Raw genomic sequence first — 57,671 nt, 5'->3', positions numbered from 1 at the left:
CCTGGCTGGTGCCGCTCTTGCCCGCCATTTTGTATTCGTCGGCGATGATACGTGACCCATAGGCAGTGCCACGTCGATTGTTGCAGACATCAACCATAGACGCGCGAATGCGGCGCAGGGTGTTTTCATTCAGCCCAAGGCTCTCTCCGCGACCGCTGGGTTGTTCGACCCCGTCAACCAATCGGACCAATCGAGGCGTGATCTCGTGCCCTGTTGCGATCCGTGCAGTCATCACCGCCAGCTGAAGCGGGGAGGCCAGCACATATCCCTGCCCAATCGAGGCGTTCACCGTATCGCCGATCCGCCAATCTTCCCCGCGTACGGTGGATTTCCATTCTTTATCAGGGGCAAGCCCCGAGGCCACCGCCGAAAGCGGCAGGTCATGACGAATGCCAAGACCCAACTTGCGGGCCATTGCGGCCATTTTATCAATGCCAACGCGTTGTGCGATTTCGTAGTAATAGCAGTCACAGCTTTGCTTGAGGCTGTCATGCAGATTGATGTTGCCGTGCCCGCCGCTTTTCCAGCAGTGAAAACGAATACCATAAACATCGGTATAGCCAGGGCAATAGACCGTTTCGTCGGCGGCGACGACGCCATCTTCCATGGCGGCAAGGGCCGTAATCATCTTAAAGGTGGAGCCGGGCGGGTAGGTCCCTTGTACCGCTTTGGCGGCAAGGGGGCGGTATTTGTCTTCGTTCAGGCCCGTCCAGTCTTTGACAGAAATGCCACGCACAAAGAGATTGGGGTCAAATGACGGCGCAGAGGCAATTGCGCGCAAATCGCCGTGTTCAAGATCAATCACAACGACGCCTGCGGATTCACCATCAAGCCGCGCCTGCACATAGGTTTGCAGCCTGTTATCGATGGTCAGTTGAACATCTTTGCCTGCTTCGCCTTCTTGGCGGTCCAGTTCGCGCATCACGCGGCCAACTGCGTTGACTTCGATCCGGCGGTGTCCTGCGCTGCCTCGCAAGGTGTGCTCTAGCTTGTTTTCCGCGCCTGTCTTGCCGATTTGGAACTTTGGGATCTGCAGAAGCGGGTCCTGATCGTCGATGCGGCTGAGGTCATAATCGCTGACAGGGCCGACATAGCCGACAACATGGGCCAGGTCCGCGCCCCAAGGATAGACGCGGCTTTGGCCAACCTCGGCCTGAATGCCCGGTAGCGCAGGGGTGTTCAGGTTGATCTTGGCGACATCTTCCCAGCTTAGACGCTCTGCGATTGTGACGGGTACGAAGGGCGATCTGCGCTGCATTTCTTCCATTGCGCGCGACAATTGCTCAGGCGTGATATCGACGATCTGTGTTAGCTTCGCGAGGACTTCACCCACGTCGCCTGCATCTTCGCGGACCATTACGACCCGGTAGTTCTGTTCGTTGTCTGCGATTGCCTCGCCGTTGCGATCAAAAATCAGGCCGCGCGAAGGCGGCAGCAGGCGAATATTAATCCGGTTTTCTTCGGCAAGGAGGCGAAATTCATCGGCGTGTTCGACTTGCATCGAGCGCATGCGCCAACCCAATACCGCCATAATCGCCACCTGCGACGCCCCCAAAACCAGCGCACGGCGACTGATCGTGCGGGCGCTTTCGATGACGTCTTTTGGTGGTCGCTTCATATGCTTTGCCCTCTGCCGCCCGTTTCACCGGGTGTGACACGGGTGATACCAAACAGGTAATGCATCACCAGTACAACTAAAGGGTAGGCCGCAATTGTCAAAATCATTTGAAGAAGGATCATTCCAAAAGGCGCCACTGGAACAGCCAGCACAAATAGAATGATCCGATTTGCCAGACTGATCGCAACAATACTTAGCGCAATGCTGCCCCATTCGGCGAGAAAGGGAAGCGTCCGAAATTCGCGACTGCGTTTGCGAAGTTGTTCCGTCAGAACAACGACTAGCCCAGCCCATAGACCTGGCGGACGTTGAAACACCAGATCGCCCAATAGGAATAGGGGCGCGATAATCCAAACGGGTGCAAATTTGGGTCGGCGCACGACCCAGGCCAGCGTGACGGCAAGACAAACATCCGGCGGCACCAGCCGAAGCTGCCAAGGCCCGATCAGCGCAACGCGCGGTTCCATGCTTTGTGGAACAAGTTGGATGACCATGATGGTAAATGCGATCAGTACAAAGACAGCACGTTTCGTCCAGATATGTGATCCAGTCGGGTTAGCCATCGCTCGGTGATGCCGCTGACAAAGGTGCGGCAGGCAGGGCCGCAGGTCCGTAGAATTCGGCTTCGGGTGCAAGAAGCCCACCGGGATCATTGATCGTTTCGTGGGGATGCGCGCGTAGCACCCGTAGGAATTCAAGCCGCTGGTAATCGGCAGCCAAACGGACCCGCAGGCGTTGATCCGTCCCCAGCGCGACTTGCCCGATCAGCAGATCTGCGGGAAAGACGCCGCCATCCCCGGATGAGATCACCCGATCGCCCGGACGGACAAGTGCGGTATCTTCTAAAAATTCGAGCGGCGGATTTAGCGTGTTATCGCCAGCAAGGATTGCCTTTTGGCCAGAGGGCTGGATCGTCACGGGAATGCGGCTGGATGTGTCGGTTAATAGCATCACGCGGCTTGTTTCTTGACCAACGCCCGCGATCCGACCCACCAAACCGATCCCATCCATCGTGGGCCAGCCGTCGATGATACCATCGCGTTTGCCGACATTGACCAGCACCGATTGACGAAACGGTGATCCGCTATCGGCAATGACAACACCGGTTACAAAGGTCAGTTGCGGATCAAGGCTAACGTTGTTCAGGTCCAGTAGTTTCGCGTTCTCTTGCTCGAGCTGAAGCGCTGCTTCTTTCCATGCCTTCATCTGCTGCAACTCGCGACGCAGGTCGCGGTTTTGGGCAGATAGCTGTTGGTAGCTTTGGAAATCAGTGACCAAATTCGCAATGCCGTTAATCGGCGCCATCGCCCAGTCAAATGACGGCACGACTTTGTCGATGGCAACAGCGCGAAAACGCTCAACGCGGGGGCTGTCGATCCGCCAAATTAGAAAGAGCCCGAAAAGGAACAGCAGCATCACCCCGACCAACAATCTGCGGATCGGGGTTACAAAATCTTCGCTGTTGCGGTCACTTGCCAAGGGTCAAATCCCCGGTCTGTTTTAGCTGTCGTAGTCGATGACGTGGCGCAGCTGTTTTTCGTATTCCAGCGCGCGCCCGGTTCCCAATGCCACACAGTTCAATGATTCATCTGCAACCGAGATCGCCAAACCGGTTTGTTCGCGCAGGGCGAGGTCAAGCTGCCCCAAGAGCGCACCACCACCAGTCAGCATCACGCCGCGATCAACAATATCAGCGGCCAAGTCCGGCGGCGTTGCCTCAAGCGCGGTCATTACGGCTTCGCAGATTTGTTGCACGGGTTCGGCCAGCGCCTCGGCGACTTGGGCTTGGCTGATTTCGGTTTCTTTTGGGACACCGTTCAACAGGTCGCGTCCACGGATATGCATGGACTGACCACGGCCATCATCGGGCATACGTGCCGTACCGATAGAGGTTTTAATGCGTTCGGCGGTCGCCTCACCAATCAGCAGGTTATGCTGGCGACGCAGATAGTTGATGATTGCTTCGTCCATACGGTCACCACCAACACGCACAGAGCGGGCGTAAACGATGTCACCCAGCGACAACACGGCGACCTCGGTTGTACCACCGCCGATATCGACAACCATGTTACCCGTTGGATCGGTAATCGGCATGCCCGCACCAATTGCAGCGGCAATCGGTTCGGCGATTAGGCCAGCGCGACGTGCACCAGCAGAGAGCACCGACTGGCGGATCGCACGCTTTTCGACAGGTGTTGCGCCATGCGGGACGCAGACGATGATCTTGGGTTTTGAAAATGTCGAACGGCGGTGAACCTTGCGGATGAAGTGTTTGATCATCTCTTCGGCGGTATCAAAGTCGGCAATCACACCGTCACGCATTGGGCGGATCGCCTCGATGCTACCGGGGGTCCGGCCCAGCATCAATTTTGCATCTTCGCCTACAGCAAGGACCTTCTTTACGCCGTCTTTTACGTGATAGGCGACAACCGAAGGTTCTGACAGAACGATGCCCTTGCCTTTGACGTAGACCAGCGTGTTCGCGGTCCCCAAGTCGATCGCGATGTCTGAAGAAAATAATCCGCCGAAGCCTGCCATTTCGTGGTTTTCCGTTCTGATTGTGTTTTTGCCGCGCCGTCCCGTGACGCATGTCCCCAACAGTTATAAGGTGACGCGTGGAGGGATAGAAGCCCTTGATTTCAAGAACAGGGCGGTAATCTGCCGCTTACACTTTTTCAACAATTCGGTTTTCAAAGAGTAATATTTTTGCTCAATATTATAAGTATTTCGACTTTTTTGTACTGACTTACAAAAGAGCACCCATTGTAGTCATAATCTTGTGACCTCTCATTTCGCGCTTAGCGGTTCGGTTGAGGTGCAGCATCTAGGTACGCAAAGTTAGAAAACCAATAGGTTTCGACTGGGGTGCCATCGTTGGCGAGGCGACTGCGCCCAAGAATGAGACCAAGGCTAGGTGCGTAGTACACGTCTTCAAAAAGAAATGTTTGCGTCCCTATTCGCAGGTTAATGCGGTAGGTCGCGATATCATATTCGCACTGCCCAAGCTTATGAGGTGACGTTGGGGACGGGCCACGGAATGTGACATCAAGCACTCCGTCTGATTTGTTCCAAATCGCAAGCCCCATCATTCGCCAAGTGCCTTGATCAACACTGACCTCGAATGTTTCGTTATCTCCTATGTTCAGCCGAGAAAATAAATTATCGAACAAAGCAGGCATATCAAAATCAGGGTCAAAGCTGCCCGCGTCATCGGCATAAAAACGATCAAGATAATAAGTGACGGTTGCCTTACCCTTTGGCCCATCAATAGCGCCGGGAAGGATTGCATGTGGTGAACTAACCCCGAGCCATGACGGAAGATCAGAGAAATGTGTCATTTGTCCGCGTGCGTCGACTGGGCTCTCAGACAAACCTAAGAGTTTATCCGCGTTGAAAATCCGGGTGTGCTCAGGATCTTCTGCGATCAGGCGTAATCCATGCTGCAGATCGGTGCGAGTTGGGCAGCGGTCTTGCGCGGCGCTTGGGTTCGTCATCATTATCACTCCTAGTGCCGCGCAAATTAGTTTCATCCGTTAGCTATCCTTGTAGCTGACACCTTTTACATCGTAGCCCGGCTCGGATTGTTCGCGGCGCACGAGCAGGCGGTTCAGCGCATTGATGTAGGCCTTGGCGCTGGCGACGACTGTGTCGGTGTCTGCGGACTGTCCGGTCGCGATGCGGCCTTCCTCTTCCATACGGACAGATACCGTTGCCTGGGCGTCGGTGCCCTCGGTCACGGCTTGTACTTGGTATAGTTGCAGGCGGGCGCCATGCTTGAACAGGGACTTAACCGCGTTAAAGGTCGCATCAACCGGGCCGTCGCCCGTGGCTGATGTTTTAACGTCAGCCCCGTCGATCTCCATCACCATCTCGGCGGTTTGTGGACCTTCGGTGCCGCAAACAACACGCAGAGATTTCAGTTTCAGGCGGTCTTCGTCGCCGCTGTTCTGGTGCATCAGCGCCAACAGATCGTCGTCAAAGACTTCTTTCTTGCGGTCTGCCAAATCTTTGAAACGAACAAAGACATCTTTCAACTGATTGTCGGCCAGATCATCAAAACCCAGCTCGTTCAGCTTGGCGCGCAGCGCCGCACGGCCAGAGTGTTTGCCCAGCGGCAGCGACGTGCCAGACAGACCGACATCAGCGGGACGCATGATTTCAAAGGTCTCAGCATTCTTGAGCATGCCGTCTTGGTGGATGCCGCTTTCGTGGGCGAATGCGTTTTTACCAACGATGGCCTTGTTGAACTGCACCGCGAAACCTGAAACGGCGGCAACACGACGCGAGATGTTCATGATTTTGGTTGTGTCGATACCGGTCTCAAATGGCATGATGTCACCACGGACCTTGAGGGCCATGACGACCTCTTCCAGTGCGGTGTTACCAGCGCGTTCGCCGAGCCCATTGATGGTACATTCGATCTGACGCGCGCCGCCCTCGACAGCGGCCAGAGAGTTTGCGGTCGCCATGCCCAGATCGTTGTGGCAGTGGGTTGCAAAGATGATCTCATCCGCGCCGGGAACGGTGGCGATCAGGTTGCGGATCAGATCGGCGCTTTCAACGGGCGCTGTGTAGCCGACCGTATCTGGGATATTGATCGTCGTAGCCCCTGCCTTGATCGCGATTTCGACGACGCGGCACAGATAGTCCCATTCGGTACGGGTCGCGTCCATCGGGGACCATTGTACGTTTTCACACAGATTGCGCGCATGTGTGACCGTATCGTGGATGCGCTCGGCCATTTCGTCCATATTCAGGTTTGGAATGGCGCGGTGCAGTGGCGATGTGCCGATAAATGTGTGGATGCGCGGGGATTTCGCGTGTTTGACTGCTTCCCAGCAGCGATCAATGTCTTTGTAGTTCGCGCGCGCCAGACCACAGATGGTCGACGTTTTAGCAAGGCGGGCGATTTCGCTGACGGCCTTAAAGTCACCTTCTGAAGCAATCGGAAAACCGGCTTCGATGATATCGACGCCCATGTCGTCCAGCAGTTCAGCGATTTCCAGCTTTTCCGCATGGGTCATTGTCGCGCCCGGTGACTGTTCGCCGTCGCGCAGGGTTGTATCGAAAATCAGAACTTTATCTTTGGTCATCTGATTGTTCCTTCAAATTTTATCCATGGGGGCAGCGCTGCCAGAAACGGTTTGACCTTGCGGCGTGTTTTGATCCGCGTGCAGGCGATGTACGACACCTTGAGGTGCGATGAAAGGCGAAGAAGCGCGGAAATTATCCGACTTTTGCCCAATTTTATTGGATTGCATGTTGTGTCCTAACTCTGATGCGGTGAATTCAGCGCGGTTTCTCAACTCCTCTGAGCACGCGCGCCGAAGGAGGCCGCGCTCAGAGGCGAGTTAGGAGTAGGTCAAGGCCACGCGCAAACGGCGCCGGAAGGCGCTGCGGTTGAGATATGTGGCGGGCGTTGATCATAGGGCGAATATAGCTGTGATTTCGACTTTGAAAAGCAATAAAATCACCCCAGATGCAAAACGCATCTATGCGGGGTGGTCGGATGCTGCATGGGCGCTAGTTCACGATCATGAAGAAAGCACTGATCATCGGGGCGAGTGGCGGCATCGGTAACGCTGTGCAATCGCAATTACAGGAACAAGGTTGGCACGTGACTGGCCTATCGCGGTCTACCAACGGATTTGACCTGCGCCAACCAGAGCAAGCCGCAAAGCATCTGAAACAGTTGCGCGGGCCGTTTGATTTGGTTTTTGTTGCGACCGGAATACTCGCGGCTGAAAACGGGCACCCCGAGAAAAGCCTTGCCGCGATTTCCCCTGATGAAATGGCGCGAGTCTTTGCAGTAAATGCGATCGGCCCAGCCATTGTATTGCAGGCGCTTCCGCATTTGTTGGACCGTCAGCGCAAGGCAGTCGTCGGTGTATTGTCTGCGCGTGTCGGGTCGATTGGTGATAATCAGATCGGCGGCTGGCATTCCTACCGGGCGTCAAAGGCGGCATTGAACCAACTTATCCGTGGCGCGGCGATTGAGTTGCAGCGCACCCATCCGCGGGTCGCCTGCGTCGCATTGCATCCCGGCACCGTGCGAACAAGTTTCACGCAAGCCTACGTCAGTCGGCACCCAACTGTGTCTGCGCAAGACGCCGCAATGAATGTACTTAAGGTGATGAACGATTTGTCGCCTGACCAGTCGGGGCAGTTTTTCGATGCGCATGGCCAAGAGGTGCCGTGGTGAGATTGGTTCTTGTTCTTGGTGATCAACTCTCGCCTCAGCTGTCTGCATTGCAAAAGGCAGATATGAAATCCGACGTCGTTGTCATGGCCGAGGTCATGGACGAGACCAGCTATGTCCCGCATCACCCGAAAAAGATCGCCTTTATCTTGGCTGCGATGCGAAAATTTGCTGCTGAATTGCGTCAAATGGGGTGGCGGGTTGCCTACACCACGCTTGATGATCCGCTGAATACTGGCTCAATCACGGGCGAATTGATCCGACAGGCTGACGCGTTTTCCGCTGCTGGTGTTGTTTACACTGAGCCGGGCGAATGGCGTCTGATCGAAGCACTGGATGCGCTGCCGTTGCGCACGCATTGTCTGGCGGATGACAGATATATCGCCCGGCATTCAGAGTTTTCGCAATGGGCCAAGGGGCGCAAAGCGCTGCGTATGGAGTATTTCTATCGTGAAATGCGCCGAAAAACAGGCCTGCTGATGGATGACGGCAAACCTGTCGGGGGTAAATGGAACTACGATCACGACAACCGTAAACCAGCACCCGGCGCGCTTTACTACGGTGGACCACAGCGGTTTGAGCCTGATGCGGTGGTGTCCGAGGTTCTGACAATTGTACAAGAGCGGTTTGGGCAAAATTTCGGAGACTTGCATCCATTCTGGTTCGCAACTGATCGGTCTCAGGCCGAAGCGCATTTTCAACAGTGGTTGTCTCAGGGGCTTTGTTATTTTGGGGATTTCCAAGATGCGATGCTCGAGGATGAGTCGTTTTTATATCATGCGGTCATTGGGCTTTATATCAATGTTGGGCTTCTTGACCCTTTGGCCGTTTGCCAACAAGTCGAGGATGCATATCGCAAGGGTGATGCCCCGTTGAACGCCGCCGAAGGATTTATCCGGCAGATCATTGGTTGGCGTGAATATATGCGCGGGATCTATTTCTACGAGGGCCCCAAATACACTGCGCGCAACGATCTAGGGCACACACGCGACCTGCCATCCCTTTACTGGGGCGGTGCGACCAAGATGAACTGCTTGCAGCAATCGGTCGCACAGACCAGCCAAGAGGCCTATGCGCATCATATTCAGCGGTTGATGGTCTTGGGGAACTTTGCGCTATTGGCGGGCGTCGCCCCCACGCAAATCCATGAATGGTTTCTTGCGGTTTATGCTGATGCATTTGAATGGGTTGAGGCACCGAATGTCATCGGGATGAGCCAATTCGCCGATGGGGGCATCATTGCGTCCAAGCCCTATGTCTCGTCTGGGAACTACATCCACAAAATGTCGAACTACTGCAAATCTTGCGAATATCGCGTGCAGGATAAGACGGGGGCAGATGCTTGCCCATTTAATCTGCTCTATTGGGACTTTTTAAACCGCCATTCGGTACGGTTTGCGGGAAACCCCAGAATGGGCAACATCTATCGGGTTTGGGAACGGTTTAGCGCCGACAAGCAAGCAATGATATTGTCAGAAGCTGCCGATTTTCTGGCCCGTCTCGATGCGGGTGAGCCAGTCTAAAACAATCGGGCCGCAAATCAGATGCGGCCCGGTATCAAGATCATCTTATTCAGTCGTTTCCGAGACAAGCGCCCCGTCAGACCAGATGCCAGTGCTTTCTTGGCCCGTTGCGTAGCGCATTGTGCCTTCGCCCTCGCGGCGGCCGCGGACAAATGCGCCCTCGTAGACGTCACCATTGGCATAGGTTGCGACGCCTTCACCGTTGATGAGACCCTCGCTCCATTCGCCGACATAGTTAAAGCCGTCAGGAAGCGTGATTTCGCCCTTGCCGTCACGTTGGTTGTTCGAGAACTCGCCAACATAGATCGTGCCATCCGCGTATGACGCGCGGCCAAGCCCGTTGCGTTGGCCTTGCGACCATTGACCTTCGTAAACGTAACCGTCGGTGTAGGTCATTTTTCCTTGGCCGTGGTTCTTGGCGTTCAGGAACTCACCTTCATAGAGCAAACCGTTCGCGAATGTTGCAACGCCTGAACCGCTGATCACGCCGTTTGCCCAGTCACCTTCGTAGGTTGAGCCGTCAGGATAGGTCATTTTGCCTGTCCCGTCGGCCAGATCATCGACAAAGCTGCCAACATAGACTGCGCCGTCTGGATAGGTTGCTGTGCCGTTACCTTCGATTTGGCCCTCGACCCAGTCGCCTTCGTAGACATAGCCATCTGCACCGCGCAAAGTCCCAGTGCCGTGGCGTTGATCGTTTGCAAACATACCTGTGTAAACGTCGCCATTTGCATAGGTAACGGTGCCTTCACCTTCGCGTTTGCTTTCGACAAAGTTAGCGTCATAGACGTCGCCGTTGGTTTGCGTCAGCGTGCCGCGCCCTTGGATCTGTCCGTCGACCCATTCACCACTATAGACCACACCGTCAGCCATGGTCATGGTGCCGGTCCCATCGCGTTCGCCTGCGGTCAGGTTGCCTTCGTAAACGGCGCCATCAGGATATGTAATCCGGCCCTGACCTTCTTTGATGCCATTGACCCACTCACCTTCGTAGACATAGCCTGTCTCGCTCGTCATTTTGCCGGTGCCGTGATACATCGCGTTGCGGAACTCGCCTTCGTAGGTCAGACCGTTCGCATAGTGTGAAATGCCAGAGCCGGTGATGTTTCCGTCGACCCAGTCACCTTCAAAAGTGCCACCGTCTGCAAATGTGATTCGGCCTTTGCCTTCGGGTTTTCCTGCGACGAATTCACCTTCGTAGACGGAACCGTTGGCAAAACGGGCAATACCTTGGCCGCGAATTTCGCCGTTGACCCACTCTCCGGTGTATTCGTAGCCAGTGGGCAAACGATAGGTGCCCGTACCGTGCTGCTTTCCGTCAAGGAATTCACCTTCGTAGACACCGCCGTCTTCGTATTCCTTTGTTTGGACTGTCTGCGCATTCGCACCTGTCGCCAACCCCACCGAAAGCAGGGCTACCGCCATCGTTTTTGGTAATCCAAACGTTTTCATTCGTGCACTCCGATCACTTCCTCAAATAGCAGCTTATGAAAGGTGCTGCGGTCTGACAACGGTTAAGGACAGGCAAACCATGCATTGTTTTGCTTGCTCCTTTCTAATACCCGTCTATTTGCTACATGAATTGCCGCGAATTAGGACAAAACTATGACGAAAATGTTCCGCCTTACGATGGCTCAGCTGAATCCCGCCGTCGGTGACTTGAAGGGCAACGCGGAGCGCGCCCGCGATGCATGGCAGCAAGGGGCGGAGGCTGGGGCAGATATGGTCGCGTTGCCTGAGATGTTCATCACCGGCTACCAAACGCAGGATCTTGTTCAAAAGCCAGCTTTCGTCGCAGATGCGATGGATCAAATCATGGCGCTGGCTGATGATTGTGCTGATGGTCCCGCCTTGGCGATCGGTGGTCCGCAATTTGACGAAGACCGTCTGTACAATTGTTACTTTATCTTACGCGGTGGCAAAATCGTTGCCCGCATGAAGAAACATTTTCTGCCGAATTTTAATGTTTTTGACGAGGTGCGCCTGTTCAAAAGCGACGATATTTCTGGGCCTTATACAATCGGTAATGACGGGCCGCGGCTTGGTAGCCCGATTTGCGAGGACGCATGGTATCCGGACGTTGCCGAAACCATGGTCGAGGCAGGTGCTGAAATTCTGGTCGTTCCGAATGGTTCACCCTATTTCCGCAACAAATTCCCGATCCGCCTGAACAACATGGTGGCGCGGGTTGTCGAAAATGATGTGCCGCTTGTTTACCTGAACATGGTGGGCGGTCAGGACGACCAAATTTTTGACGGCGGTTCCTTTGTCTTGAACCGGGGCGGTAAGTTGGCCTTGCAGATGCCCGTGCACCAAGATGCGATTGCGCATGTAGACTTTCAGCTGACCGACGCAGGCTGGGAGGCAATCCCCGGCGAGATGGCCGTTTTGCCTGATGATCTAGAGCAAGACTATAATGCGATGGTCGTTGGTCTGCGCGATTATATGGGCAAGACGGGCTTTAAGAAGGTATTGCTGGGGCTGTCAGGTGGGATCGACAGTGCGATTGTCGCAGCAATCGCCACTGACGCCTTGGGGCCAGAAAACGTGCGTTGTGTGATGTTGCCCTCTGAATATACTTCGCAAGCGTCACTGGACGATGCGGCCGCCGCTGCCAATGCGCTGGGCGTGAAATATGATACTGTTAGCATCGCAGGACCCCGTGCCGCTGTAACCGAGGCGCTCGCGCCTTTGTTTGGCGATCTGCCCGCCGATCTGACCGAAGAAAACATTCAGTCGCGCATTCGGGGGCTGCTCTTGATGGCGCAGTCGAATAAATTTGGCGAGATGCTTTTGACCACTGGCAACAAATCCGAAGTCGCCGTTGGCTATGCGACGATTTATGGTGATATGGCGGGTGGTTATAACCCGATCAAAGACATGTACAAAACGCGCGTCTTTGAAACTTGCCGCTGGCGCAACGCCAACCACCGCGACTGGATGAAAGGACCCAGCGGCGAAGTGATCCCCGTTGCGATCATCGATAAACCGCCATCGGCTGAGCTGCGCCCCGACCAAAAGGACGAAGACAGCCTGCCGCCCTATGACATCCTTGATGGGATATTGACGATGCTCGTGGACCAAGAAGCCTCGGTCGCGGATTGTGTCGCTGCGGGTTATGATCGTGACACGGTGAAGCGTGTCGAACATTTGATCTATATCAGCGAATATAAACGCTTTCAGTCTGCCCCCGGCCCACGATTGTCAAACCGGGCGTTCTGGCTGGATCGGCGCTATCCAATCGTGAACCGTTGGCGCGATCCTTCCTGACAGGTCACGCCCGAAATGCTAAGCTGCCGCAATGGCGGATAACAAAACACAACCCACATATCAGGACGTCGCGGCCTTTCTTGCAGCGGTGACGCCGCAGCGGCGTCGTGAAGATGCGGTTGTGTTGGATGCCCTGTTTCGCGAGGTGACAGGATGGACACCCTGCATGTGGGGGAGTTCGATCATAGGCTACGGCCAATATCACTACGTCTACGATAGTGGTCGCGAAGGTGATTTTCTCGCCACGGGGTTTAGCCCGCGCAAAGCAAATTTGGTGATCTATATCATGCCCGGCTACGCTGATTTTGGTGACCTTCTGGGGCGGTTGGGAAAACACAAACTGGGACGGTCGTGTTTATACATCAATAAGCTGGCTGATGTTGATCTGGATGTGCTCGCGACCTTGATCAGGGCAGGATTGAATGATTTGCAAACGCGGTGGACCGTTGTTGGCTCTTAGGCGATTGGCCTCTAAGGTAGACAATTCCCAATGATTATGAGAATGGCGTGCCAATAGGAGAACGCGTTATGACAATCACTAGATTCGCCCCATCGCCAACTGGCTGGCTGCACATCGGCAACCTGCGTGCCGCGCTATTCAATTATGCGATTGCACGACAGAACGGCGGAGAGTTCGTGCTGCGGATTGACGATACTGATGCAGAGCGTTCCAAAGAAGAATATGTCGAAGGCGTCAAAGAAGACCTGACATGGCTCGGGTTCACATGGGACCGCATTGAGCGCCAATCCGAGCGCATGGAGCGTTATGAAATCGCCAAGCAACGGCTGATTGAAATGGGGCGGCTCTATGAATGCTTTGAAACGCCAACTGAACTGGACCTCAAGCGCAAGAAACAACTGAACATGGGCAAGCCCCCGGTCTATGACCGTGCGGCGCTTTCCCTGACCGAAGCTGAAAAAGACGCGCTGCGTGCAGAGCGTGGTTCGCACTGGCGGTTTAAGCTAGACCACGAACGGATCGAATGGACCGATGGTATCATCGGCGATATTTCGATTGACGCCTCATCAGTCAGTGACCCGGTATTGTTCAAGAATGGTGGGCAAATTCTGTACACGTTGGCTTCGGTCGTCGATGACATCGAGATGAACATCACTGATGTTGTGCGTGGATCAGATCACGTGACAAACACAGCAACGCAGATCCAAATCATGCATGCGCTGGGTGGGACGCCTCCACGTTTTGCGCACCATTCTCTGCTAACAGGCCCGCAAGGCGAAGCCCTGTCCAAGCGGTTGGGCACCCTTGCGCTGCGCGATTTGCGCAAGTCCGGGATTGCGCCACAAGCCATTCTGTCGCTGATGGCACGCCTTGGGTCTTCGGACCCGGTCGAACTGCGCGCGACTATCGAAGAAGTCATCGCTGGTTTTGATATTTCGAAGTTCGGCTCTGCCCCGACGAAATTTGACGCCGAGGATCTTGGCCCGCTGACGGCACGCCACCTTGCGACACTGGATCACGCGGACGTGGCAGACACGATTGCTGCGGCAGGTGTGCCAGCTGAACTGGCAGAGCCGTTCTGGAAGGTCGTGCGCGATAATATTAGCACCTTGGCAGATGTCGCAGGTTGGTGGGAACTGTTCCGCGATGGCGCGACACCACTGGTTGCTGATGAAGACCGCGAATTCATTGTCCAAGCGTTTGGCATGCTGGGCAATCCGCCCTACACCCAAGACACGTGGGGCGAATGGACCGCGCAAGCCAAGGCAGAGACCGGGCGCAAAGGGCGCGGATTGTTCATGCCGCTGCGCAAGGCTGTTACAGGCCGCGAGCGCGGGCCAGAAATGGCGGATGTGATGCCACTGCTTCAGGTGAAACCTAGCCTCGACTAAATTGTCGCCAAGTTTCGAAGATGATCATCAACAAGGGCGGTTTCGTCCTTGTTGAGTTTCTGGGCGCGCGGATATTGGGGGGCTGCACGATCATCCAAAATCGGCCCCCACCCATCGGTGGTTTCAAAAAAGGCGGCGACGCCTTCGGCCCCGAACATCTGTAAATAACCCTGTACCACGACATCCAAGTAGCTGAGCAAGATAGGGTGACGTGTCTGTGCGTCGAGATGCAGGTTTGGATCAACTTGATAGACCGCAGTCGATGCAGCGGCCCCATTATCTTGGATTTGGCTGGTGATATCATGACGATTATATGCAGCCTCGCGCAGATCAAGCGCCGCCCAATCCGCATTCGGTACTTGGGCGATGACACCAGCAATCACGCAGTTCGGGTCAGGGACGACTGATAGGAACGCGATATCCCGCACCGATGTGCTTTGCCACATGCGCCGCCACCCATGCAGTCGGGCAGGGCGTGGTTGCGCGTAGGAATGCGTGGCAAGGTTCACCAAACTCCCATAGCCGAAAAATGCTGGATCGGTCATTCGCGTGCGCGCAAAACTTGGGCGGGCTTTGCTGATAGCGACCGCCACGCAAACCCAAGCCCCGCAAGCGTGGACGCAAGGATGCCGCCAATTACGATGAGCAGTGCATTTGCCCAGATCACGCTATAGCTGCTTTCCATGATGTAGGTCATCACGGCCCAACCGCCTAAGATGCCTGCGGCCAATGCGACGACGCCCGCCGCAAAGCCAAGCAGCGCAGAGCGCAATGCAAAGCTGGTCATGATTTCGCGTCGCGACGCCCCCAATGTCTTGAGCACGGCAGCCTCATACGTCCGCGCCCTTTCGCCTGCTGCGGCCGCGCCAATCAAAACAAGGAATCCAGTGATTAGCGTGATGATCGCGCCATAGCGCGTTGCGGCTGCGATGCCGCCGACCAATTCGATCACTTGATCAATCGCATCCCGAATGCGGATTGCGGTGATATTCGGATATGCCGTGGCGAGGTCACGTAAAATCGCGGCCTCGGCCGGTTCTTGGGCGTAGACGGTTGCGATCCAACTGTGCGGCGCCCCGGCAAGCGCCGCCTGATTGAGCGCAAGAACAAACCCGATTCCAGCATCTTCCCAGGTAACATTGCGAAAACTGGTGATCGTTCCTGTGATGTCGCGCCCCAGCACGTTCACCGTCATTGTGTCGCCCAAGGAAAGTCCCATCTCAGTTGCTTCCTCTTGGGAAAAACTGATTTGCGGCGGGCCGTTGTAACCTTCGGGCCACCATTCGCCCGCTGTGATTTCGGTGCCGTCGGGCTGGGTGTCGGCATAGGTGATCCCGCGATCTCCTTGAACGACCCAATGCCCCCCAGCGGCACGTTGCGCGGGTTCGCCATTAATTTGTGTGATGACCCCCCGCAGCATCGGAGCGGTCTCAACCTTGCTGACCGCTGCATCCGTATCTAGGCGCGCATTAAACCCGGCGATTTGGTCGGGTTGGATATCAACAAAGAAATAGCTGGGTGCGACTTCGGGTAATTCATCCGCAAAAGATTGCTGCAAGTTTCCGTCGATTTGCCCCACAGCGGCAAGCACAGCGAGCCCTAGCCCAAGTGACAAGACGACAGATGTTGCCTCGCCCCCTTGGGCACCGATTGAACCTACGGCAAGCCGCAGCGCGGGGCGGCCCCGTGTCGGTTTACGCAGGCGCCGAGCGACCCAGCGAATAACAACGGCTGCGACAACCAAAAGGCAAAGTGATCCCGCAATACCGCCCGCCGTCCAGAGGGTGAGGAATGTCGTCCCAGAGAACCGTATTGCTGCAGCGAGCAGCACAATGACCAGAGCCGCGAGAATGGATAGATAGTGCCGCGGGGGCAGCGCCTTAGCGGTACCCAAAGCGTCACGAAACAAGGTCGCTGCACGAATGTCCTCGGTCTTGGCGATGGGCCAAAGCGTAAAGATCAACGCGGCGAGTATGCCATAGATTGCGGCCTCTATCAGGGGGTCCCGATAGACCGTAAAGATCGCGGGAATTGGCAAACGGGCCTCAATCAATGGGGCAAATAAGACAGGCAATCCCGCGCCGAGTATGAGGCCAATGATAATCCCGATCAGCGCCAAGATGCCAATTTGGATAAAGTAGGTTTGAAAGATGATCGCTCGCGTCGCGCCCAAGGTCTTTAACGTGGCGATCACACTGGTTTTACCTGCAAGATATGCGCGCACAGCGGCCGAAACGCCGACCCCGCCTACGGCCAAACCGGACAGTCCAACGAGGATCAGGAATGCGCCGATCCGATTGACGAACGTGGCAGTGCCCCCTGCACCCCGACGACTGTCACGCCATCGCATTCCGTCATTACGGAATTGGCGCATACCTTCGCGCCGTAGCGCGCTTAGGTCCGCGCCATCGGGCAGGTCTAGTCGATAATTTGTGGAGAATAACGTGCCCTCGTTCAAAAGGCCCGAGTCAGAGAGGGCGTCGGTCAAAACAATTGTGCGCGGACCCAGCCCAAAGCCGCCAGTCGAATTGTCGGGGTAACGATCCAGCACTGCACGAAGGGTGAATTCTTGCGTTCCTAGCCGGAATATGTCGCCAGTTTGCAGGCCGAGCCGATCAACCAAGACCCGCTCCATCACGCCACCATGATCGGCCAAGGCCTCGCTAAGCGGCATTGCCGGGTCAAGAGTGACCGAGCCGATCAGCGGATAAAGATCATCTACCGCCCGGATTTGTGTCAGCCCGCGTTCGTCTCCGACGACGGCCATTGACCGAAAATCGACGGTTTCAGAAATGAGAACTGCGATGCTGTCAAGCCATTCCAGCTCTGCCTCGCGGGCAAAGCGGTAGGTGAATTCGACCTCGGCATCGCCACCCAGTAGGGCCGCGCCGTCACGTTTCAGGCCAGCTTCGATCCCGGCGCGCACGGTGCCAACTGCCGCAATCGCCGCCACGCCAAGCGCGAGACAGGCCAGAAACACCCGAAACCCATGCAGCCCGCCGCGTAGTTCGCGCAGGGCAAAGCGTAAAGCAATTGCAAAGTTCATTCTGCTGCCTGCGCCGTTGCTTCGATACGGCCATCCCGTAGACGCACGACGCGGTCACAGCGCGCGGCCAATTCGGGGGCGTGAGTGACCATAATCAGCGTCGCGCCGTGTTTGTCGCGCAGGTCAAAAAGCAAATCCATGATCGCTTGGCCGTTGGTTTCATCAAGATTGCCAGTCGGCTCATCCGCGAGCAAAATCCGTGGTCGGGGCGCTGATGCCCGTGCCAGCGCCACCCGTTGCTGTTCGCCGCCCGACATTTGACGTGGGTAGTGATTGATGCGTTCGGCCAGACCTACGGCCACAAGCTCTGCCTCTGCCCGTTCAAAGGCGTCTGCGACACCAGCCAATTCTAACGGGGTTGCGACGTTTTCTAACGCGGTCATTGTTGGGATCAGGTGGAAAGATTGGAAAACCACCCCCATATTATCTCTGCGAAAGCGCGCGAGCTGATCTTCGTTCATGGTTGTCAGTTCGTGCCCAAGCGCAAAAATACTGCCCGAGGTCGCCTGTTCCAGCCCGCCCATCAGCATAAGGAGTGACGATTTGCCCGACCCGCTTGGCCCAACCAACCCCAAGGTTTCACCGGCGGTGACATTCAGTGAAATGTCATGCAAAATGTCGATCCGCCCGGCATTCCCATCAAGTGAAAGATTAGCGTCAGAAATGGATAATACAGGTTCGGTCATGCAAGAAGCCTTTGGTCAAGTCGTATCACATGGATATGGTGCGTTATATCGCTTACGCAACCTTGCTATCGCCGTTTTGCTAACAACTGGTTCTTCTCAGGCGCAAACCGTCACAATAGCTGCTTTGGGGGATAGTTTGACGGCTGGCTACGGCCTGCAACAATCCGATGGATTTGTTGCGCAGTTGCAGGGCTGGCTGACCGAGCAGGGGGCAGATGTGCGGGTGGTGAATGCAGGTGTCTCGGGCGATACTACAGCGGGCGGGCGTAGCCGTGTTGACTGGACCTTAACCCCCGATATTGATGCGATGATTGTCGCGCTCGGTGGCAATGATTATTTGCGCGGGATCGATCCGCAGGTCAGCCGCGACAATTTGGATGCAATTCTTGCGGCTGGCAAACAGGCAGGCGTTGAAATGCTGCTCGTGGGTTTGGACGTTGGGGCAAATTACGGTGCCGACTACGAAACCGCGTTTGAAGAAAACTATGTTACGCTTGCCGCAGAATATGACCTGCCGCTTTATCCTGATATGTTGCAAGCGATGCGTCAGCAATCGGCAGATCCGGCCCAACTGGGTGCGCTCTTGCAGGCAGATGGGTTGCATCCAAACCCGCGCGGGGTGGCGCTTATTGTCTCAGATATAGGCCCTTGGGTAATGGGGCTTGTCGCAGCGGTTGAGTAGTCTAGGCTGTGCACACTTAAGTAACCGACAATCTAAGAGGTAAATCATGTCTATTGCAAAGGTCACCGAAGTTATTTCTAGCTCTAAGAAGTCATTTGACGATGCTGTCGAAAATGGGATCGAGCGGGCTTCGAAAACGCTCATGGGCATTACTGGTGCGTGGGTTGCCGACCAGAAAGTGACAGTCGAAGACGGTAAAATCAAAGAATACCGCGTCGTGCTAAAGATTACATTCGTACTGGATGACTAAAAATACGGGGCGCCCGCACATGGGCGCCCTAGTTCGTTGCGCGTGTTATGGTCACAGTTTGGTTTGCTGTGACGGTTTCCCAAGGAGTGGTTTCACCATCGGGCCAAATAACGCGGATCTCGGCCTCTGTGTTTTTCCCGATCCCAAAGTGGAGCGGAATCAGGCTCCCGCTGACGTGTCCGCCACCAATTGTTCGCTCTATTGTTTGCCGACCGTCGGCGCTGCGCAGTTCGATAAATGCGCCAATAGCATAGATATTCACCCCAGATTGACGCGGATCGACCGCGATCCAGTTGCCAGCGTCTGGGGACGTGTTTTGCCAGACTTCCAGTGGCGCGCGTCTGTTGACCACAACGATATCTAACTTTCCATCGTCGTTCAGATCAGCGATGCCAGCCCCTCGGGCGCGGTCGGTTGTGGCAATTCCCGCGATTCCTGCGGCCTCAGCAAAGGTTCCGTCAGCATTTTGCATGAGCAAGTTATTTGGGTCTTGCATGGCAAGGCCCGGCATTTGATCGACGTTGCCCTTAGCGATGAACAGGTCCGCCAGTCCGTCATTATCAATATCGCCGAATTCAGCGTGCCAGCCTGTGGATGGCCGCCCATCATCGCCAGTGAACGGACGCTGCGCATAAGTGCCAGTCGCATAGGGCACAGCGGTGAATTGAGCACCATCGTTACGCATCAACACTTGATCCCCCATCGAGGTCAGCATGACGTCTGGCATTCCATTGCCGGAAATATCGCGACTGGCGATGCCCATGCCCCAAATTTGTTTGAGGGGCCAACCATCCGCAGCGTCCAGCGCGCGCAGTGGTACCAGAGTCCACATTTGTTCAGAACCGTCGCGCACGTAGTATTGTCTGTCGTTTGATATACGCAGCATCGGGTTGTGGGTCCGTTGCCAGTCAGAAATCAGCATCGAAAGCGGGCAAAAGCCAGGATCCAATGCGATGGGGGGATCATATGTTTGTCCCTCGCCACGGATCAGCCAATTGGTATCGCAAGTACCAAAGGGACCGTTCGGGTCTGTCAAGTCGACGTAGTTGCCGATGGCAAGCGTTGGTAGGTCGCGATCCGGTTCCCATGTCGCCGAGAACGCAGTGGACCAGCGGTTGTCGCTTGGCAGATTGAAATCTTGCGTAGCATCGCTGAAAGTGCATCCGCCGTGACCGCGGAGCAGCTGGTTTTCCCCATTCCGTAAAACCATCAGATCAACGATCCCATCGCTGTCGATGTCAATTGGATAGGCCCCGGTGACTGCGATCATCTGTGTTATTTCAGCCGGGGTAAACGATATGTCGCCGTCAGAAATGTTCACCAACAACGTGGCCGGGTTCGTGCCGCCTGCCACAAAGAGGTCTGGCAAAGAATCATCGTTGCAATCAAAGATCGCTACCCCTCCACCGACGAAATGTTCCCACCCACCAGTGTAGATGTGCGAGTGGTGCAGGGCCTCTGTGCGGCTGATGAACTGCGGCTCTGCAATCGCCGGTCGGCCCAGTGAGCAGATTACTAACGCTATGATTGGAATGTGAAATTTCATCTTTGTGCCCTGAATGCTGCGTCGCGCGACCTGCGGTTTGAATGCGGCTTTTGTCAAAAAAGTATCAGGTGGCTGCATTCATTTGGCAGCCAAAAATACGGATTTTTCGGGTCGAATTGGCAATTGTGATCGGTGCGAGCTTAGCTGAGTGGATGAGATTTATTCAATGATTACAGTGGTCTTTATAAATTTGACAAATTTGTTAGCGCAAGCAATAGTTTACCCATTACGGTCTGATTAGGCCGGGATCTGGGAGGAAATTAAATGAAGAAAAGTGTTATAATCGCTGCGGCGATGGCAACTGTCATGCCCGCTACATTGGCTTTCGCAGAAGGGCACGGCGTGACCGTCGGCGTTAGCTGGTCTAACTTCCAAGAGGAGCGCTGGAAGACAGATGAGGCGGCGATCAAGTCTGCTCTCGAAGCTGCGGGCGCAGAATATGTCTCTGCTGATGCGCAATCATCTGCCGCAAAGCAGCTGACGGATATTGAGAACCTGATTGCGCAGGGCGTCGATGCGCTGATTGTTCTCGGCCAAGATACACAGGCCGTAATCCCCGCTGTACAGGCCGCCGTTGACGAAGATATTCCCGTTGTCGCCTATGACCGTTTGATCGAGGATGACCGGGCCTTTTACCTGACCTTTGACAATGTCGAGGTTGGTCGTCTGCAAGCCGCTGCTGTGTTGGCTGCCCAGCCGACCGGCAATTATGTCATGATCAAAGGATCACCAACCGATCCTAACGCAGATTTCTTGCGCGGTGGTCAACAAGAGGTGCTTCAGGCGGCAATCGATAGTGGTGCGATTACCATCGTGGGCGAGGCTTATACCGACGGTTGGCAGCCAGCAAACGCGCAACGCAACATGGAGCAAATCCTGACCGAGCAGGACAACAATGTTGACGCTGTCGTTGCATCGAATGACGGGACCGCAGGTGGTGTTGTCGCAGCGCTTACTGCCCAAGGCATGCAGGGCATTCCGGTGTCTGGTCAGGATGGCGATCACGCCGCGCTCAACCGCGTTGCTGCGGGCACGCAAACCGTGTCGGTTTGGAAAGACGCGCGCGAATTGGGCAAGGCCGCTGGTGAAATCGCAGTTGCACTTGCTGGCGGTGCGGCCGCTGAAGACGTGGACGGTGCCGTTAAGTTCACGACACCGGGCGGCAACGAGATGAACGCTGTGTTCCTCGCGCCAATTCCTGTGACGGCGGATAACCTGTCTGTCGTTGTGGATGCTGGATGGATCACACAAGAGGCGCTTTGCCAAGGTGTCGAAAACGGTCCCGCACCGTGCAACTAAGCACCGGGCAACTGTAATCACGCGCGCCGTCCCGATGGTTTTCGGGGCGGCGTCGACTTTCTTCTACGTTCGAATTTTCAAATGCGGGACATCACATGACCGATAGCACCCACGACACCGGATCAGAGTCCGCCCAGCCCCATCGCAACCTGTTCCAAAGCCTCGAGCTTGATACCCGTTTGTTGGGGATGATCGGTGCATTCATTCTGATTGCCATTGGCTTTAGCATCGCGACTGGCGGTAACTTTTTGACGCCGCGCAATATCTTTAACCTGACCGTGCAGACCGTATCGGTCGCGATTATGGCGACCGGAATGGTCTTTGTGATCGTCACCCGCAATATCGACCTTTCCGTTGGGGCGCTCTTGGCGATTTGTTCGGCTGTGGTCGCGATCATGCAAACCCGGTGGCTTCCCGGTGTCATAGGGATCGAGCTGGGGTCACCATTCATTGCACCACTGGCGGTCTTGTCGGGGCTTGTCGTTGGTACGGCTATTGGGGCGCTCAATGGTGCGTTGGTCGGCTATCAAGCGATCCCAGCGTTTATTGTGACCCTTGGTGGGTTTCTGGTCTGGCGCTATGCGGGTTGGTTCCTAACCGATGGACAAACGATTGCGCCGCTTGATCGCAATTTTATCCTGCTTGGCGGTGCCGAAGGTACATTGGGCGAATTTTGGAGCTGGGTCGTTGGGATCGTTGCATCAATCGCCGCTGTTTGGGCCGTATATATCGCGCGCCGCAATCGAATAGCACATGATTTTCCGACAAAGCCGCTCTGGGCGGAATTCACCATCGGGGGCGTTTTTGTCGCCGCGATCCTTGGGTTTGTTGCGACACTGAACGCCTATAACATCCCCAAAGGTAAGCTGCGCCGCATGTTCGAAGCGCGTGGCGAGGTCATGCCCGAAGGGTTCACCCAAGGTCACGGGCTGCCGATTTCGGTACTGATCCTTATCGCTGTAGCTGTTGTAATGACCATCGTGGCCAAGAAAACCCGCCTAGGGCGCTATATCTTTGCGACGGGTGGCAACCCTGACGCGGCAGAACTCTCGGGTATCAATACGCGGCTGCTGACGGTCAAAGTATTTGCAATCATGGGTTTCCTATGCGGGCTATCCGCCATCGTGGCGCAGGCGCGCTTGCAAGCACATACAACGGATATCGGTACGCTTGACGAATTGCGCGTCATCGCAGCAGCCGTCATCGGCGGAACAGCATTGGCCGGTGGGGCGGGTACGATCTATGGCGCGATCTTGGGTGCCTTGATCATGCAATCGCTGACCTCTGGGATGGGGATGGTGGGCGTTGATAGCCCGCTGCAAAATATCGTTGTTGGCGCGGTTCTTGTCTTCGCTGTTTGGGTCGACATCGTGTACCGCCGCAAAACAGGAGACGTCTAATGACCACGCCTTTGCTTGAGATGAAGAATATTTCGATCCATTTCGGCGGGATCAAAGCCGTCGATGATGTTTCGATTAGCCTGATGCCCGGCGAGGTCGTCGGCCTCTTGGGGCATAATGGCGCTGGGAAATCCACGCTCATCAAAATTCTATCAGGTGCCTATCACGCCGATGAAGGTGAGATCTTTGTTGATGGAAAGAAGGTTCAGATCAACAATCCCCGTGATGCGCGGGCACAAAACATTGAGACAATTTACCAAACGCTTGCCTTGGCAGATAATCTTGATGCGGCATCGAACCTCTTTTTGGGGCGCGAGCTGACGACGCCACTCGGTCTTGTTGATGACGCTCGCATGGAGGCTGAGGCGCGTAAAATCATGGCTCGCCTCAATCCCAACTTTAAGCGTTTTTCTGAACCTGTACGCTCTCTGTCTGGGGGGCAGCGCCAGTCGGTCGCGATTGCCCGTGCCGTGTATTTTAATGCACGCATCCTGATCATGGATGAACCAACCGCTGCGCTGGGCGTTCATGAAACTGCGATGGTCGCCGATCTCATCAAAGAGCTAAAGGCGCAAGGATTGGGGATTTTCCTGATCAGTCATGACACGCGCGAGATGATGGAGCTTTGTGATCGCGTTTCCGTCATGAAAAACGGCAAGATGATCGGAAATGAACGGGTAGAGGACGTCACCGAAGATGACATTCTGTCGATGATCATCATGGGCAAAAATCCCAAGCGCGACGCGGCTTAGCCCGCTGTGAAAGCGCAATGAGAAAGGGCGGCGAGGTCTGAACCCGCCGCCCTTTTTGTTAGCTGGTGACCGACATCGTTGCTGTCACCGCCTTTTTCCACGCGTCATAGCGGCGCCCGCGCTCTGCGTCGGGCATTGCGGCATTAAATGTTTGCTCGCAGCGCCAGCGATCCGCAAACTCTGTCTTGGTCGGATAGAGCCCAACGTGCTGGCCAGCCAGCCAAGCCGCGCCAAGCGCTGTTGTTTCCAACACTTCAGGGCGGTCGACCGGGGCACCGATGATGTCCGCCAGAAACTGCATTGCCCAGTCGGATGCGCTCATTCCGCCGTCAACGCGCAGCGTTGGCTGCGTGCCTTCGCCTTGCCAATCGGCGTGCATGGCTTCGATCAGGTCGCGGGTTTGAAAGCCCACGCTTTCAAGCGCGGCGCGGGCCAGTTCGGCCGGGCCAGTGTTGCGTGTTAAGCCGTAAATGGCGCCGCGGCATTCCGGGTCCCAATAGGGAGCGCCAAGGCCTGTAAAGGCAGGCACAAGAATGACATCTTGGCTAGTGTCGGCGGTTTGGGCGAGCGGTTGGGTTTCAGCCGCATCCCGGATAATCTTTAGCCCATCGCGCAGCCATTGCACGACCGCACCTGCAACAAAGATTGATCCTTCTAGCGCGTAAGTCGGCTTGCCATCTAGCTGATAGGCGATCGTTGTAAGTAGCCGGTTTTGCGAAGTCACAGGCGTATCGCCCGTGTTCAATAGGGCAAAACAGCCGGTGCCATAGGTGGATTTCAACATCCCCGGTTCAAAGCAGGCCTGGCCCACGGTCGCAGCCTGTTGATCGCCAGCGACACCAGTAATTGGCACGGCACGACCAAACAGGTCAGGTCGTGTTGTGCCAAAATCGGCGGCGCAGTCTTTGACCTCTGGCAGCATGTTGAGCGGGATGTCTAGTAGGTCGCAGATTGTCGTGCTCCAACGGCCTTTGTGGATGTCGTAGAGCATCGTGCGGGCGGCGTTCGTCGCATCGGTCACATGCGAAGCACCATCGGTCATTTTCCAGATCAGATAGCTATCGACGGTGCCAAACAGCAGGTCACCGTTGCGTGCGCTTTCGCGTGCGCCGGGGGTGTTGTCTAAAATCCACTTCAATTTGGTTGCCGAAAAGTACGGGTCCAAAAGTAGGCCGGTACGGGCCGTAATCATATCAGCATGACCAGCCGCAGTCAGTTCGCGACAGAACGCAGCGGTGCGGCGATCTTGCCAGACAATGGCGCGGTGAATGGCTTGGCCTGTGTGTTTGTTCCAAACCACCGTGGTTTCACGCTGGTTGGTAATCCCAATCGCGGCGATGTCGTCTGGGCGCAGACCTGCACGTTCAATCGCGGATCGCGCGGTTCCGGCGACTGTCGACCAAAGGTCATCGGGTGCGTGTTCGACCCATCCAGAGTTTGGGAAATGCTGTTCGAACTCTTCTTGTGCAGTGGCGACGATGTTCATGTCGCTATCAAAAACGATAGTCCGAGACGATGTCGTGCCCTGATCAATGGCAAGGATATGTGTCATGCGACGATCCTATCCCTAATTGTTGGTGATGGAAAAGCGCGACGGCGGTAAAAAACCGTTGCCGCGCCAATGGTGCTATGGGCAGGGGACCCGCCCATAGAAATCTTTGCTTACTGCCAAGACTGGATCAGCTCGTCATAAGAAACCGTGATCGGCTCTTCGTCGGTGCTTTCCAAAGCAGCCTTTGGTGAACCCGGCTGGCTGAGCCAGTATTCTGGGTCCATTTCTTCGTTCATGACGGGGCCAAGTTCCCCTTGAACGCCTGCACGCTCAAGACGTTCCAGAACGCGTTCTTGTTCTGCGCAGAGGCTGTCCAGCGCTTCTTGGGCGGATTTCGCACCAGAGGACGCATCCCCGATGTTCTGCCACCACAGCTGCGCCAGCTTTGGATAGTCAGGGATGTTGGTGCCTGTTGGCGACCACTGAACCCGTGCTGGTGAACGATAGAATTCAATCAAACCACCCAAACGCGGTGCGCGCTCGGTAAAGCTTTCGTGGTCGATTGTGGATTCACGGATGAACGTCAGACCAGCGTGGGATTTTTCAACGTCAACCGTCATCGAGGTCACGAACTGTGCGTATAGCCAAGCCGCCTGTGCACGATCCAACGGTGTAGATTCCATCAGCGTCCAAGACCCTGCATCTTGATAGCCGACTTTCATGCCGTCTTCCCAATATGCGCCGTGTGGGCTTGGGGCCATACGCCACAATGGCATGCCGTCGTCGTCCAGAACGGCCGCAGCACCTTCGCCAACCATGTCAGCGGTGAATGCGGTGTACCAGAACATTTGCTGGGCAATGCTACCCTGTGCCGGAATTGGACCCGATTCAGAGAACGTCATGCCAGCCGCAGCAGGTGGGGCATAGTTCGTCAGCCAGTTCACATAGCTTTCGATCGCGTAAACCGCAGCCGGAGAGTTCGTCGCGCCGCCACGGGCCACGCATGAACCGACGGGCTGGCTTTGGTCATTGACGCGCACACCCCATTCATCGACAGGCAGACCGTTTGGTTCGCCTTTGTCGCCCATACCAGCCATGGACATCCACGCATCGGTAAAGCGCCAGCCGAGTGATGGGTCTTTCTTGCCGTAGTCCATGTGACCATAGACATCGGTATCGATGCCCATGTGGCTGAGGTCGCGGCCAGTAAAGAAGGCAGCGATGTCTTCGTATGCGGACCAGTTCACAGGCACGCCCAGATCATAACCGTATTCGGCTGCGAAATCGGCCATGTTCTTTTCGTCAGTGAACATGTCGTAGCGGAACCAATACAGGTTCGCGAACTGCTGTGTTGGCATCTGGTAGAGCTTGCCATCTGGGCCAGTCGTAAAGTCTAGACCGATGAAATCGTCCAAGTTCAGCGTTGGGCTTGTGACTGATGCGCCGTCGCCAGCCATCCAGTCTGTCAGGTTGCGGGCCTGCTGATAGCGCCAGTGTGTACCGATCAGGTCACTGTCGTTCACATAGGCATCATAGATGTTCTGGCCAGACTGCATTTGCGTTTGCAGCTTTTCAACCACGTCGCCTTCGCCGATCAGGTCGTGGGTGATGTTGATGCCGGTGATCGCTGTGAATGCAGGTGCCAAAACGTTGGCTTCGTATTCGTGGGTTGCGATGGTTTCGGATACGACACGAATATCCATGCCCGCATAAGGGGCAGCCGCATCAATATACCATTGCATTTCGGCTTCTTGGTCAGCGCGGCTTAGCGCGGAACGTTCAATGTTATTGTCGAGAAAGTCGATAGCCGCTGCCATATCGGCTTGGGCTGTGGTGCCCGAAACCGCAATGGCAAGCGCAATCGCCGTTGTCGATTTGAATGGAAAGTTCATTATCTTATCTCCTCCCGATAGTAGAACTCTTGTTTGAAATACCCACCCGACGGGAATGCCGCCGGATGAGGAAGCGCTGATCAGACCCAGCGAAAAACTGCGCCAGCGTAGATCAGACAGACCAGCAGTGCGTAGGGCTGCGGTCCGACCGCAAGGCCGAGCCAGATCAAATTGATAAAGGCCGAGCCCAACAGCGTGATGAACAACCGATCACCACGGGTCGTTTCGATCCGAAGAACGCCAACACGCGGCGTTTCCGGAAATTTGATTGCAAGGATCGTAAAGATCACAAGCAGGGTCGCGATAACTGCAAAGAAAATTGCCGTCGGCGTTGTCCATGCCATCCATGCCATGTGCTTTCTCCTTGGTTATACGCGGCCTAGGGCAAAGCCCTTGGCGATGTAGTTACGTACGAAATAGATCACGAGAGCGCCGGGAATGATGGTCAGCACACCGGCCGCGGCCAGAACGCCCCAATCCATCCCGGAGGCCGAAACCGTCCGGGTCATCGTGGCCGCGATGGGCTTTGCATCGACCGAAGTCAGCGTGCGGCTAAGCAGCAGTTCGACCCACGAAAACATAAAGCAAAAGAACGCCGCGACACCGATCCCGCTGGCAATCAGCGGCGTAAAGATACGGATGAAAAAGCGTCCAAAGCTGTAACCATCAATATAGGCGGTTTCGTCGATTTCCTTTGGCACGCCGCGCATGAACCCTTCGAGGATCCAAACCGCCAGCGGTACATTGAACAGACAATGCGCCAATGCCACAGCGATATGCGTGTCGAACAAACCGACAGAGCTATAAAGCTGAAAGAAGGGCAGGGCGAAAACCGCAGGTGGTGCCATCCGGTTGGTCAGCAGCCAAAAGAACAGATGTTTATCACCTAGGAACGTGTATCTTGAAAACGCGTAGGCCGCAGGTAAGGCCACGACGATGCTGATAACCGTGTTCATCACGACGTAGATCATCGAATTGACGTAGCCCATGTACCAACTGGGGTCGGTCAAAATCTTAGTGTAGTTCGCAAAGGTTAGATCACGCGGCCAAAGAGAAAAGCCTCCCAAAATCTCGGCGTTGGTTTTCAGGCTCATGTTCAGCAGCCAGTAGATCGGCAAAAGCAAGAACAGCAGGTACAGCCCCATCACAACGGCAGAGCCATTAATTGGAAAGGATTTGCGCGTCGTTGCCGCAGGTGTCACTGTTTTTGCTCCTGAAATGGATTGTGTGCTTGCGTCAGTCATTACACACCGTCCCGTTTGTCGAGGTTGGTCATTACGGTGTAAAACACCCATGAAATCAACAAGATCACGAGGAAATACATGATCGAGAAAGCAGCCGCTGGGCCAAGGTCAAACTGACCCATCGCCATTTTCACAAGGTCAATCGACAGGAACGTCGTCGCATTGCCCGGCCCACCGCCGGTGACGACGAACGGCTCTGTGTAGATCATAAAGCTATCCATGAAACGCAGTAAGATCGCGATCATCAGAACACCGGCCATTTTTGGCAATTCAATGTAGCGAAAGACCTTCCAGCGCGATGCCTGATCAATTTTGGCAGCCTGATAATAGGCGTCGGGGATGGATTGCAGACCCGCATAGGCAAGTAGCGCAACCAAAGACGTCCAGTGCCACACATCCATCACGATCAATGTGGTCCAAGCCGCGATGAAATCTTGGGTGTAGTTGTAGGAAATCCCTAGTTTATCGAGCGTATATCCAAGAAGGCCGATATCAACCCGACCAAAAATTTGCCAAATCGTGCCCACAACGTTCCATGGGATCAGTAGGGGCAGGGACATCAGAACGAGACAAAAGCTCGCCCAGAACCCTTTTTTCGGCATGTTGAGCGCCACAAAAATGCCAAGCGGAATTTCGATCGCCAGAATGATTGCGGAAAAGGCCAACTGTCTTGTGAGCGCGTTCCACATACGTTCGGATTCGAGCATCTCGCGGAACCATTCGAGACCAGCCCAGAAGAACTGGTTATTCCCAAATGTGTCTTGGACCGAATAGTTCACAACGGTCATCAGCGGGATCACCGCCGAAAATGCGACCAGTACGAGGACAGGCAGGACCAGGAACCATGCTTTTTGATTAACAGTCTTGTTCATTACGCGGCCTCCTGCTGCGGTTGGACGCGCCAGTCGTCGGCGTAGACATTGATCCCTTGTGGATCAAAGGTGATCGCGTTTGTGTCGGTAGCGATATTCGCGCCTTCGTCAGCGATGGCCGCTATTTGCTGACCCGCGACGTCAAGGCGAACAATTTTGTGCCGACCGACATCTTCGATCCGTTGGATGCGAGCGGGAATGCCAGCGCCATTGGTCGCGAGTTGAATGAACTCTGGGCGAACGCCGACTTGGGTGTGCCCGGCCTTGGGCTGATAGCCAGCACCGAGATCGATTTGCGTCCCGGCAATTATGGCGCCTGATCCGCTGATTTCAGCGTCGAACAGGTTCATCCCCGGAGAGCCAATGAAATACCCTACAAATGTATGCGCTGGGCGCTCGAATAGCTCTTGAGGTGTGCCGATTTGGACTACCCGGCCATCGTACATCACCACAACTTTGTCAGCAAAGGTCAGTGCCTCTGTCTGGTCGTGGGTCACGTAAATCATCGTATGACCGAATTCGTGATGCAGAGCCTTGAGCTGCGTGCGCAGTTCCCATTTCATATGAGGGTCAATCACCGTCAACGGTTCGTCAAATAGCAGCGCGTTCACGTCCTCGCGGACCATCCCACGACCCAGCGAAATCTTTTGTTTCGCATCCGCAGTTAGGCCACGTGCCTTGCGGTTAAGCGCGGCTTCCATCCCGATCATTGCGGCAATTTTGTTGACGCGTTGCGCGATATAGGCGGGGTCTTCGCCACGGTTGCGTAGCGGAAACGCCAGATTGTCGCGAACGGTCATCGTGTCATAGACAACGGGAAACTGGAAAACCTGCGCAATGTTACGTTCTGCTGTTGGCGCATGTGTGACGTCTTGGTCGTTGAACAGGATGCGGCCTTGGCTTGGTGTCAAAAGCCCCGAAATGATATTCAGCAACGTCGACTTGCCACAGCCAGACGATCCCAAGAGCGCATATGCCTCGCCGTCAGTCCAATCGTGGTTAAGTTCCTTGAGTGCATAGTCATCTTCTCCGCCAGGGTTCGGGAGATAGGAATGCGCAAGGTTATCAAGCGTGATTTTTGCCATTTACGCGGCCTCCGCATAGGGGGCGGCTGACAAAAGCGCGCCGTCAGAAGAGAATATGTAGGCATGGGCTGGATCAAGATAGGTCATCAGCGGCTGTCCGATTTGCAGATCGCGAATGCCGTGGACCAAGCCGACCCAGCGATCACCGTGATGATCGAGGTGCACAAACGTTTCGGAGCCGGTGATTTCAGTTACCGTCAGCTTCGTTGCAAATTGGATCGGCTCTTGCCCATGCGGTTCCAGCTCTAGATGGTTTGGGCGGAACCCAGCCGTATATGTGCCATCTGGCAGGCCGGCGATCTGCGCAGGAGCAGGGGCACCGCCACCGTTTCCAAATTGGATGCGTTCACCGATCTTTGAGATCGACAGAAAATTCATAGGCGGATCAGAGAACACCCGCGCGGTCGTGGCATCAGCGGGGCTGCGATAAACCTTTGGCGTCTCGCCAAACTGCGTAATCCGGCCTTCCCACAATGTGGCGGTGTTTCCACCAAGCAAAAGCGCCTCTTCGGGTTCGGTCGTCGCATAGACAAAAATTGCGCCGGATTCTTCAAAAATACGTGGGATTTCCGCGCGCAGTTCTTCACGCAGTTTGTAGTCAAGGTTCGCGAGAGGTTCATCAAGCAACACAAGCCCGGCCTGCTTAACAAGCGCGCGCGCAAGAGCACAACGCTGCTGCTGTCCACCCGATAGTTCAAGCGGCTTGCGATCCAGCATTGGGGTCAGTTGCATCAGGTCGGCGGCCTCGCGGACGGCTTTGTCGATTTCGTTGTTGGATTTGCGCAGAAGGCGTAGCGGTGACGCGATGTTTTCGTAGACGGTCATCGACGGGTAGTTGATGAATTGCTGGTATACCATCGCGACTTTGCGGTCTTGGACGCGCACGCCGGTGACGTCCTTGTCCTCCCAATAGATCTTGCCCGCGCTGGGAACATCAAGCCCGGCCATCAACCGCATCAAAGACGTCTTGCCAGCCGAAGTCGGCCCTAGCAAAACGTTCATGGTGCCTTTCTGAAGCGTCAGATCAGTCGGAAAGATATGGGTCTTTCCTTCGACGATCTTTGACACTCCCTCCATCCTAAGCGTCATATTTTCTTTTCTCCCCCCGTGCGGTTCCTAGGCCCCGTCTTGCTCCAAGACGTCGGCCCGATTGGTCCGCATCCATTCATCAAGTGCCGATATTTCGTCGGCGGATAATCTGAGCCCCAGCTTACTGCGACGCCAAACAACGTCTTCGGCTGTGCGGGCAAATTCACTACGAATGAGCCAGCTCACTTCGGCTTCGTACAGATTTGCGCCAAAAAACGCGCCTAAGTCCGAAAGCGATGCCGCGTCTCCCAACACGCGGTTTGCCTCGGTGCCATAAGCGCGCGCCAAACGGCGCACATGCACGATATCCAAGAACGGGTAGGCCTGCGCCGTTTCGTTCACAAGCTGGTCAAACGCCGAAACCTCAAAATCACCACCTGGCAAAGGCACGCCCGCTGTCCAATCGTCTGATAGCTGTGGAAACAATGCCTTGACCTGTTCCATAGCACTTTCGGCAAGTCGCCGATAGGTGGTGATTTTCCCGCCGAACACATTCAAAACTGGTGCGCCGCCATTGCTGTCGACCTTGAGCGTATAGTCGCGTGTTGCAGCGGTGGCAGAGCTCGCACCATCATCATAAAGCGGACGCACGCCCGAATAGGACCAGACAACATCGTCAGCGCTGATGGGCTCGCGTAGGTATTGATTGACGAAAGCAATCAAATAGTCGCGTTCTGCATCGGTACACACAGGTTGCACCGATGGATCATCGTGGTCCGCGTCTGTGGTGCCGATCAGCGTGAAATCTGTTTCATAGGGTATCGTGAAAATAATCCGCCCGTCAGTACCCTGAAAGAAATAGCATTTGTCGTGATCGTATAGCTTTTTGGTGACGATATGGCTTCCGCGGACGAGCCTCACATCCTCTTTGCTATTGATGCGTATTTTTTGATGGATGATGTCGCCGACCCATGGGCCTGCTGCGTTAATCAACATGCGGGCGCGGGTTATCTTTGTCTCGTCGGTTTCCAAGTCTTGCGTGGTGATTTCCCACAAATCGTCAACACGCTCGGCCTTGAGAACTTTGGTGCGTGTCATGATCTTTGCACCGCGCGCTTGGGCGTCGCGGGCATTTAGAATAACCAGCCGAGAGTCTTCGATCCAGCAATCCGAATATTCGTAAGCTTTGGCGAATTTGTCATTGAGCGGGAACCCCTCTGGGCTACTGCGCAAATCCACGGTTGATGTGGCGGGCAGGATTTTGCGCCCACCTAGGTTATCGTACAAAAACAGGCCAAAGCGGATCAGCCAAGCCGGACGGCGGCCGCGCAGCCAAGGCATAAAAACGTTCAATAGCTTTGACGTTGGTGTGCTGCCTTCAAAGCGCATATCTTTGTGGTAGGGCAATACAAACCGCATCGGCCATGAAATATGAGGCATGGCGCGCAGCAGGGTTTCGCGCTCGATCAAGGCCTCGCGGACAAGCCGTACCTCGAAATACTCAAGATAGCGCAGGCCGCCGTGGAATAGTTTTGTCGAAGCAGAAGAAGTTGCTGATGCCAGATCTGACATCTCGGCAAGCGTCACCTGTAGGCCACGTCCAGCCGCATCGCGCGCAATGCCACAGCCGTTAATGCCTCCGCCGATTACGAATAAATCGCACAGGTTTTCTGATGCCTGAGAATTTGGCAACTGGCTCCCCCCTTACCAAGCGCCTAGTGATATCGAAAATTTATGCAGTGAGTCGCGGGTAAAAGAAAGTCATTTTTGTTCGTTTTTGTTCGATAATATTTAGAACGCTGATATAAAACGGAAAATTCTCTTTCGAAATGGAGACTTGAGGGTAATATCTGAACCGAAACCGAAAAAACCGAACAAATTCGAAGATACTGTTTGGTTTTTATCTGAGATCCGAACTATGATTGCCTACTAACCGCGCCAAGCAAAACCAAGGCGCGGCGATATGGGGTGGAGAATGGCTCAGACGTTTCGAGCACCGGAAATCATTGAAATTGCACGCCGCGAAGGCAAGGTGACCGTTGAAGGATTAGCCGAGCATTTTGGCGTCACGCTTCAAACGATCCGGCGCGATTTGACTGAACTGGCAGATGCTGGCCAGTTAGAGCGGGTTCACGGCGGGGCAATCTTACCTTCAAGCACGATTAACATCGGCTACGAAGATCGGCGCGTTCTGAATAACCAGCAAAAGGTGGATATCGCGCGCGCCTGCGCCCGCGAGGTGCCCGAAGACTGCTCTGTCTTTCTGAATATCGGCACAACGACCGAGGCGGTCGCCGCAGAACTTTTGCAGCATCGCAATTTGTTGGCAGTGACCAACAACATGAACGTCGCCAATACGCTTGCAAAAAATGCGGACTGTCAGGTTATCGTGACGGGCGGCAGCCTGCGCCGTTCAGACGGTGGGCTGGTCGGCAGCATTACCACCGACACGATCCGTAAGTTCAAATTTGACTACGCGATTATCGGCTGCTCTGCGCTGGATGACGACGGCGACCTTTTGGATTTCGACATTCACGAAGTGGGGGTGAGCCAGGCGATTATCGAACAATCGCGCCACGTGTTTGTCGTGACCGACCATACGAAATTCCACCGATCCGCGCCCGCCCGGATTGGTTCGCTTGCATCGGTGGATGCGTTGTTTACGGATCAGCCCGTGTCGGAAAGGCTTCAGGCGCGCTGCGACGATTGGGGAACCCGTGTCGTCGCGACGCAATCGGCTTAGGCCTTAACCCATGCGCTCGGATGCGTATGATCCGGGGGAGGCAGGGAATACCACCGTTTTATTGCCATTGAGGAAAACACGGCCATGGACATGGGCGTGGATCGCACGCGAGAAAACTTGTGCTTCGACATCTCGGCCAAGCGCAACATAATCGTTGTTGGATTGTGCATGCGTCACGCGCACGACGTCTTGTTCGATGATAGGGCCTTCGTCCAAATCGGCGGTGACATAGTGTGATGTTGCACCAATTAGTTTCACGCCTTTTTCAAACGCCTGCTTATAGGGGTTGGCACCCTTAAAGCTGGGCAAGAACGAATGGTGGATGTTGATGATCTTGCCAGACATTTTTTGACACATCTGGTCTGATAGAATCTGCATATACCGCGCGAGCACGATCAATTCGGCCTCTGTGTCCTCGACCACCTGCATGATCTGGGCTTCGGCCTCGGGTTTGTTTTCTTTTGTGACCTTAATGCAGTGGAACGGGATATCGTGGTTCACGACGACCTTTTGGTAGTCCATGTGGTTCGAAATCACCGCGACGATATCAATGGGCAATGCGCCGATTTTCCAACGATACAAAAGGTCGTTCAAACAGTGCCCAAAGCGGGACACCATGATGATCACCTTTGGCTTCACAGATTCGTCAAAGAACTCGGCCGTCATGTTGTATTTATCAACGATGGGTGCGAACCGTTCCTGAAGCTGCTCGAGCGTCACGCCCTCTTCTGAGCGAAAGCTGTTGCGCATGAAGAAGTTGCCCGTATCCGTATCGTCGAATTGCGCACTGTCGGTGATGTTGCAGCCTTGCTCGGTCAAAAAGGTCGAGGTTTCAGCAACGATCCCACGAGTGGATTTACATTGTACGCGAAGGGCAAAGTTGGTCATGGCAATAGTGCTCCGGCTTATTCAGACCGCGTTTGGTCGGGTTTGACGTTGGTGATAATGCCGATTGCGCTGCCTTGACTATATCAAAGCGACGCCTGAGGCGCTGGAATAGACACTTCTAGATTTCCGATCCGACACCTGCGTCGCGGATCAGATCAGATTTGGTGGACCCGCACGCTGTCACCGCAGACCTCGCGGGCGATATCAACCACATGCTGGTGATGGGTCAGATAGATGGCCTGTCCGCGATGGCCGATACGCTCCATCATTTTACATGCCGCTTTGGTGCGGTTTTCATCGAAGCTTTCGAAAATGTCGTCACCAAAGAATGGAAGGCTGGTGCCTTGTTGAACCAACTGTTCATAGGCGGCAGCACGCAGCGCGAGATATAGCTGTAGCCGTGTTGCCTTGGACATGTCACCGGCCTGTTTCGCACGACCGGCGTCATCAATCGCAATAAGCGTTTCGTTCGCCCCATCGGGTGTGGTTTGGAGCGTGGTATAGGCGCCATTCGTCAGGTCGCAAAACGCCTGTTGCGTTGCATCCATCATCGCGCTGCGGTGGCTGTCGCGGTAACGGCGTATCGCCTCTTGGGCCAACAGGTGCCCAGCCCGCAGTTCAGCATATCGCAAGGCGGTATCCTGCATCGCCAGCACAACAGTTGCCTTGCGTTCTGTCAATTCTGCGACAACGCCGTCGCCTGTCACCGATTGTAAATCTCGCTGGGCAGAGCCGCGCGCGGCAATGGCGGTTTGAAAATCACCTTCTGTCGTGTCGAGGTCAGATTGCAGTTGCGACACCAAAGCATCTAATTCGCTCGGCACAGCGGCTTCGATCTCGGCGCGCGCTTGGGCGGGGTCGGGGATATTTAGGTTTACGCCCAGCTGCGTTTCGAGATCAGTGATTTCACTGCGAAGTTGATTGGCCTTGTCGGCGTCACGCACCGCTGCGCGCAGATCATCAATTGTAATGGTCTGGACATGTTCGGGGAAGAGCCTGCCGATAGCATCAACCTGATCTGCAACTTCGCGAATTGTCGCTTTTGCCTGCTCAATTTCTTGTGCGGTTTTGGCGATGGTCTGGGTCAAATCGGCATGTTGAGTTTGGGCGGCTTGGCCTTCACGAAGTAAGCCAAGCAAAGCGGCGTAAGTCGCTAGCGGATCATCACCGCTATCATTCGCACCATGACGCGTTGCGAGTGTGTCCACCTGCTCAGCGAAATTAGATTGGTCTGCTTTCATCGTTGAAATCTGCCGTTCCAGACCCGTCGCAGCCTCGCCCAATTCACGCAACGTGCGCAGCGGTTCGATCGAGCGTTCAAGTTGTGCAGGCTGCACGGCTGATTTCAGATGTTTGGCTACAAATTGCTGCCAATCGTTGCTGGCCGCTTTGGCATGGGCGATACTGTCGCTGTATTGCTGATCACGCTGTTGTTTTTGTGTGTTCAGGTCGTCAAGGGCACGTTGATCACTCTTGTGACGCTCGCGGTGTTCGCGTGCACGCTCGGCCCGACGGTTTGCTTCGGATAGCAGCGTGTCGAAATCCGGTGTATCTAGATCAATATGCTTTGCGAGTGCGGCGATGAGGCGTTCTGCTTTGCCCAGCGTGTCTGCATGTGTTCTGCGGACCAGTTGCTCGTTTTGCGCAGCGTCATGCGCGACCACAACTCGCGCTACCCACTGGCGCAAGCTGTCCGGGGAAGGGGGCGTGTTCAATCCCATCTGCGATGCGATTTCGTGCAGTTCATCGAGCAAACCTTGCTGATCTTGCGTTTGGCGTTTGTGTCGATTTTCCAGCTCTTGAAGACGGGCAGCCGTTTCGTCGCGGTTTTGCGTAATTTGTCGCAATTGCCCAAGGTCGGCTGCTTGGCTTAGCCTTTGCTGGGCGATGTCATCCGTGTGCTTCAACGCGTCCTCAAAGGCGTCGGCAGAATGCGTATCTAGCGTGTCGCGGTGCGATTGCCAAAGCGCATCACGGCGCGCGATTTGATCGCGGGCGGTTGCGTCGTCGATCAGGCTCCCGTCTTGTTGCATCTGAAGGATACGCGCATTTTGGGCGGCCAGTTCGACACGTAGAGTGTCAATCTCTGACATGGTCGTGGTGATTTTTTGTGAAGTGTCAGCGTATCGTCCCACGATGGTATCGATATCGCTGGCGGGGACGACCAAGGTCGGGACAGTTTCAAATTCTTGACCCGCAATGGCCAGATCGGCCAGCGCATTGCGATACCGTTCATTCGCAGCGCGGATGGCTTCGCTCGCCTTTGCAAATGCCGGGGCAAGCCGATCGACAGAAAACCGATCTAGTATGTTCTGAATATCCTGATCGTCAGCATTATTTGCCGCATGCCCGCTCAGCGCATCGCGCGCTTGGGCAATCCGCGTGGCAAGCGTGTCGCGTTCTTTTGTCTGCTCCGCAAGCGTGCGATCCGCAGCAATCTTGGCTTGTCGTTTTAAATCCAAATCGGCCAGCACAGAGGCGGGTAGAACTAATTCTTGGGGCGGGCAAGACGCACCCAGTTCTATTGCTGCGCCTTGCATATCCGTTGCGATTTCTTGCAGTTTCGCGCGACGACGTGGCAAATCATTTTGGGCAGGGACATAGCGATTGCGCAAATCCTCAAGGTCATGAATGCCCATCTCTAGGGCTGGTAGATCGGCGCGAAGAACGATCTGGTCTAATGCGCCTTGGGCGTCTTTCTGTGTTGTCTCTAATCGCTCTAGGTTCTTTGTGGTTTCATGCTGTAGCAGTTGCATCTCCACGAGCTGATCAGTGGTGATTTCTAGGTCCCTGGGGAAATCGGCAAGCGGTTTGAGCTGCGCTTCGGCTTGAATGAGCTTGTGCAATAGCCCGATGCTGTTTTGCTTGGCCTTTGCTGCCGAAAGTTGGGCGGCGATCTCTTGGCGTTTTGCGCGAATGTCGGTCTCTGTCCGCGTGGCTTGTGCAAGGTCCTGGCGCAGTTTTTTGTAGGTCGCGGCGGGAACATCATTGGCGTTGATCTGCGCGGTCAGCTCTGCAAGCTCTTTCTTGAGAACGGCCATCTCGGATTTGCTGGCGCGCTTTAGGTAGAGGCTCTTGGCGTCCTGATCGACTTGATCAAGTACGGCGCTCAGATCACTGATCCCCGCCGCGGCAGAAAACAGCAGGCGACCAATATCACCCTTGCTGTTGGCGATCTCTTCGCCGCCCTGTTCGATGGTCTGGTCATCAAGGCAGAGCAGTTTACGATAGTCGACCATTTGCAACCCGCCGAGGTGGGCATCAATCGCGCTTTGAGCAAGAGTATTGCCGTTGGCGTCCACTAGCGATCCGCTACGCGTTGGCAGGCGACTGAACGATAGATCCCCGTTTGTGGTTTCAAATGTCCCCGAGACCCGCAAGTTTTTGCGCTGGTGCTGGAAATCATAGGGTTCACGTGCTGCGAACCCGTAGATCAGCCGAAGATATGCCTCCATCGTTGTGGTTTTACCGGCCTCATTCGGGCCGTGGATAATGTGAAAATCGGCGGCGCCTTCGCGGCGGGGACCAAAATCATAGGACTTGCCTGCGAAGTGTCCAAAGAAATCCAAGCTAAGTTGACGAAGACGCATTAATCCGAGGCCCCTTTCATAAGGGCAATCATTTGCGCGGCGCCAGTGTCTGACAGCTCTGCCGATAGTTTGCGTAAAGCAGACGGATCAGGCAAAAGATCTGATCGCGATTGCGCGGGTAACTCGGACAAAATTTGATCAACGATCGTGTCCAATTCCTTGGCGAAATTATCCTCTTGCTGGATTTCGGCCATCAGTCTTGCCAATTCATCGGTTGCGGTGCTGTTGCCAGCAATGACCGGAGCCTTGAGGTCAAATCGTAATTTGTCGATCCAAATGCGCCCTGTCTGGGCAGCGATGTCTTTGGCGGTTTCTGTCCACAGATGTTTGTCCCGCAAGAGTTCCCAGTGGCGCGCAGAGTTGCCGGTCAGGGTTAGACGCAAAATGGCATTTTCTGATGTGTTAGATGCAATCTCATTCAGGCTTGTCCGTAGAAGAGCGCGCATAGTGTCGTCATCTGTTGTTTCACTGACGTCGATGCTCTCTTCGCGAAAGATGACAGCAGAGGTTGGGATCTCCGACGCACTGATCGTTGAACCATCAATCTGGACAAGCGTGGCAGAGCCTTCACCTGCCTCGCCAATATCACGCCCCTGCGGAATACCGGGCATCACGATCCAAGGTGATTGGCTGTACACTTTGCGTTTGTGAATATGGCCAAGCGCCCAATAGTCATACCCGAAATTTCGCAGCTCGGCTTCACTACAGGGTGCGTAAGTGTCGTGACCTTCGGCCCCGGCAAGTGACGTATGCAGCATACCAATGTTGATCGCGTCGGGCACGGGCGTGCTAAATTTGTTGAGCAGGCTTTCGGGAGCATGTTTTCCGCTAAAGCTCACCCCGTGGACCCAGACGTTTGTATCGCCGATCTGTACTTTGCCGCCGCGCCCGTCAAAGATATGCACATGGGCGGGCAGAGTAAGTTCGCCGGTAAGAGGGTTTTCGGCGTCATGGTTTCCTTTGATGTAGAAAACTTGGACACCAGCGTCACCCAAGCGATCAAGCTGCCCGAGCAAGAAGGCTGCTGTCTTTGCGCTTCTTGCGGCGCCGTCGAATAGATCGCCTGCGATCAATAGGGCACAGACATCTTGGGCGATTGCGGCATCAACGATGCGCGTAAATGCCGTGCGCGTCGCAGTTTGCACAACGTCGCGCATTGTCTCGTCGCGTAGGGCCAGCGATTTGAGCGGTGAATCAAGATGCAAATCGGCGGTGTGTAAGATGCGGATCAAATGGGGTCTCCTTGCCGCAAACTTGCGTGGTTTTCACACAAAGCGCAATGCGATCACCGCAGGCGATAGGCCCTTTGTGCATTTGCGCCGAAAATGGAATGGGCGTTCTCGCCTGCGTAGTCCTGCACCATATCGTGCCAAGCGGAATAGCCGACGGCGCTGGTGGCGACGGGCCAATCGCTTCCCCAAATCAGGCGCGTTGCGTCGAAACTGTCGATCAAATGAGCGATGTAAGGGGCCAGATCGGCTGGTGTCCAATCAGAACGCGCCTCTGTCGCAAGGCCAGAGAGTTTGCAAAATACCTGTTCATTTCGTGCCAGTCCTGCGATGTCAGCGGCCCATTCGTCGAACTGAGCATTGCGAATATCCGGCTTTGCCCCGTGATCAATGACGACACGCAAATTAGGGTGTCGCTGGATAAAGGTGTTCAAGACCTTTAGGTGTTGAGGCAATACCAACGCGTCAAAGGTCAGATCATGCGCGATCATCGCGTCAACCGCTGCCCCAACCGAAGGGCGTAGCATCCATTGGTTATCAGGAATGTCTTGGATCATTGGGCGCAAACCGCATAGCTTAGGATGTTGGGCGAATTTCGCGATTTGTTGCGTTGCATCACTATGATCAAAGTCGACCCAGCCGACGACGCCCAAGACAAAGGGGTGCTGATCCGCAATCGACAGCAGATATTCAGTCTCTGCAATAGTGGGGGCGGCTTGGACCAATAGGGTGCCATCAACCCCACATTGCTTAAGAAGTGGTATTAGATCAGAGGGGCCATAATCCCGATAAAGCGCGCGTAAATCAGGAGTCAGCCAGCCATAGTCCCCGCGCGACAGTTTCCAAAAATGCTGATGCGCGTCGATCTTCATGATCCGATTACGCCTTTGGTGAGTATGATGTTCCCATAAAGTCGCGTTTCCCCAGTTTGCACCACGGCAAAGGCCTTGGCTGCGCGATCATAAAAGGCAAATCGTTCAAGTGTACCGACGGAATGGTTTGGAATAAGCGTACGAAAGGTTGCGACAATTTCGGGAACGGCGTCCGGTTCGTTGACGACCTGCATTGTATGCGCTGGCGTCGTGACAAAATTGTCCAAGGGCATAAGGCCCACGATTGCCTTGAGCACATCAGTTGCGCTGATCCCGTCGAGGCGCAGACAGCGGGGGCCTAGCCCTTCGGCCGGAAAATTGGCGTCCGCAATGACAATCTCGTCGCCGTGCCCCATTGCGCGTAAAGTCCATAATAGATCAGGTGATAGGATCGGCGGGATGTTATATAGCATCTTCGTTTCCTTTTGGCGTAGGCGCGTCATCGCGGATGAGTCCGGCAGACTTAAGATCGGTCCAAAGTCCGCTTGGGATAGGCATATCGAAAAGCGCAACGTTGTTTGCGATTTCGTCGGGGGTCGCGGCCCCTGGTATAACGCTACGGACAGCGGGGTGCCCCATGACGAATTGCAAAGCCGCAGCGATCAGCGGGACGTCATGTGTCGCGCATATCTGTTCAATTTGTTGCACGCGTTCGATGATTTCAGGCGGTGCAGGTGCGTAGTTGTAGCGTGCGCCGGGGGTCGCCCCGGTGGCAAGGATACCCGAATTATACGGTCCACCCAGAATGATCCCCACATCATCAGATACGCAGCGCGGTAAAAAGCTATCTAGGGCTTCTTGTTCCAATAGGGTGTAACGACCAGCCAGCAGAAAGCAGTCAAAGGGTGCCTCTTGCATCAGTTTTTCGCAGATGCGCCAATCATTCACGCCCGCGCCGATCGCGCCAATTTCACCAGAGCTGCGCAATTCGTCCAATGCCGTGTAGCCACCATGGCAAAACAAATCATTCAAATGCTTGTCCGAAACGGCCTGACCATGCGTGCCGGGATCAATGTCGTGCAACAGCAATATGTCCGGTTTGCGTTCACCCAACCGATGCATGCTCGCTAGATAGCTGCGCATAATTCCGTCATAGGAGTAGTCGAACGAAACCCGTCGAGCGGGCACATTGACGAACATTTCAGGTGTCGCTTCGTTTGGCGGGCAATCGGTGAGAATACGACCAACTTTGGTAGAGAGCACAATATCATCACGGTCATGCAATGCGCGTCCGATCCGTTCTTCTGACAGGCCGAGACCATAAAATGGCGCAGTATCAAAATAGCGAATGCCAGCGTCGATTGCCGCCTCCAACGTCGCCTTGGCGGTGTCTTCGCTCATTTCTTGGTAAAGGTTGCCCAAAGGCGCGCTGCCAAATCCCATCGTGGTCAGATTGATCGGTCGCTGCGTGCGGCTATTCAGCGAGTGAGACCTTTGAACGTGCATGTCATCTCCTGAGGGCTATCGGAAATAGTCTGGGTGCTGTTTTTCAAGCGGTTCGATCCGGTTGATCAATTGCCCAAGGTGAAAACGCATGGCGCTTCCGGCCGTGTCGGGATCTTGCGCGCGGATCGCGTCAAGAATGGCAGTATGCTCTTTGATTGTTTCGGCGGGGCGCCCTGTCTCGGGTAGAACTAGCATTCTGACACGGCGCAATTGCAACGCAAGTTGACCGGCGATTGCGGCGACTGATCGAAATCCCGTAAATTCCAGCAACATCTTGTGAAAGGCTTCGTCAGCTTCAAAAAATCCGTGAAAATCCTGATCCTCGACGAGCAGCCCTTGCAGACGCAGGTTCCGCGTCAACTGGGCAAGCTGTTCGTCGGTGCGGATCGTTGCGACCCGCTTGACGGCAGCGACTTCGACAGCATCACGCAAAAAACACTCTTCGCGGATTTCATCGAGCGAAAACCGCGTGACGCGCGTGGCAGACTGCGGGATCACATCAACCAACCCATCGCCCGACAATCGCGTTAGCGCCTCTGCCACGGGCGAGCGCGAAACACCAAATTGCTCACAAATCGCTGCTTTGCGTAAAACTGCGCCGGGTTCCAGTTTCATGTCCAGAATGGCAGTGCGCAGTGCGGTATAGACCCGTTGCGACAGTGGGCCGTCGAGCTGTTCAATATCCGTCAAAGCATCCACGTTGATATTTGTGATCTGGGCCAATTTCTTCTCCAACTTCAACTGACATGTTAGTTGACATATGCAACATGTAAAGCTAATTGTGATTTTGTTTTAACGAAATTCTATATGCCAGCATAGGACGCCAGTATGCCCCAAGTGATCTGCCTTCACGACGACGATAATATCGTGATCGCCCTTGCAGATTTGAAAGCTGGTACAACGGTTCCCGGTGTCGCCGTGCCATTGGTGCAGTCGGTACAACAGGGGCACAAAATCGCGCGTAGACCCATTGCCGCCGGTCACAAAGTTATCCGCTACGGGCAAACCATTGGTCAGGCAAAGCAGGACATCGCTGCAGGTGAACACGTGCATGTGCAGAACCTTGGCATGGGCGAGCACGCGCAAGATTACGCATTCGCAAGCGAAGTACGCGAGCTGCCACCAATCAAAGAAGAGCGCACCTTCTTGGGTTATCCTCGTGCGGACGGTCGGGTTGGAACGCGCAATTATATTGGCATCCTCACTTCGGTGAACTGCTCGGGCTCGGTGGCCAAATTCATCGCCGAAGCGGCAGATAAGACTGGCTTGCTTGATGCCTATCCTAATGTGGACGGCATCGTTCCAATCACACATGGCACGGGCTGTGGCATGTCGGGCGAGAACGAAGGTTATGATGCGCTCTTTCGCACCCTGTCTGGCTATGCCTGTCACCCCAACTTTGGGGGGATCCTGTTAATTGGTCTCGGGTGCGAGGTGATGCAGCTCTCCGCGCTGGTGGATGGACGCCCTATTCGGGCCGATGGCGCATTGCGCTATATGACGATCCAACAAGAGGGCGGCACACGCAAGACCATCGAAAAAGGGCTTGAGCAACTTCACGGTGTGGCGGCCCTCGCGAATGAGGTCGCGCGAGCACCCGCCCCGGTATCCAAGATAACTGTAGGCATGCAATGTGGCGGCTCGGATGGCTATTCTGGGATTACGGCGAACCCGGCTTTGGGGGCCGCGTCGGATTTGCTGGTCCGGCACGGCGGTACAACGATCCTATCCGAGACATCTGAAATCTACGGGGCAGAGCATCTTTTGACGCGGCGGGCGGTCTCGGCTGCGGTCGGACAAAAGCTGATTGATCGTGTGCATTGGTGGGAGGACTACTGTGCGCGTAACGGTGGTGAGATGGATAATAACCCCAGCCCCGGCAACAAGCGCGGCGGGCTTACAACGATTTTAGAAAAATCGTTGGGTGCTGTCGCCAAGAGTGGCAGCGCCCCTTTGTCCGATGTTTACAAATTCGCCGAAAAGATCACCACGTCAGGGTTTGTCTTTATGGATAGCCCTGGATTTGATCCCTGTTCTGTGACGGGACAGGTGGCCTCTGGCGCGAATCTGATCGCATTTACGACAGGCCGCGGTTCTGTGTCAGGCTACATGCCCACACCGGGGATCAAGATCGCAACGAATAGCGAAATGTATGCCCGCCTGTCTGACGATATGGATATGAATTGTGGTGATATCGTTACTGATGGCGTCTCGATCGAGGAAAAGGGACGCGATCTATTTGAATTATTCATTCGGGTTGCGTCGGGGGAAAAAACCAAAAGCGAAGAGCTAGGCTATGGCGGGGTGGAGTTCGTGCCATGGCAAATCGGAGCCGTCATGTAAGCATAAGTCGGGGGGAGCCGTGTATGCGTTTAAGAGACAAAACAATTTTGATTACAGCAGCCGGGCAAGGAATGGGCCATGCTGCCGCTATTGCCTGCGCAAGCGAGGGCGCCAAAGTCATCGCGACAGACCTCAATGCAGATACCTTAGCAACGTTGCGCGATATTGACGGCATCGAAACGCGGGTGTTTGACGTGACCGATGCACAGGCGACCTTAGACATTGCTCAGGATTTGCCGGATCTCGATTGCCTGTTCAATTGCGCTGGCATCGTTCATCACGGCACGATTTTGGATGTTTCGGACGAAGACTGGGAACGCTCGGTCAATGTGAATGTGACCTCAATGTTGCGGATCAGCCGGGCATTCATTCCGGGAATGTTACGTCAGGCTGGACAGACGGGAACCGCCTCGATCCTGAATATGTCTTCAATGGCGTCATCGATTAAGGGCTTTCCGCACCGGACGGCTTATGGGGCAACCAAAGCTGCTGTACTGGGCCTGACCAAGGCGATCGCCGCCGATTTCGTGCAGTCTGGGCTGCGTTGCAATGCGCTTTGTCCCGGAACGGTGGATACTCCTTCACTTCGTGGGCGCATTGCGGCTGCCTCTGATCCGGTGCAGGCGGAAAAGGATTTTATCGCGCGTCAGCCAATGGGGCGGCTTGCCACAGTCGAAGACATGACGCCAACGATCATTCATCTCTTGTCCGACGATAGCCGATTTGTCACCGGGCAGGCCGTTTCAGTTGATGGGGGCGTCACGATTTAGACGTTTTGCAACGGTTTGGGAGGGCCGGCGCAAATGACGAAACTTGTTGAAATGACGGGTATCGAAAAGAGGTTCCCGGGGGTTCACGCCCTTAAGAACGTTCAATTCGATCTCAATGCGGGCGAAGTCCACGCGTTGATGGGGGAAAACGGCGCTGGAAAATCCACGCTGATGAAAATCTTGTCAGGGGTGTATCACCGCGACGGCGGAACTGTGCGTATCGCGGGCTTTGCGGGTGCACCAGATACACCACGCGCGGCTCAAGACATGGGGATCGGCATCATCCACCAAGAGCTGAGCCTGATGAACGATCTAACGGCTGCGCAGAATGTCTTTATCGGACGCGAACCGCGCCGCCGTTTTGGACGGTTGGACGAAAAAGCATTGAATGCGCAGACCGCTGAGATATTCGCGTCAATGCATCTGGATATTGATCCGCGCGCGCGCGTCGGAGAACAAACTATCGCGCGGCAACAGCTGATCGAAATCGCCAAGGCGCTGTCCTACCGCCCGCGCGTGCTGATCATGGATGAACCCACAGCTGCGTTGAATGATGCCGAAATCGCAGAGCTATTCGCAGTTATTGCCCGTCTTAAGGCTGACGGCGTTGGGATTATTTATATCAGCCACAAGATGGATGAAATCAAACGCATTGCTGATCGCGTGACAGTGATGCGCGATGGTGCGTGGATCGACACGCTGGATGCGGCGCAGACGCCTCTTTCCAAGATTATCGAGCTGATGGTCGGGCGCGAAGTGCACGATCAGCCACCGCAAATCCCGAAGCTTGCGCAAGCAGAGGTCGCGCTCGCGGTGCGTAACCTTAGCCGCGGCCGAGAGCTTCACGATGTGAGTTTCGACGTGAAAAAGGGCGAAATCCTAGGGTTTGCTGGGCTGATGGGCGCAGGCAGAACCGAGGTCGCCCGCGCCATCTTTGGTGCAGACCCACGTGATAGCGGCGAGATTTTTGTGCATGGCGCGCGATGCGATATTCGCACCCCTGCCGATGCAGTTGGCGCGGGCATTGGCTATCTGTCCGAGGACCGCAAGCATTTCGGCTTGGCGACGGATATGACAGTGCGCGCAAATATTGCGATGGCATCGCTTGCGCGGTTTACCTCGCGGGCAGGGGTGTTGGACGAACACGCGATGCGCCAAACGGCGCAGTCTTATATTACGAAACTTGGCATTCGCACCCCTTCGGATCAGCAGGATGTGCGGCTTTTGTCGGGGGGTAATCAGCAAAAGGTGGTGATCGCCAAATGGCTCTTGCGAGACTGCGATATTCTCATCTTTGACGAGCCGACACGCGGCATTGATGTGGGCGCAAAGTCAGAGATTTACCGCCTGCTCGAAGAGCTCGCCGCGCAGGGCAGGGCGATCATTGTAATCAGTTCTGAACTGCCCGAAGTCATGCGCCTGAGCCACCGTATCGCCGTCATGTGCGAGGGGCGCCTGACGGGCATTTTGCCCGGCGGATCAACCACAACCCAAGAAGATATCATGGAACTAGCGACGCAGCGCGACATGCAGGCTGCGCGCGTCGGAGGATAAGATGACAGTAATCACTTCACCCCAAGACCCGACCGTGGTTAGCCGGATTGTCAGCGCCTTGACCCATCAACGCGTTCTGGCATTCGCGTCGCTGATCGTTTTGCTCATCGTGTTTTCATTGGCGTCGCCGAACTTCATGCAGATGTCGAACATGATCGCGATATTGCAGGCGACTTCGGTGAATGGTGTTCTGGCGATTGCCGCGACCTTGGTGATTATTACGGGGGGCATTGATCTGTCGGTTGGCACCATGATGACGTTTTGCGCCGTTATGGCAGGTGTTGTGCTGACCAAAGCAGGGCTACCCATGCCTTTGGGGATTATCGCGGCGATTGGTACGGGTGCATTTTGCGGCATGTGTTCAGGCACATTTGTCGCCAAGCTAAAGATCCCGCCATTCATTGCGACCCTCGGCATGATGCTGATCCTCAAGGGCCTCAGCCTCGTCATCTCTGGAACGCGGCCGATCTATTTCAACGATACGCCTGGCTTTGATCAAATTTCTCGGGGGTCATTGATCGGTGAAGTTATCCCATTTCTGCCTATTCCGAACGGGGTTTTGATCTTGTTCATCGTTGCAGGTGCAGCGGCCTATATCCTGAGCCGTACGGTGTTAGGGCGGTATTGCTTTGCGCTGGGATCAAACGAAGAGGCCGTCCGCCTTTCGGGGGTAAATACAGACCGTTGGAAAATTGCGATCTACGCGTTGGCAGGCGCGATTGTGGGGATCGGTGGTTTGCTGATTGCGTCACGTTTGAATTCTGCGCAGCCGGCGCTCGGGCTAGGTTACGAGCTAGAGGCCATCGCTGCCGTTGTGATTGGCGGGACCTCATTATCAGGTGGGAGAGGCACCATCATCGGTACGCTGATTGGGGCGCTGATTATGGCGGTATTGACCAACGGTCTGCGTGTGCTGTCCGTGGCGCAGGAATGGCAGACCGTGGTGACGGGCATCATTATTATCTTGGCTGTTTACGCCGATATGATGCGTCGCCGCAAAACGAATTAAAGCACTACGAGACGACCAAACAACAGTGGAGGAGGAAAACATGTTGTTACGCCGTACGTTTATGGGGGCGCTGGGCGCCGCAGCCTTATTAGGGCAGCCAACAATTGCGCAGGATGAACTTTTTATCCCGCTGGTCTCAAAAGGGTTCCAGCACCAGTTCTGGCAGGCTGTGCAAGCCGGGGCAGAGCAAGCCGCCGCAGAAGAAGGTGTGCGCATCACTTTCGAAGGCCCCGACAACGAGACCATGGTCGACCGGCAGATTGATATGCTGGCGGCTGCCCTTGCCAATAGTCCAGCGGCGATTGGGTTTGCCGCACTTGATAGCCAAGCAGCGATCCCATTGCTGCGACAGGCGGCGGATGCAGGCATTCCGGTAGTGGCCTTTGATAGCGGTGTGGACAGCGATATTCCGGTCACGACTGCGACAACCGACAACCGCGCTGCCGCAGCGCTGGCAGCCGATAAGATGGCAGAGCTGATTGGCGGCTCTGGAACCGTCGCGGTTGTTGCTCACGATCAAACCAGTCGCACAGGGATCGACCGCCGGGATGGTTTTCTAGATCAGATTGCGGCCAATTACCCCGAAATTGAGGTGGTCACGGTCCAATACGGTCAGGGCGATCAGTTGCAGTCGACCGAAGTCGCCAAGGCGATCCTCGTTGCGAACCCTGATTTGGATGGGATGTTTGGCACGAACGAAGGATCTGCCATTGGTGTGGTGAACGCGGTGCGCGAATTGGGCACCCAAGGGGTGACCATCATTGGCTATGACTCGGGTAAGGCGCAAACAGACGCCATTCGTGACGGTTTGATGGCGGGCGCAATTACCCAAAACCCGGTTGGGATCGGTTACGAAACGGTCAAAGCAGCGGTCGCCGCAACCAAGGGTCAAGACCTGCCTGCGGTGATCGACACTGGGTTCTACTATTACGATCAATCTAACATTGATAACGCTGAAATTCAGGCCGTTCTCTACGATTGATTGCTTTCAAGAAACGGCCCGTTATTGTCAGCGGGCCGTCACACTATTGCGAAAGGGCAAAGATGAAGCTGTTACGTTACGGGCCTGCGGGTCAGGAAAAGCCGGGGCTGCTGGACGACGAGGGGCGCGTGCGTGATCTCTCTGGTGTCGTTCAGGATATCTCAGGTGATGCGCTGACCACCGAAGGGATGTCTAAGCTCAGCGGGCTTGATATTTCGGCCCTTCCGATTGTGCCGGGAACACCCCAAGATAGTCTGCGGCTTGGTCCCTGCGTTGGAAACATTGGCAAGTTTATTTGCATCGGATTGAACTATGCCGATCACGCCGCAGAAAGCGGTTTAGAGGTGCCGCCAGAACCCGTTGTCTTTAATAAATGGACCTCGGCAGTTGTTGGCCCAGATGATGATGTGCGTATCCCGCGCGGTTCGGTGAAAACCGATTGGGAGGTCGAGTTGGGCGTCGTGATCGGAACTGGCGGGTCTTACATCGACGAGGCCGACGCGATGAAACATGTCGCTGGTTTTTGCGTGGTGAACGACGTGTCAGAACGTGAATACCAAATCGAACGCTCGGGAACCTGGGACAAGGGCAAAGGGTGCGATACATTTGGCCCAACGGGTCCATGGCTTGTGACACCTGATGAGGTTAGCGATTACGACAACCTGCCCATGTGGCTAGAGATTGATGGCAAGCGTTATCAAGACGGATCAACCGCCACGATGGTCTACAAAGTACCATTCTTGATTTCCTATCTCAGCCAATTCATGTCGTTGCAGCCGGGTGATGTGATCTCAACGGGCACACCGCCTGGTGTGGGGATGGGGCAAAAGCCACCAGTGTACCTAAAGGGTGGCGAAACCATGCGCCTCGGGATTGAGGGGCTTGGTGTCCAAACGCAGTCGGTTGTAAATTCTTAATCAATTCGAGATTACACAGGGCCCCTTCGCAGATTGTGCGCGGGGGCCTTTGCCATCCTTTCGGCTGCCTTTGTCAAAATCAATTTGAGACGCATTAATCGGAGCAGTGAATGCAATTTGAAAAGTTTGAACAGTCGCCTTTCTCGCTCGATTCCGAGGCGATTGATTGGGTAAAGGCAGCATTTTCCGCACTGTCTAACGACGATAAATTGAGGCAGCTCTTCAATCTGCGATGCCCTGGCGACAATGCCAAACTGATGGCCCAAGCGATGGCGTTTCGGCCCGGCGGGATTACCCGCATGCTTAGCGGTGATGCACAGGCGGAACGCGCCTTTATCGCGAAGTTCAACAAAATTGTGCCAACACCGCTGCTTGTCTCTGCCGATCTCGAAGGGTCGCGCATGGGGCTGCCTGATGGTGCAGAATGGCCCAACCCGCTGTCATTGGCGGCGATTGATGATTTGGATATTACTAAAGAAGTTAGTCGACGCATGGCGCAAGAGGCAGCCGCTTCTGGCATTAACTGGAGCTTTACGCCGGTTCTCGACATTAACCATGCCTTTCGTAGCGCGATTGTAGCGACCCGCGGATTCGGCTCCGATGTGGATACGATTGAAAAACATGCCATTGCTCAGATGGAAGTGTTCCAAGAGCATGGCATCGGGGCGACGGTGAAACATTGGCCGGGCGAAGGATACGACGACCGCGATCAGCATCTCGTCACCACAATAAATCCGCTGTCGATGGATGATTGGAAGCAAAGCTTTGGGCGGCTGTATCAGGCAGCGATTGATCGAGGTGCGATGTCGGTCATGTCGGCACATATTGCCTTGCCTGCCTACGCGAACCAGGGCGACAATTCGCCAGAGGCATATCGCCCGGCATCGATCAGTAAGCTGTTAACAACGCAGCTATTGCGCGTAGAAATGGGGTTCAACGGGCTTGTCGTGTCTGATGCAACGTCAATGGCGGGCCTCGGGTCGTGGTCACATCGCAAGGATTATCTACCCGAGCTGATCAGCAGTGGCTGCGATGTTATCTTGTTTTCAGACAATCCAGAGCAAGATCTGGGCTATCTGCGTGCCGCATTGGAGGACGGCAGACTAACGTGGGATCGGATCAATGATGCGGTCGCGCGGCAATTGGCAATGAAAGCAGCGCTTGGCCTACATCAAAAGGCCGCCCCGCTTGCGCGGGTCGATCGCCAAGCCAACATTTCCTATGCGGCTGACGTCGCGTTGATGGCACCGACACTGGTGAAAGACGTGCAGGACAATTTGCCGCTAAGTCCTAAGAAACATCGACGTGTCTTGGTGTTCTCTGGCGGGATTGTATTTCCGTTTGTGCCTGATCCGCTGCCCTTTGTGCTGCCTGATCTATTGGTTGGCGCAGGATTTCAGGTCACGATCTACACGCCAGGGATGGAGGTATCTCCCAGTCAGTATGATCTGGTGCTTTACCTATTCGGTGATGAGACGCTGCTAACACGCGGACGCATTTTCTTGGATTGGTTGTCACTGACCGGTGATTTTGGCGTCGCGATGCAGCGGTTTTGGCACGAAATACCGACTGTGATGATCTCATTTGGCTATCCCTACATGCTCTATGATGCGCCGCGTGTGCCGACTTATATCAATGCCTACTCAACGACCGAAACGACACAGCATGCAGTCTTTCAATTGCTATTGGGCAAGAAAGACTGGAATGAAAACAATCCGGTAGACCCATTTGTGGGGCTGGGGGACGCAAAGTTTTAGCGGGATGAGGTCTTTTACCCCATCTGTCGACTTATTGACCTGCGCGTTTTGCACTGCGATAGCTGAATAAATTCAGTTTTTCGCTGATTGCGTTTTTCGTGCAAAGGTCCGTCGAGATGAAACTTACTGTTCCGACATTGAATTCATGTGACGACTGCCCCATCCGTTTTAACGCGGTGTGTTCCAAATGCGAACCAAACGAGATGCGTGAACTGGAGCAGATCAAGTATTATCGTTCATTTTCCGCAGGCCAGCCGATTTTCTTTGCAGGTGATCCGCTTGAATTTGTGGCGTCGATTGTCTCTGGCGTTTCAAGCCTGACACGCACAATGCCCGATGGACGCGTGCAGATGGTGGGGCTTTTGCTGCCCGGCGATTTCATGGGGCGTCCCCATCGCGATACGATTGAATGCGATGTGGTTGCTGAAACCGATATGATGCTGTGCTGTTTCAGGCGTAAACCGTTTGAAAAGCTGATCGATGATACCCCACATGTCGGCCAGCGTTTGCTTGAGATGACGCTCGACGAATTGGACGCGGCGCGCGAATGGATGCTGGTCTTGGGGCGCAAAACAGCGCGGGAAAAAATTGCGTCATTGCTGTATATGATCGCGACCCGCATGGCGAAGCTTTCGGAAAAGACGCAAGACAAAGCTACGTTTACCCTGCCGATCACACGCGAAACCATGGCGAACTATCTGGGCCTTACAATCGAAACGGTAAGCCGCCAAATGTCCGCGTTGAAACGTGAGGGGCTGATCGCGTTTACGGATCGGCGCGATATTACCGTTCCTGATATTGATGCCTTGCGTGCGGAAACCGGCGAAGATTTCTGAAATCTTGCCAGTCGAAAACGCGATGTTTGACAATTGGCAAGGGTGGACGCCTTCCGTGTTCCTCCCAAAACGTCGGCCACGTCCACCCCAAGGATGCCGCGCGTCTTAACGCGACATCATGATCGGCCGGTCTGCCAACTCCAACAAACTTCGCGTAGTGCCCCCAAAGACAGCTTCACGCAAACGGGAATGGCCGTAGGCCCCGGTCACGATCATCTGTGCGCCAACCTCCCGAGCATGGCGCAACAGCATCTCGGCGATATCTGGCTCTGTTTTTGCCAGAACGTCAACAAGAGTCTTTGCGCCATGGCGCATTAAATACTGGGCAATTGCCCCGCCGGGGTTAGATCGGTCGGCCCCACGGGCAGGTGGATCGATGATACACACATCAGTCTGTGCCGATTCCCCAATAAAGGGCAGGGCGTGCCGCACCGCCGAGAGCGCCTCTGCGCCGTCATTCCATCCCACAAGGATTCGCCCGCCGTCGTTGGGTGCCTCGCAACCCGGGGGGATCATCAGGACAGGGCGTTCTGCGTTGAACATGCTTGCCTCGATGATGGTGGGCAGTTCTTCGTTGCCGGGATAGACGCGCGCGGTCACAATCAGATCGGTAAACCGCAGGTGTCGCGTGATATAGTCGCGCAGGCCGGGCCCTTGGACTGCCGCCGATTGCAGGGACCAGCGCACGGTTTCGCCCTGCATCTCGGCGTTGATCCATTTTTCCAGTTTATCACGGCGTTCAATCGCGTCTTTGGTCTGATCGGCCAAAAGAACGGCGTCAGCGCCCATATAGAAGCCGCCGGTTTCAATATGGCTGACTGTGATCGCAAAGATGTCGAGATGCGCATCCATGCGCGAGGCCAGCGCGATCGCGGCATTGAGCGCGTCAACATCTGCTTGGTCGGTAATGATGGTCGAGATGATCTTGTAGGCCATGACTGGCATCTCCTTGAGCATTGGTGTCGTCAGTCCAGTGGTGTGATCCAAACTGCACCTTATCCACACCATGACGCAGATCAGATGCGCAGGTCTTGATCCATGTCAAAGACCGCAGCGGAAATTCTGCGCAAACAGAACCCATAGATTGATGCGGCACCTGACCGGGCTGCAAATAAAAAGGGGTTCTCTGATGGGAAACTATGTAAAGCTGCTGGTGCTAGCGATCATCACGCTGCTTGCTGCGATTGCCGCAAACTGGGGGCGCGACATCGCTTATGTGGTGCATGCCATCATTATCATGTTGGTGTCCGGATCGTTGTTTTTGTGGGTTCTGCGGAACACGGACGAGCCGATCAAACCCGTCGCGACCGATGGCTATATGGATAATGTTATCCGCGCCGGGGTAGTTGCGACGGCATTTTGGGGCGTTGTTGGGTTTTTAGTTGGCGTTGTCATCGCATTCCAACTCGCCTTTCCGTCACTGAATTTCGAATTTTTGCAGCCCTATGGGAATTTTGGTCGCTTGCGGCCGCTGCACACGAGCGCGGTCATTTTCGCCTTTGGGGGTAATGCGCTGATTATGTCGTCTTTCTACATCGTGCAGCGCACCTGCGCCGCGCGATTATGGGGCGGAAACCTGTCGTGGTTTGTGTTTTGGGGGTACAACTTGTTTATCGTACTGGCCGCGACAGGTTATCTGCTGGGTGCGACGCAATCCAAAGAATACGCAGAGCCGGAATGGTATGTCGATATTTGGCTGACCATTGTTTGGGTGGCATTTCTTGCTGTCTATCTTGGGACGATTTTCAATCGCAAAGAAAAACACATCTACGTCGCCAACTGGTTCTTGCTGTCCTTCATCATCACCGTTGCGATGCTTCACATCGTGAATAACCTGTCTGTTCCGGTCAGTATCTGGGGCAGCAAATCTGTACAGCTATTTGCGGGTGTCCAAGATGCGATGACCCAATGGTGGTATGGCCATAATGCCGTCGGCTTTTTCCTGACAGCGGGATTCTTGGGGATGATGTATTACTTTGTCCCTAAACAAGCCGGCCGCCCTGTCTATAGTTACAAACTGTCGATCATCCACTTTTGGGCGTTGATTTTCCTTTATATCTGGGCTGGGCCACACCACCTGCACTATACCGCGCTGCCGGATTGGGCGTCGACGTTGGGTATGGTGTTTTCAATCATCCTTTGGATGCCGAGCTGGGGTGGGATGATCAACGGTCTGATGACCCTGCAAGGCGCGTGGGACAAGCTACGCACCGATCCAATTATTCGGATGATGGTGATCAGTTTGGCCTTCTACGGCATGTCCACATTCGAAGGCCCGATGATGTCGATCCGCGCTGTGAACAGCCTGTCACACTACACTGACTGGACCATTGGGCACGTGCATTCAGGTGCGCTTGGCTGGAACGGGATGATCACATTCTCTGCGTTGTATTTCCTTACCCCGCGTCTGTGGGGGCGTGCGCAGATGCATTCGATTTCCGCGATTAGCTGGCATTTCTGGTTGGCGACCATCGGCATCATTCTCTACGCGGCGTCCATGTGGGTCACCGGTATCATGGAAGGCCTGATGTGGCGTGAAGTCGATGCCAACGGGTTCCTCGTGAACAGCTTTGCCGACACCGTTTCCGCCAAACTGCCCATGTATATCGTCCGTGGTCTTGGTGGGGTGATGTACCTCGCGGGTGCGCTGATCATGGCGTGGAACATGTTCATGACGATCAAGGGCGGCGTGCGCGAAAAAGCCTTGGTCGGCGTCCCAGTTCAATAAGGATCAGGAAGATGTCTGAAACAACACCAACCAAGGGCTTTTTGGCCAAGCACGCGATGCTGGAGCGTAGCCCGACCTTATTGTTCGTATGCTCTCTGGCGGTTGTAACTGTCGGCGGGATCGTCGAAATCGCGCCATTGTTTTATCTCGAAAACACGATCGAAAAAGTCGAAGGGGTGCGCCCGTATTCTCCGCTCGAATTGGCGGGGCGCGATATCTATATCCGCGAGGGCTGCTATGTGTGTCATAGCCAGATGATCCGCCCGATGCGTGATGAGGTCGAACGCTATGGACATTATTCGCTGGCGGCAGAGTCGATGTATGACCACCCGTTTCAATGGGGCTCCAAACGGACGGGGCCAGATCTGGCGCGCGTCGGTGGGCGCTATTCTGACGCTTGGCATGTCGACCATTTGATCGACCCGCAGGCCGTGGTGCCTGAATCCGTGATGCCCGGCTATGGCTATTTGATGGATGCTGAAATCAACGCGGAATATGCGGCCGATGTTGTCGCAACTCATGCGCTGGTTGGTGTGCCTTACACGGATGAAATGATCGACGCCGCCAAGGCCGACGTGATCGCCCAAATCGACCCGTATAGCGATACTTATGATGATCTGATTGAGCGTTATCCCGGCGCGCAGGTGCGGAATTTTGATGGCGCACCCGGTGTGTCAGAGATGGACGCATTGGTCGCCTATTTGCAGGTGCTGGGAACGATGGTCGACTTTTCGACATTTACCCCAGACGCAAGCCGATAAAGGAGCCCGACAATGGATACATATTCCCTGCTTAGAGAATTTGCCGACAGTTGGGTGTTGCTTGCGATGACCTTGTTTTTCGTCGGGGTGATCATCTGGGCCTTTCGCCCCGGAAGCGCGGGTGTCCACGCCGAGACTGCTTCAATCCCATTTCGTAACGAAGACGCGCCCGATACGCCTGATGGCGCCCCTCAAACCAAGGAGCTGCAATCATGAGCAGCCACAAAGAAATTGATCACATCACTGGCACAGATACCACGGGTCACGATTGGGACGGCATCAAAGAGCTAAACAATCCGCTGCCACGTTGGTGGTTATGGACCTTTTATATCACGATTGTTTGGGCGATCGGATATACTATTGCCTATCCGGCTTGGCCCATGATCTCGGGTGCGACCAAGGGGGTGTTGGGCTACGCAACACGCGCTGAGGTCGCCGCCGACATCGCCCAATTCGAAGAGGCAAACGCAGCGATTTCCGCGCGGTTGGCAGCCGCAGACCTGAATAATCTCTCCGCAGATCCAGAGCTATCACGCTATGCTGCGTCCGCCGGAGCGGCCGTGTTTCGCAACAATTGTTCGACATGCCATGGGGCCGGTGCTGCTGGGGCAGTCGGGTATCCGAACTTGTTGGACGATGATTGGCTTTGGGGTGGGGATTTTGACAGTATCGCCTACACCATTCGCCACGGCATACGAAACGAAGAAGACTGGGATGCGCGGTTTTCCGAGATGACGGCCTTTGATGATATTCTATCGCGGGATGAAATTGACACGGTTGTTCAGCATGTCCGCGCGATTTCAAATCAATCCCATGACGCGGAATTGGCCAAGGAGGGTGCTGTTGTGTTTGCTGACAACTGCACGTCTTGCCATGGCGCGGACGGGGCCGGGCTGCGCGATTTGGGCGCGCCCAATCTGACCGATGCGATTTGGCTTTATGGTGGGGACGAAGCCGCGATCAAAGAGACCGTCCGCTTTGCCCGATTTGGTGTCATGCCCAACTGGAGCACGCGCCTCAGTGAGGCCGAAATCAAAGCTGTTACCGCCTATGTCCATCAACTCGGTGGCGGTGAATAGGGATCACAGGGCGCGTTCCATCTGTTCGCGCAATTGAATGCACCCAGTGAGCAAAGGGCACCTGCAAACGCGGGTGCCCGTTTCGTATTGTTAACGGCAAGATTCTATATCAGCGCCGCAGCTTTGCCCTGAGATCGTGAGAGCTGCAGGCAGAGCCCATCACTTTGGATTAAGACCGGGCTTAGATTCTTACGCGATAGCGGCCCCCTCGGGTTTCGACGCGAATACTGTTCAACGGAACTTCATCAACTGATTTCCCTGTTGAACGGCAATTCGTCTCTACACCGACCAGCGAAGTGGAAAGATGCGAATTTGATACTTCGCTAAAGAAGCGCATATTTCTCATAATTGTCTGGCCGTTTGAAGTGGCCGTCGCTTGGCGCATCACCTCGCGGGATAGCTTACGAATGTTTGTACTGCCTCGCCCGGTG

At 55.0% G+C, this 57,671-nt stretch carries 51 protein-coding genes (2 of these 51 cut by a window edge); 23 read left to right on the top strand and 28 right to left on the bottom strand.

The window, feature by feature from the left end; translation table 11 throughout:
* The 6 genes from mrdA to TW80_RS15565 form a co-directional block, all read right to left on the bottom strand.
* A protein-coding gene (gene mrdA, locus TW80_RS15590; protein WP_045998374.1) for a penicillin-binding protein 2 crosses the window boundary here: on the bottom strand, window positions 1-1,618 show its 5' portion. Its footprint begins 323 nt before the window's first position; 1,618 of the gene's 1,941 nt are visible here — the first part of the coding sequence; the start codon lies at window positions 1,616-1,618; its stop codon lies off the left edge, out of view.
* Window positions 1,615-2,181 carry a hypothetical protein gene (locus tag TW80_RS15585; RefSeq protein WP_045998373.1) on the bottom strand — a complete coding sequence of 189 codons (567 nt, stop codon included), beginning with the start codon at window positions 2,179-2,181 and terminating at the stop codon, window positions 1,615-1,617. Before TW80_RS15585 ends, mrdA begins: the two co-directional genes overlap by 4 nt.
* Window positions 2,174-3,097: a rod shape-determining protein MreC gene (mreC, locus tag TW80_RS15580; RefSeq protein WP_045998372.1), complete on the bottom strand. Its 924-nt coding sequence runs from the start codon at window positions 3,095-3,097 to the stop codon at window positions 2,174-2,176. The genes TW80_RS15585 and mreC overlap by 8 nt, the downstream gene beginning before the upstream one ends.
* Window positions 3,098-3,118: 21 nt before the next feature.
* Entirely contained in the window at window positions 3,119-4,156 is a 1,038-nt protein-coding gene (locus tag TW80_RS15575; protein ID WP_045998371.1) for a rod shape-determining protein, read from the bottom strand.
* Window positions 4,157-4,416: 260 nt separating this feature from the next.
* The gene (locus TW80_RS15570) at window positions 4,417-5,115 is read right to left on the bottom strand and encodes a hypothetical protein (RefSeq protein ID WP_045998370.1); all 699 of its coding nucleotides are present in this window, start codon (window positions 5,113-5,115) and stop codon (window positions 4,417-4,419) included.
* Window positions 5,116-5,151: 36 nt separating this feature from the next.
* Complete coding sequence (locus TW80_RS15565) at window positions 5,152-6,711, bottom strand: 2-isopropylmalate synthase (protein WP_045998369.1); 1,560 nt, start codon at window positions 6,709-6,711, stop codon at window positions 5,152-5,154.
* 443 nt (window positions 6,712-7,154) lie between these two features.
* Between TW80_RS15565 and TW80_RS15560 the strand changes: the two genes are divergently transcribed.
* Both TW80_RS15560 and TW80_RS15555 read left to right on the top strand, forming a co-directional pair.
* Window positions 7,155-7,820, top strand: coding sequence for an SDR family NAD(P)-dependent oxidoreductase (locus TW80_RS15560; RefSeq protein ID WP_045998368.1), 666 nt, complete (start codon window positions 7,155-7,157; stop codon window positions 7,818-7,820).
* On the top strand, window positions 7,814-9,340 hold the full coding sequence (locus tag TW80_RS15555; RefSeq protein ID WP_045998367.1) for a cryptochrome/photolyase family protein: 1,527 nt from the start codon (window positions 7,814-7,816) through the stop codon (window positions 9,338-9,340). The genes TW80_RS15560 and TW80_RS15555 overlap by 7 nt, the downstream gene beginning before the upstream one ends.
* Window positions 9,341-9,385: 45 nt before the next feature.
* Here the strand turns inward: TW80_RS15555 and TW80_RS15550 are convergent, their stop codons facing one another.
* Window positions 9,386-10,765: an MORN repeat-containing protein gene (locus TW80_RS15550; RefSeq protein ID WP_045998366.1), complete on the bottom strand. Its 1,380-nt coding sequence runs from the start codon at window positions 10,763-10,765 to the stop codon at window positions 9,386-9,388.
* Between the two features lie 180 nt (window positions 10,766-10,945).
* On the opposite strand from TW80_RS15550, the gene TW80_RS15545 reads away from it, so the two are divergent.
* From TW80_RS15545 to gltX, 3 genes are all read left to right on the top strand, one after another.
* Entirely contained in the window at window positions 10,946-12,610 is a 1,665-nt protein-coding gene (locus tag TW80_RS15545; protein ID WP_045998365.1) for an NAD+ synthase, read from the top strand.
* A 31-nt stretch (window positions 12,611-12,641) separates the two neighbouring features.
* The gene (locus TW80_RS15540; RefSeq protein WP_045998364.1) at window positions 12,642-13,070 is read left to right on the top strand and encodes a DUF1801 domain-containing protein; all 429 of its coding nucleotides are present in this window, start codon (window positions 12,642-12,644) and stop codon (window positions 13,068-13,070) included.
* Between the two features lie 68 nt (window positions 13,071-13,138).
* Window positions 13,139-14,461: a glutamate--tRNA ligase gene (gltX, locus tag TW80_RS15535; protein ID WP_045998363.1), complete on the top strand. Its 1,323-nt coding sequence runs from the start codon at window positions 13,139-13,141 to the stop codon at window positions 14,459-14,461.
* Here gltX and TW80_RS15530 read toward each other — a convergent pair.
* The 3 genes from TW80_RS15530 to TW80_RS15520 are packed head-to-tail and all read right to left on the bottom strand — an operon-like array spanning window position 14,458 to window position 18,193.
* Complete coding sequence (locus TW80_RS15530; protein ID WP_045998362.1) at window positions 14,458-15,006, bottom strand: gamma-glutamylcyclotransferase family protein; 549 nt, start codon at window positions 15,004-15,006, stop codon at window positions 14,458-14,460. The genes gltX and TW80_RS15530 overlap by 4 nt on opposite strands.
* Window positions 15,003-17,507 (bottom strand): ABC transporter permease, encoded by a 2,505-nt coding sequence (locus TW80_RS15525; protein WP_045998361.1) that lies wholly within the window; start codon window positions 17,505-17,507, stop codon window positions 15,003-15,005. The genes TW80_RS15530 and TW80_RS15525 overlap by 4 nt, the downstream gene beginning before the upstream one ends.
* Entirely contained in the window at window positions 17,504-18,193 is a 690-nt protein-coding gene (locus TW80_RS15520) for an ABC transporter ATP-binding protein (protein ID WP_045998360.1), read from the bottom strand. The genes TW80_RS15525 and TW80_RS15520 overlap by 4 nt, the downstream gene beginning before the upstream one ends.
* Between TW80_RS15520 and TW80_RS15515 the strand changes: the two genes are divergently transcribed.
* Both TW80_RS15515 and TW80_RS15510 read left to right on the top strand, forming a co-directional pair.
* Window positions 18,171-18,875: an arylesterase gene (locus tag TW80_RS15515; RefSeq protein WP_239450571.1), complete on the top strand. Its 705-nt coding sequence runs from the start codon at window positions 18,171-18,173 to the stop codon at window positions 18,873-18,875. The genes TW80_RS15520 and TW80_RS15515 overlap by 23 nt on opposite strands.
* A 46-nt stretch (window positions 18,876-18,921) precedes the next feature.
* Window positions 18,922-19,125 (top strand): dodecin family protein, encoded by a 204-nt coding sequence (locus tag TW80_RS15510; protein WP_045998359.1) that lies wholly within the window; start codon window positions 18,922-18,924, stop codon window positions 19,123-19,125.
* Window positions 19,126-19,153: 28 nt separating this feature from the next.
* On the opposite strand, the gene TW80_RS15505 is transcribed toward TW80_RS15510, so the two are convergent.
* A complete protein-coding gene (locus TW80_RS15505; RefSeq protein WP_045998403.1) occupies window positions 19,154-20,671 on the bottom strand; it encodes a CRTAC1 family protein in 1,518 nt (505 codons plus the stop codon).
* Between the two features lie 264 nt (window positions 20,672-20,935).
* Between TW80_RS15505 and xylF the strand changes: the two genes are divergently transcribed.
* From xylF to TW80_RS15490, 3 genes are all read left to right on the top strand, one after another.
* Window positions 20,936-21,970, top strand: a complete 1,035-nt coding sequence (gene xylF / locus TW80_RS15500) for a D-xylose ABC transporter substrate-binding protein (RefSeq protein ID WP_045998358.1) — start codon at window positions 20,936-20,938, stop codon at window positions 21,968-21,970.
* Window positions 21,971-22,065: 95 nt separating this feature from the next.
* The gene (locus tag TW80_RS15495; RefSeq protein ID WP_045998357.1) at window positions 22,066-23,370 is read left to right on the top strand and encodes a sugar ABC transporter permease; all 1,305 of its coding nucleotides are present in this window, start codon (window positions 22,066-22,068) and stop codon (window positions 23,368-23,370) included.
* Window positions 23,370-24,122, top strand: a complete 753-nt coding sequence (locus tag TW80_RS15490) for an ATP-binding cassette domain-containing protein (RefSeq protein ID WP_045998356.1) — start codon at window positions 23,370-23,372, stop codon at window positions 24,120-24,122. The genes TW80_RS15495 and TW80_RS15490 overlap by 1 nt, the downstream gene beginning before the upstream one ends.
* Window positions 24,123-24,180: 58 nt before the next feature.
* Here TW80_RS15490 and glpK read toward each other — a convergent pair whose 3' ends face one another.
* The 8 genes from glpK to glpD form a co-directional block, all read right to left on the bottom strand.
* Window positions 24,181-25,674 (bottom strand): glycerol kinase GlpK, encoded by a 1,494-nt coding sequence (glpK, locus tag TW80_RS15485; RefSeq protein WP_045998355.1) that lies wholly within the window; start codon window positions 25,672-25,674, stop codon window positions 24,181-24,183.
* 110 nt (window positions 25,675-25,784) lie between these two features.
* Window positions 25,785-27,506, bottom strand: coding sequence for an ABC transporter substrate-binding protein (locus TW80_RS15480; RefSeq protein WP_045998354.1), 1,722 nt, complete (start codon window positions 27,504-27,506; stop codon window positions 25,785-25,787).
* 80 nt (window positions 27,507-27,586) lie between these two features.
* The gene (locus tag TW80_RS15475) at window positions 27,587-27,859 is read right to left on the bottom strand and encodes a DUF2160 domain-containing protein (RefSeq protein WP_045998353.1); all 273 of its coding nucleotides are present in this window, start codon (window positions 27,857-27,859) and stop codon (window positions 27,587-27,589) included.
* A gap of 15 nt (window positions 27,860-27,874) precedes the next feature.
* The gene (locus TW80_RS15470; protein WP_239450570.1) at window positions 27,875-28,750 is read right to left on the bottom strand and encodes a carbohydrate ABC transporter permease; all 876 of its coding nucleotides are present in this window, start codon (window positions 28,748-28,750) and stop codon (window positions 27,875-27,877) included.
* Entirely contained in the window at window positions 28,750-29,622 is an 873-nt protein-coding gene (locus TW80_RS15465; protein ID WP_045998352.1) for a carbohydrate ABC transporter permease, read from the bottom strand. Before TW80_RS15465 ends, TW80_RS15470 begins: the two co-directional genes overlap by 1 nt.
* The gene (locus tag TW80_RS15460) at window positions 29,622-30,707 is read right to left on the bottom strand and encodes an ABC transporter ATP-binding protein (protein WP_045998351.1); all 1,086 of its coding nucleotides are present in this window, start codon (window positions 30,705-30,707) and stop codon (window positions 29,622-29,624) included. The genes TW80_RS15465 and TW80_RS15460 overlap by 1 nt, the downstream gene beginning before the upstream one ends.
* A complete protein-coding gene (locus TW80_RS15455; protein ID WP_045998350.1) occupies window positions 30,708-31,796 on the bottom strand; it encodes an ABC transporter ATP-binding protein in 1,089 nt (362 codons plus the stop codon).
* A 27-nt stretch (window positions 31,797-31,823) separates the two neighbouring features.
* Window positions 31,824-33,428 (bottom strand): glycerol-3-phosphate dehydrogenase, encoded by a 1,605-nt coding sequence (glpD, locus tag TW80_RS15450; protein ID WP_045998349.1) that lies wholly within the window; start codon window positions 33,426-33,428, stop codon window positions 31,824-31,826.
* Between the two features lie 283 nt (window positions 33,429-33,711).
* On the opposite strand from glpD, the gene TW80_RS15445 reads away from it, so the two are divergent.
* The gene (locus TW80_RS15445) at window positions 33,712-34,479 is read left to right on the top strand and encodes a DeoR/GlpR family DNA-binding transcription regulator (protein WP_045998348.1); all 768 of its coding nucleotides are present in this window, start codon (window positions 33,712-33,714) and stop codon (window positions 34,477-34,479) included.
* A gap of 3 nt (window positions 34,480-34,482) precedes the next feature.
* Here TW80_RS15445 and purU read toward each other — a convergent pair whose 3' ends face one another.
* The 7 genes from purU to TW80_RS15410 all read right to left on the bottom strand — a co-directional run bounded on the left by purU (window position 34,483) and on the right by TW80_RS15410 (window position 43,227).
* The gene (purU, locus tag TW80_RS15440; protein ID WP_045998347.1) at window positions 34,483-35,367 is read right to left on the bottom strand and encodes a formyltetrahydrofolate deformylase; all 885 of its coding nucleotides are present in this window, start codon (window positions 35,365-35,367) and stop codon (window positions 34,483-34,485) included.
* 155 nt (window positions 35,368-35,522) lie between these two features.
* On the bottom strand, window positions 35,523-38,957 hold the full coding sequence (locus TW80_RS15435) for a YhaN family protein (protein WP_045998346.1): 3,435 nt from the start codon (window positions 38,955-38,957) through the stop codon (window positions 35,523-35,525).
* A complete protein-coding gene (locus tag TW80_RS15430) occupies window positions 38,957-40,189 on the bottom strand; it encodes a metallophosphoesterase family protein (protein ID WP_052701023.1) in 1,233 nt (410 codons plus the stop codon). The genes TW80_RS15435 and TW80_RS15430 overlap by 1 nt, the downstream gene beginning before the upstream one ends.
* A gap of 53 nt (window positions 40,190-40,242) precedes the next feature.
* Window positions 40,243-41,058: an amidohydrolase family protein gene (locus tag TW80_RS15425; RefSeq protein WP_045998345.1), complete on the bottom strand. Its 816-nt coding sequence runs from the start codon at window positions 41,056-41,058 to the stop codon at window positions 40,243-40,245.
* Window positions 41,055-41,471, bottom strand: coding sequence for an RbsD/FucU family protein (locus tag TW80_RS15420; RefSeq protein WP_045998344.1), 417 nt, complete (start codon window positions 41,469-41,471; stop codon window positions 41,055-41,057). Before TW80_RS15420 ends, TW80_RS15425 begins: the two co-directional genes overlap by 4 nt.
* Window positions 41,461-42,504: an aldo/keto reductase gene (locus TW80_RS15415; protein WP_045998343.1), complete on the bottom strand. Its 1,044-nt coding sequence runs from the start codon at window positions 42,502-42,504 to the stop codon at window positions 41,461-41,463. Before TW80_RS15415 ends, TW80_RS15420 begins: the two co-directional genes overlap by 11 nt.
* Before the next feature lie 15 nt (window positions 42,505-42,519).
* Entirely contained in the window at window positions 42,520-43,227 is a 708-nt protein-coding gene (locus TW80_RS15410; protein ID WP_239450569.1) for a GntR family transcriptional regulator, read from the bottom strand.
* A 105-nt stretch (window positions 43,228-43,332) separates the two neighbouring features.
* Between TW80_RS15410 and TW80_RS15405 the strand changes: the two genes are divergently transcribed.
* From TW80_RS15405 to fnrL, 8 genes are all read left to right on the top strand, one after another.
* Entirely contained in the window at window positions 43,333-44,847 is a 1,515-nt protein-coding gene (locus TW80_RS15405; protein ID WP_045998342.1) for a UxaA family hydrolase, read from the top strand.
* Window positions 44,848-44,870: 23 nt separating this feature from the next.
* On the top strand, window positions 44,871-45,617 hold the full coding sequence (locus TW80_RS15400) for an SDR family oxidoreductase (RefSeq protein ID WP_045998341.1): 747 nt from the start codon (window positions 44,871-44,873) through the stop codon (window positions 45,615-45,617).
* Between the two features lie 33 nt (window positions 45,618-45,650).
* A complete protein-coding gene (locus TW80_RS15395) occupies window positions 45,651-47,171 on the top strand; it encodes a sugar ABC transporter ATP-binding protein (RefSeq protein ID WP_045998340.1) in 1,521 nt (506 codons plus the stop codon).
* Between the two features lies 1 nt (window position 47,172).
* On the top strand, window positions 47,173-48,180 hold the full coding sequence (locus TW80_RS15390; RefSeq protein ID WP_045998339.1) for an ABC transporter permease: 1,008 nt from the start codon (window positions 47,173-47,175) through the stop codon (window positions 48,178-48,180).
* 40 nt (window positions 48,181-48,220) lie between these two features.
* Window positions 48,221-49,162, top strand: coding sequence for an ABC transporter substrate-binding protein (locus tag TW80_RS15385; protein WP_045998338.1), 942 nt, complete (start codon window positions 48,221-48,223; stop codon window positions 49,160-49,162).
* Between the two features lie 62 nt (window positions 49,163-49,224).
* Complete coding sequence (locus TW80_RS15380; protein ID WP_045998337.1) at window positions 49,225-50,079, top strand: fumarylacetoacetate hydrolase family protein; 855 nt, start codon at window positions 49,225-49,227, stop codon at window positions 50,077-50,079.
* Between the two features lie 110 nt (window positions 50,080-50,189).
* The gene (locus tag TW80_RS15375) at window positions 50,190-51,836 is read left to right on the top strand and encodes a glycoside hydrolase family 3 protein (protein WP_045998336.1); all 1,647 of its coding nucleotides are present in this window, start codon (window positions 50,190-50,192) and stop codon (window positions 51,834-51,836) included.
* Between the two features lie 116 nt (window positions 51,837-51,952).
* The gene (gene fnrL / locus TW80_RS15370; RefSeq protein WP_045998335.1) at window positions 51,953-52,672 is read left to right on the top strand and encodes a transcriptional regulator FnrL; all 720 of its coding nucleotides are present in this window, start codon (window positions 51,953-51,955) and stop codon (window positions 52,670-52,672) included.
* A gap of 105 nt (window positions 52,673-52,777) precedes the next feature.
* Here the strand turns inward: fnrL and TW80_RS15365 are convergent, their stop codons facing one another.
* Window positions 52,778-53,659, bottom strand: a complete 882-nt coding sequence (locus TW80_RS15365; protein WP_239450568.1) for a universal stress protein — start codon at window positions 53,657-53,659, stop codon at window positions 52,778-52,780.
* 142 nt (window positions 53,660-53,801) lie between these two features.
* On the opposite strand from TW80_RS15365, the gene ccoN reads away from it, so the two are divergent.
* The 4 genes from ccoN to ccoP are packed head-to-tail and all read left to right on the top strand — an operon-like array spanning window position 53,802 to window position 57,240.
* Window positions 53,802-55,400 (top strand): cytochrome-c oxidase, cbb3-type subunit I, encoded by a 1,599-nt coding sequence (gene ccoN, locus TW80_RS15360; RefSeq protein WP_045998334.1) that lies wholly within the window; start codon window positions 53,802-53,804, stop codon window positions 55,398-55,400.
* A gap of 11 nt (window positions 55,401-55,411) precedes the next feature.
* On the top strand, window positions 55,412-56,161 hold the full coding sequence (gene ccoO, locus TW80_RS15355) for a cytochrome-c oxidase, cbb3-type subunit II (RefSeq protein WP_045998333.1): 750 nt from the start codon (window positions 55,412-55,414) through the stop codon (window positions 56,159-56,161).
* Window positions 56,162-56,173: 12 nt separating this feature from the next.
* A complete protein-coding gene (locus TW80_RS15350) occupies window positions 56,174-56,377 on the top strand; it encodes a CcoQ/FixQ family Cbb3-type cytochrome c oxidase assembly chaperone (protein WP_045998332.1) in 204 nt (67 codons plus the stop codon).
* Window positions 56,374-57,240: a cytochrome-c oxidase, cbb3-type subunit III gene (gene ccoP, locus TW80_RS15345; RefSeq protein WP_045998331.1), complete on the top strand. Its 867-nt coding sequence runs from the start codon at window positions 56,374-56,376 to the stop codon at window positions 57,238-57,240. Before TW80_RS15350 ends, ccoP begins: the two co-directional genes overlap by 4 nt.
* A gap of 181 nt (window positions 57,241-57,421) precedes the next feature.
* Here ccoP and TW80_RS15340 read toward each other — a convergent pair whose 3' ends face one another.
* Window positions 57,422-57,671: the end of a hypothetical protein gene (locus TW80_RS15340; RefSeq protein ID WP_045998330.1), read on the bottom strand. Its footprint extends 263 nt past the window's final position; 250 of the gene's 513 nt are visible here — the last part of the coding sequence; the start codon falls outside the window, past its right edge; its stop codon occupies window positions 57,422-57,424.

This window comes from Loktanella sp. S4079 (assembly GCF_000967725.1).
In the GTDB taxonomy this organism is placed as follows: domain Bacteria; phylum Pseudomonadota; class Alphaproteobacteria; order Rhodobacterales; family Rhodobacteraceae; genus Yoonia.
The sequence above is the reverse complement of the archived record's forward strand: the minus strand, read 5'-3'. Positions and strand labels throughout refer to the sequence as shown.

What these genes read in the sequence shown, in the direction of transcription:
- TW80_RS15585 (WP_045998373.1), bottom strand. Translation starts at nt 2,181, where the DNA reads ATGGCTAACCCGACTGGATCACATATCTGGACGAAACGTGCTGTCTTT.
- TW80_RS15575 (WP_045998371.1), bottom strand. Translation starts at nt 4,156, where the DNA reads ATGGCAGGCTTCGGCGGATTATTTTCTTCAGACATCGCGATCGACTTG.
- TW80_RS15570 (WP_045998370.1), bottom strand. Translation starts at nt 5,115, where the DNA reads ATGATGACGAACCCAAGCGCCGCGCAAGACCGCTGCCCAACTCGCACC.
- TW80_RS15565 (WP_045998369.1), bottom strand. Translation starts at nt 6,711, where the DNA reads ATGACCAAAGATAAAGTTCTGATTTTCGATACAACCCTGCGCGACGGC.
- TW80_RS15560 (WP_045998368.1), top strand. Translation starts at nt 7,155, where the DNA reads ATGAAGAAAGCACTGATCATCGGGGCGAGTGGCGGCATCGGTAACGCT.
- TW80_RS15550 (WP_045998366.1), bottom strand. Translation starts at nt 10,765, where the DNA reads ATGGCGGTAGCCCTGCTTTCGGTGGGGTTGGCGACAGGTGCGAATGCG.
- TW80_RS15545 (WP_045998365.1), top strand. Translation starts at nt 10,946, where the DNA reads ATGACGAAAATGTTCCGCCTTACGATGGCTCAGCTGAATCCCGCCGTC.
- TW80_RS15540 (WP_045998364.1), top strand. Translation starts at nt 12,642, where the DNA reads ATGGCGGATAACAAAACACAACCCACATATCAGGACGTCGCGGCCTTT.
- gltX (WP_045998363.1), top strand. Translation starts at nt 13,139, where the DNA reads ATGACAATCACTAGATTCGCCCCATCGCCAACTGGCTGGCTGCACATC.
- TW80_RS15530 (WP_045998362.1), bottom strand. Translation starts at nt 15,006, where the DNA reads ATGACCGATCCAGCATTTTTCGGCTATGGGAGTTTGGTGAACCTTGCC.
- TW80_RS15525 (WP_045998361.1), bottom strand. Translation starts at nt 17,507, where the DNA reads ATGAACTTTGCAATTGCTTTACGCTTTGCCCTGCGCGAACTACGCGGC.
- TW80_RS15515 (WP_239450571.1), top strand. Translation starts at nt 18,171, where the DNA reads ATGGATAATACAGGTTCGGTCATGCAAGAAGCCTTTGGTCAAGTCGTA.
- TW80_RS15520 (WP_045998360.1), bottom strand. Translation starts at nt 18,193, where the DNA reads ATGACCGAACCTGTATTATCCATTTCTGACGCTAATCTTTCACTTGAT.
- TW80_RS15510 (WP_045998359.1), top strand. Translation starts at nt 18,922, where the DNA reads ATGTCTATTGCAAAGGTCACCGAAGTTATTTCTAGCTCTAAGAAGTCA.
- TW80_RS15505 (WP_045998403.1), bottom strand. Translation starts at nt 20,671, where the DNA reads ATGAAATTTCACATTCCAATCATAGCGTTAGTAATCTGCTCACTGGGC.
- xylF (WP_045998358.1), top strand. Translation starts at nt 20,936, where the DNA reads ATGAAGAAAAGTGTTATAATCGCTGCGGCGATGGCAACTGTCATGCCC.
- TW80_RS15495 (WP_045998357.1), top strand. Translation starts at nt 22,066, where the DNA reads ATGACCGATAGCACCCACGACACCGGATCAGAGTCCGCCCAGCCCCAT.
- TW80_RS15490 (WP_045998356.1), top strand. Translation starts at nt 23,370, where the DNA reads ATGACCACGCCTTTGCTTGAGATGAAGAATATTTCGATCCATTTCGGC.
- glpK (WP_045998355.1), bottom strand. Translation starts at nt 25,674, where the DNA reads ATGACACATATCCTTGCCATTGATCAGGGCACGACATCGTCTCGGACT.
- TW80_RS15480 (WP_045998354.1), bottom strand. Translation starts at nt 27,506, where the DNA reads ATGAACTTTCCATTCAAATCGACAACGGCGATTGCGCTTGCCATTGCG.
- TW80_RS15475 (WP_045998353.1), bottom strand. Translation starts at nt 27,859, where the DNA reads ATGGCATGGATGGCATGGACAACGCCGACGGCAATTTTCTTTGCAGTT.
- TW80_RS15470 (WP_239450570.1), bottom strand. Translation starts at nt 28,750, where the DNA reads ATGACTGACGCAAGCACACAATCCATTTCAGGAGCAAAAACAGTGACA.
- TW80_RS15465 (WP_045998352.1), bottom strand. Translation starts at nt 29,622, where the DNA reads ATGAACAAGACTGTTAATCAAAAAGCATGGTTCCTGGTCCTGCCTGTC.
- TW80_RS15460 (WP_045998351.1), bottom strand. Translation starts at nt 30,707, where the DNA reads ATGGCAAAAATCACGCTTGATAACCTTGCGCATTCCTATCTCCCGAAC.
- TW80_RS15455 (WP_045998350.1), bottom strand. Translation starts at nt 31,796, where the DNA reads ATGACGCTTAGGATGGAGGGAGTGTCAAAGATCGTCGAAGGAAAGACC.
- TW80_RS15445 (WP_045998348.1), top strand. Translation starts at nt 33,712, where the DNA reads ATGGCTCAGACGTTTCGAGCACCGGAAATCATTGAAATTGCACGCCGC.
- purU (WP_045998347.1), bottom strand. Translation starts at nt 35,367, where the DNA reads ATGACCAACTTTGCCCTTCGCGTACAATGTAAATCCACTCGTGGGATC.
- TW80_RS15435 (WP_045998346.1), bottom strand. Translation starts at nt 38,957, where the DNA reads ATGCGTCTTCGTCAACTTAGCTTGGATTTCTTTGGACACTTCGCAGGC.
- TW80_RS15425 (WP_045998345.1), bottom strand. Translation starts at nt 41,058, where the DNA reads ATGAAGATCGACGCGCATCAGCATTTTTGGAAACTGTCGCGCGGGGAC.
- TW80_RS15420 (WP_045998344.1), bottom strand. Translation starts at nt 41,471, where the DNA reads ATGCTATATAACATCCCGCCGATCCTATCACCTGATCTATTATGGACT.
- TW80_RS15415 (WP_045998343.1), bottom strand. Translation starts at nt 42,504, where the DNA reads ATGCACGTTCAAAGGTCTCACTCGCTGAATAGCCGCACGCAGCGACCG.
- TW80_RS15405 (WP_045998342.1), top strand. Translation starts at nt 43,333, where the DNA reads ATGCCCCAAGTGATCTGCCTTCACGACGACGATAATATCGTGATCGCC.
- TW80_RS15400 (WP_045998341.1), top strand. Translation starts at nt 44,871, where the DNA reads ATGCGTTTAAGAGACAAAACAATTTTGATTACAGCAGCCGGGCAAGGA.
- TW80_RS15395 (WP_045998340.1), top strand. Translation starts at nt 45,651, where the DNA reads ATGACGAAACTTGTTGAAATGACGGGTATCGAAAAGAGGTTCCCGGGG.
- TW80_RS15390 (WP_045998339.1), top strand. Translation starts at nt 47,173, where the DNA reads ATGACAGTAATCACTTCACCCCAAGACCCGACCGTGGTTAGCCGGATT.
- TW80_RS15385 (WP_045998338.1), top strand. Translation starts at nt 48,221, where the DNA reads ATGTTGTTACGCCGTACGTTTATGGGGGCGCTGGGCGCCGCAGCCTTA.
- TW80_RS15380 (WP_045998337.1), top strand. Translation starts at nt 49,225, where the DNA reads ATGAAGCTGTTACGTTACGGGCCTGCGGGTCAGGAAAAGCCGGGGCTG.
- TW80_RS15375 (WP_045998336.1), top strand. Translation starts at nt 50,190, where the DNA reads ATGCAATTTGAAAAGTTTGAACAGTCGCCTTTCTCGCTCGATTCCGAG.
- fnrL (WP_045998335.1), top strand. Translation starts at nt 51,953, where the DNA reads ATGAAACTTACTGTTCCGACATTGAATTCATGTGACGACTGCCCCATC.
- ccoN (WP_045998334.1), top strand. Translation starts at nt 53,802, where the DNA reads ATGGGAAACTATGTAAAGCTGCTGGTGCTAGCGATCATCACGCTGCTT.
- ccoO (WP_045998333.1), top strand. Translation starts at nt 55,412, where the DNA reads ATGTCTGAAACAACACCAACCAAGGGCTTTTTGGCCAAGCACGCGATG.
- TW80_RS15350 (WP_045998332.1), top strand. Translation starts at nt 56,174, where the DNA reads ATGGATACATATTCCCTGCTTAGAGAATTTGCCGACAGTTGGGTGTTG.
- ccoP (WP_045998331.1), top strand. Translation starts at nt 56,374, where the DNA reads ATGAGCAGCCACAAAGAAATTGATCACATCACTGGCACAGATACCACG.